This window comes from Streptomyces diastaticus subsp. diastaticus, from assembly GCF_011170125.1.
Lineage (GTDB): Bacteria > Actinomycetota > Actinomycetes > Streptomycetales > Streptomycetaceae > Streptomyces > Streptomyces diastaticus.
The window spans coordinates 1-57,671 of the sequence record NZ_BLLN01000003.1; the positions used below are offsets into that span (position 1 = coordinate 1).

Here is a 57,671-nt window from a genome sequence, read left to right on the forward strand (position 1 = left end):
GCCGTCGACCCCGCCCGGCGACTCAGCCGTCCCCGGACCCCGCCCCGGCAGGAGTCCCGGCGCAGACGCCGCCCCGTACGGACCACCAGCGGCTGCCCCGACGCGGGGTGCCGACGCGGGGCCCCGTCGGCACCCCGAGGCGGCACGGCATAGGCGGCGACCACCGGTTCGGGCCGGGCCAGGGCGGTGCCCAAGGCCGCTCCGCCACCGCCTCCCGCGCCCCCGTCGCGCAGCCGTACCAGGCAGCGGCCGGCGTCCGGTGCCGCGCTCACCATGCTCGATGACGGCAGTCGCCGGAACGCCTCCGGGGTCCACTCGTCCCTCCGGACCGCTCGCCCGGCCCTCGTAGCCCGGCAAGGCGCCGCTCGCAGCTCTCGGCCGGGGCGGCGGCCCCGTCCGGTCGGCGAGAGCCGCGAGCAGTTCCAGCACCTGAGGGACCTTGGCCGGCGGCCGCTCCTCCTCGGCCTGCTCGACGGCGTCGGTGGCGAGGCGAGGGCGAGGGCGAGGGCGAGGGCGAGGGCGAGGGCGAGGGCCTGTCCCGTCTCCCCGGCGTCCGCGTGCACCCGGGCCGGTCACCAGCTTCAGCCGGGACCGTCGTCACGTCACCCGTGTCGCCCGCGTCGCCCGTCGCGCTCGCCCGTTGCCCGGCCCGTCGCCCGTCGCCCGTCGCCCGTCGCCCGTCGCCCGTCGTCCGTCACCCGTCTCCGGGCCAGCCGCGGCCCCGTCCTGGAGCCGCTTCGCCTCGTCGTGGTCGCCGCAGGCCCGCCGGCGTCCGCCAGATGGTGGCTCCGCACGACGACGCCGTGCTGGTCCCCGCAGCCGGTGCCGGCGGCCTCGACCGAGGAGGCGAACAGGGCACACGCGCCGGCCGCGTGGCCCGGCCGGGCCTCCGGCGCCGGCGCGTCGATGCGCCCCGCCTGCACCAGCGGGCGGACCACGGTCCCGCCCGGCGCCGTGCCGCTCACCGGCGGCACCCCTGCCCGCGTCGTCCCCGCCCACCACAGAACCCCTCCGCGCGGTCGGCTCCCCGAGCCCCACCCAGGTCTCCGCCTCCGCGCACGGAGTGAGTGGCCGCGAGGCCGCCCCGGCGTCAGGGCTCGCACACCGCCTCCCGTGCCGGCGTCTCCTCCGGCCTGGTGAAGAACGCCGTGACCCGGCCCGCACAGGCCCCGCCCGTCACGGTGGCGTGCTCGCCGTCGGCCACCACAAGCAGGGAGCCTCCGGTGCGGGCCCGCATCGCCCGCGCCCACGGCAGCGGTGTCACCACCTCGTCCCGGTGGGCCACCAGCAGCAGAGGGCCGCCGGCGCGGCCGGGCTCGACCGGTGGCCGGTCCGGCGCGGGCAGGCCCGCGCAGGTGCTGGTGCCCGGCACCTGACCACTGCCGGGGAACATCGGACGGGACCCTCCCAGCACCGGGTAGGTGGTCCGCCGTTCACCGTAGGCCGCCCACTGCTCCGCGAACGACCCCGCATGGGTCACCTGCGAGCAGAGCAGCGCGGTCCCGGCGAACGGCGCCACCAGCGGCGGCGCCGCGACCCGCGCCTTCCCGTCCCCGCCCCCGTCCGGCGCCCGTCCCCGGGCCAGCGCCGCCAGCGCGGCCGCCGCCCCCGCCCGGTCGGCCGGCTCGGCGTCCAGATACTGCTCGGTCTCCGCCGACCCGTACGTTCCCGAGGGCGTCCGCAGCGGACGCTCCGTCAGCCGGTCGCGCAGGGCGAGCAGCCTGGTGCGTACCGCCTCGGCGTCCGTGCCGAGCCGGTAGCGGGCGGAGCGGTCCGCGAGCCACGCCGCGAACCGTTCGAACCGCTGCTCCCGCGCCCGCGTCACCCCGTCCAGCAGTCCCCGCAGATCCGGGTCGGGCGCCACCACCGACTCCAGCAGCATCCGGCCGGACCGGCCCGGGAACAGCGTGCGGTACGTGACGCCGAGGCTCGTCCCCCACGACACCCCGTAGTAGTGCAGCCGGGGCGCGCCCAGCGCCGCACGCAGCGCCTCCAGGTCGCGGGCGGCGTCGGCGGTGGTCAGGGAGGCGACCCAGGCCGGGTCGGCCTCCGCGCACGCGGCGTGGGCGCGCGCCAGCCGATCCCAGTGGGCGCGGGCGGACCGGCGCGAGGGGGCGGCGGACGGCGGACCGGCGTCCAGGGACTCGGCGGCCGGACAGACCGCGGGACGCGAGCGGCCGGTGCCGCGCACGTCCAGGCCCACCAGGTCGTACCGGTCCAGCAGCCCACGGGCGCCGCCGCCCGCCACGCCCACCGGCATCAGCCGCCCGGAGACCCCGGGACCGCCCGGGTTGAGCGCCAGCGGTTCGGCCCGGCCGCCGCCGGTGGACGGCAGCACCGCCACCGCGAGCCCGAACCGCCGTCCCTCCGGCGCCGACCAGTCCACCGGCACTGTCAGCGTGCCGCACCGCAGCCGCCCCGCGTGCCGGGCGTACGCCGGACGGTGCTCCGCCGCGCCCCACACCTGCGCCTCGGCCTCGCTCGGCTCGGGGCAGGTGCCCCACACCAACGCGCCGGCCCGTTCCCCGGCACCGGTCCCCACCGCCACCGGCTGCCCGCCGCCGCCCGCGCACCCGCCCGCCAGCACCCCGCCGAGCAGCACCGCGGCCAGGCCCCGCACCGCCCGGGACCGTCCGCCGCCCACCACACCTCCAGCCGTCGACACCCGGACCGCCCCGACGATAGGCAACGCACCCCGACCGGCCCCGCGACGCGCCCCACGGCAGGGCCGACCGGGTGCCGCCCGGCCGGGCCACGCAGGGGCGGTGGACAGCACAGTGAGGGAGCGGCTGACAGTTCGTACGATGTCCGGGGCGGTCCGGGGCCGACGGCCACGCGGCATCCGGAGGCTCACCGGTACGGGGCGGGGTGCGCGGAGAGGCGTGCAGCGCCTTCCCGGCCGGACCCCCGTGCCGGCCCGGAAGGCGCTGGTGACGCCGTCCTCGCGGCCGCCCGGACCGCCGGTCCGGAGGGACCGGGGAGCGCGGGGTGGCGCTGAGTGACGGGCCCCAGCTTGGCGAGGGGCGGCCGATCGCCGCCACCTGGCCGGGCGACTTGGCGGTATTCTGGGTCGTCCCAGGCTCTGACCAGGGAGTTTTCCCGCCCAGGAGAGCATGCTGGGGGCCACCGGAGCCGGGGCGAGTGGGGGAGGACACACAGCATGGCGCCGTGGAAGACGCTTCCGGAACACCTCGATCCACAGGCCAGGCGGCTGGTGGACAGGCTGAGGAGGCTCAAGGACGCCACCGGGCTCAGTTTCACGGCCCTGGCCACGAGGACGAGTTACAGCCGTTCCTCGTGGGAGCGGTACCTGAACGGCCGTAAGCTCCCGCCGTCCGACGCCGTCGCCGAACTCGCCGCCCTCGCGGGCGCCGACCCGGACCGCATGCTCGCCCTGCACACCCTCGCCGCCCAGACCTGGACGGCACCTCCGCCGAGGGCGACCGCTCCGGCCAAGGCCGCTGGGCCGGCGGAGGCGGGCACCGTTGCGGCCGGTCGGGCCGACGTGCCCGCGGAGCCGGTCCCGGGGAAGCGCGCGCCGGCAGGGTCCGCGTCCGCGTCCGTAACCGCATCCGGGAACGTTGCCGGCCCCGAGGTGGCTCCCGAGGCCGAAGCCGCCGGGCCCGGCGAGCCGGGCGCCCCGGGCGTACCGGAGGAGCCCGCCGGCCAGGGGCGCGGCGACACCGTGGTCATCGGCGGCTCAGCCGCTCCCGCGAAGTCCGCCCCGCGACGGCCCGCCCGCCGCGGCCTGCTGGTCGCCGGCACCGCCCTGGTCGTCGTGGCCGGCGCGCTGGCCGTCGTCTTCGGCCTCGTCCTGCCCGGGACGGGCGCCGCCGAGGCCGACGAGGAGCAGCACCGCCGGGTGGCCGCCGAGGAGTTCACCTTCGAGCCGGGCCGCACCCACCCGTGCGACATCCACCGCTTCGAGGGCCGCCTGTACGCGGGGCACAGCGACACCACCGAGGCCCTGCTCCAGCAGATCTCCACCACCTGGGACGTGGTCGAGGCGCAGTGCCTGCTGGAACACCGCGGGTACCGCATCGGCAGCGTCGACGGGGCCTACGGGGCGGCCACCGAACGGGCCGTCAAACGCCTTCAGGACAAGGAAGGGCTGGTCGTCGACGGGATCATGGGCCCGCACACCTGGGAGGTGCTGCGACGGTGACCGGCGAGCCGTCCCTGGAATGCGCCCACCTCGCCCGCGAGCTGGCCGCCCTGCGCGCCGCCACCGGACTGAGTCTGGCCGGGCTCGCCGCCCGCACCACCGCCAGCAAGTCGTCCTGGCAGCGCTATCTCGGCGGCGTCCTCATCCCGCCGCCGGAACTGGTCGGCGAACTCTGTGCCCTCGCCGGTGAACCGCCCGCGCGACTGCTGGCCCTGCGGGAACTGGCCGAGCTGTCCCGACGCCACCCCCGCCCGGCCCCGGAACCACCCGCCCCGACCCGAGCCGCCACCCCGGCCGCCCCCGAGATCCCCGGGCCGAGGCGACAAGCGGCGCCCGGCACGGGAAACGACGCATCCGCAGAGGCCGCCTCCGACACCGCGCTCCCGGCCGACGGCGCCTTATCCGCCCCACCGGGCTCCGGCCGCCCCGCGCGCGTCCCGTTCCATCGCCGCCGGGGGACCGTCCTCACCGGCGCCGGGGCACTGGCGACCGCCGCCATGGTGGCCGGGGCCCTGCTGCTCGGCGGCGCCCGCGAGGAGCCGGCCGACGAGGGGCTCTGGCCGGGCTGCGTGGGCGAACAGTGCCGGGGCAAGTCCTCGCAGGCGCAGGGGTGCGGTATCCCCGGCAGCGGTCTGCGGACCGTCGCGGAGCAGGGGTTCGGCGGACGGACGGCGGTCGAGATCCGCTACAGCCCCTCCTGCCGGGCCAGTTGGGTACGCGTCCGGTTCGGCTCGGTCGGGGACCGCGTCGAGATCACCGGTCCGGGCCGGGAGAGCCAGTCCGCCGAGGTCGCCGACAAGTACGACGCGCTCGACTACCTCTCCACCCCGATGCTCGCGGGCGGACCCGAGGGCATGACGGCCTGCCTCGTCCGCGCGGACGGCGAGGAGCGGCACTGCTTCCGGTCGTGAGGTGTCCGGACCGAGGGTGCTCGCCGTCGCCCTCGCGCAGCGGGACCCGGGCGCGTGGTCCACGCGCCCGGGTCCGGGGTGAGGAGAGGGGGAGGGTGTCAGTTGTCCGAGTAGCTGAAGTCTCCGACGGTCCACGCGCTGACGTCCTCGATCGCCACGCGGTACATGCCGCCGGTCTCGGGGATGCCCACCGTGCCCTGGAGGATGCGCGCCACGTGGAAGTGCAGGTGCCGGGGAGGACCGTCCTCCCGCGAATCGTCGGTGAAGACGGAGGAGAACGCGCCCAACTGGACCGAGTCCGCCAGAACCTCCGAGACCCGTTCGCGCCACACGGCCTCGGGAGCCAGCCGCCCGGTGATGACGGCGCCACCGGTGACCACGGTCAGAGACATCTGGTTGCTGCGCCCGGACTCCACCAGCGCGGCGATGTCAACGAGCAGTGCGTCAGTCTTCGACATGGAACCCGAGTCTAATGCCCGCCGAGCCGCCCTGAGCAGCGGCGCTCGGCGGGGAGCGGCCCGGTCAGCGGCCGCGCCGCCCGGCGGTGATCCGCTGCCGCGAAGCCTCGTAGAGCACGGCCGTCGCCGCGTTGGCCGCGTTGAGCGAACTCGCCGCCCCCGCCATCGGGATGCTCACCGTGGCGTCGCACAGCTCGCGCCAGGTGCTGGAGAGCCCGGACGTCTCGTTGCCCACCAGCAGCAGCACCGGCTGGGTGAAGTCGAACGCGTGGACGTCCGCGTCGCCCTTCTCGTCGGTCCCCACCAGGACGAGCGGACACCCGGCGGCGCGCCGCCGCTCCACCCACGCCATCACCTCGGCCGGCGAGGGCACCCGCACGGTCGGCAGGGAGAACAGCGAGCCGGTCGTCGCCCGTACGCTCTTGGGGTCGTACACGTCGGCGGCGTGCCCGGAGACGATCACGCCGTGCGCGCCGAACGCGTCCGCCGACCGGATGACACTGCCGATGTTGCCCGGGCCGGCCGGCCGGTCGAAGAGGACCCCCAGGAAGTCCGGCCCGGTCCCGATCCGCTCCAGGTCGTCGGCGGGCAGCTCGACCACGGCGACCACCTCCGGCGCACCCTCGGCCTTCTCCCCGAGGTCGGCCAGCAGCTCCGGCGCGAGAGCGACCCGCTCGGCCGGGACCGTTTGCAGCAGCTCCCGCGCCCAGCCGGACAGCTTCCGGCTGTCGTCGTACAACAACGTGGTGACAGGCCAGCCGTACTCCACGGCCAAGGAGATCGGCCGTACCCCCTGCACCAGGAACCGCCCCAGTTGATTGCGCTTCTTCCGGTTCCCCAGCAGCGCCTCCCACTGCTGGAACCGGGCATTGCGAGACGTGACCCGCTGCGCCCCAGCCATCCGTACTCCCACTCCCACCCGACCACGACGACCGGGCGACACCACGCCGCCCCGCGAGGTCCGCACCGACGAGGCTGAAACCCTACCCGGGGCAGGACGGCACGGAGCGGGCGGTGAGGCGGGGGAGGGCATCGGCGCAGGGCGGCGACGGCCGTGGAACACCGCACGATGTTCCGCTGGCGCCCCCGGCAGGACTCGAACCTGCGGCCAAGCGCTTAGAAGGCGCCTGCTCTATCCACTGAGCTACGGGGGCCGGTGCGGTGTGCCCGGGTACCGGGTGGTCCGGGGGGTTGCGGCCGGGCACAAGGATAGGGCTCCGGTCGGCCCGGCCCGGTTGCATCACGCGCGTGGCATGATGTGGAGGTTCGGTGAAGCACAGCGATACTCGCAGGTGAGTGGCGATCTTGCAGTTCTTTTCGCGGCTCGTGCGGTGGGTGTTGTGCACTCGTTATACCTGCGTCACCTGGAAGGCTGACCTTTCCCGCCATACGGGATGAACCGCTCCCCGGTGGCCCGGAGAGCGGTCGGAAAGCGGGGGCGGACCGCGTCGATCCGGCCGGCGACCGGCCCGGTCCGGGCGGAACGCGGCCCTCCTCCGCCAGGCGCCCCGGGCTCGCGCGGCGGTGCCGCTCAGCGCCCCATCCGCAGGCCGTCCCGGTCCGCGCCCCGGCCCAGTACCGCCTTGCGGACCGCGGCCAGCGCGGCGGCGTCCTCCGGGTCAAAGGCGGCGGCCTCGGCGGCGCGGGCGAGGTTGACCAGGCGCAGCGGGTCGTTGGCCATCCGGTGCGGGATGAACTCCGCCGAGGTCACCACCCACTCGGCGCCCGCCTTCCGGGGCGCGGTGAAGGTGAAGCGGGCGGCCGAGCCGAGCTGGCCGCGCGGGTCGGTCATCTCGCCGGCCACCTGATCGCCCATGCCGTAGACCACCCAGGTGCCGTTGACCTTCTCGTACGCCTGCGGGACGTGCGCGTGGGTGCCGAGGATCAGGTCGATGTCGCGGCGGCCGTCGCTGCGGGAGGCGGTGAGCCGCTCGGCGACGGCGCGTTGCTGCCGGTCCGGGGCCTCCTGCCACTCGGTTCCCCAGTGGACGCTGGCGACCACGACGTCGGCCCCGGCGGCGCGGGCCGCTCGCGCGTCGGCGACGACCCGGTCCGGGTCGAGTTCGTTGACGAGGAAGGACTTGCCGGGCGGGACCTCCTTGTTGGTCCAGTGGACGTAGGAGAGGTGGGCGACCCGGGCGTCCCCCGCGCGCAGCAGCAGCGGCCGGTCGCGGTCCTTCGGGGAGCGGGCCGTGCCGGTGTGCGCGACGTCGGCGCGGTCCAGGGCGTCCAGGGTCCTGCGGACACCCTCCTCGCCGTCGTCCATGGCGTGGTTGGAGGCGGTCGAGCAGGTGTCGTAACCGGCGCCGCGGATCGCGCGGGCGATGTGCGGGGGCGTCTTGAACAGCGGGTATCCGGTGAACGGCCCGTCGTCCTCGCCGACGATGGTCTCCAGGTGGCAGATGGCCAGGTCGGTGCCGCGGGTGACGGCTCGGGCGCCCGCCAGCAGCGGGCCGAAGTCGTAGCGCCCGTCGTTCTCCGGCGCGAACGGGTCCGGCCCCGCGTCCCGGTCGGGCACGCCCGAGGCGTCGGCGGCGGCCTGCCGGATCACCGCGTCGTGGGCGAGGATGTCGCCGGTCGCGACCAGGGTGAACCGGTCCGGCCGCGTCGCCGGGGGAGCGGCGGCGCCCCTCGGCGGCAGGGGCGGCGCGGGCTCGGGGCTCGCGCACCCCGCCGCCAGGGCGCCGAGGGTGAGCGCCGAGGCGAGGGCCGCGGTGCGGTGACGGGTCAGGGCGCGGTGGCGTGGTGGGGGCATGGCCGGCTCCGTACGTGTGAAGGGTGACACCTCCGGTCGAAGAGATGACACCTCCACTCATGTGATGATCCGACCGTGCCGTACGCGTGGGACGCCGGTGTCTCGGCACAACGGAGCAGCGGCGTCACCCGGGAGGCGGGTGAACGGCGGAGCGGCCGCGCGGTCCGCCGTTCAACCCCGCGGGGGCGGGGGGATTCCGTCGAGGTGTCGTGAGCGTTCCGCCCGGGCCGGACAATCCACGCGCGGCCGCTGCCTAGGCTGGGTCGGCTGTACGTTCACGCCCCGGCACCCGTCATGCGCCGAGCCTCCCGTGCGAGGGGGCGCGCCGTGCGAAACGGGCGCCGGACGCCCGGTGACCGGGCGCGGCGGGGCCGGTCCTACCTGGGAGTTTGTACGTGTCGAAGAAGAAGTTGTGGCTGCGTTCGGCCGCCTCCGCCGCCGTGCTGGCGCTGGCCCTCACCGCGTGCGGCGGGTCCGGCGAGGAGGACGGCGCGGCCACCACCGGCAAGGGCGGGGCCTCGCAGGAGAAGGAGCCGGGGAAGGGCGAGGCGGAGAAGGGCGAGGCGGGGAAGGCCGAGGGAGGGAAGGGCGGCGAGCTGGCGGCCGGTGAGAAGGCCACCAGCGCGTTCGACGAGGACGGCACCGAGGTGACGTACGAGATCGTCGCCGAGAAGGTCGACGTCGGTACCGCCGAGGACACCAAGAAGCTGGTCTCCGACCCGAAGAAGGCCGAGGGTCTGGTCCCGGCCGTGGCGCACGTCGAGTTCACCGTCAAGGACGGCGGGCCGGTCGCCGACTACCCGGACGTCGGCGGCGAGATCGAGGTCCACGCCGACGGGCAGCGCGGCACCATCCTGATCGGCGCCTCCGAAGACGCCCCGGGGTGCGAGTCGACCTCCGACATCAAGAACTGGAAGGCCGGCGAGAGCCACGTCATCTGCGACACCTTCATGGTGCCGGAGACGGCGAAGGAACTGACCGTGCAGTGGGCGGCCGACCGCGACGCCGACCCGTTCGTCTGGAGCTTCCAGAACTCCTGAGTCCGCCCCCGCGGAGGCGGGCGGTCCTCGGCGGCCGGGCCCGGACCCCTCGACGGGGTGCGGGCCCGCCGTCGTGCGGGAGCCCGAGCACGCGCGGGCCCGGAACCGGACGCCCGTCCCGTCCGCGCGGGCCCTCCCGCCGCTCCGGCCCGTCGCGGTGAGGGCGCCGAGGACCGTCGGCGAGGCACAGCCACGCAGAAATGCCCCATACGCTTCAAAAAGCCACCAAAATTGGGCATTCTTCGCTTGTGGTGACCTTGGACGTACGGCCTCAGCTCCTGGACGCTCTCTCCGCCCTGCGCGACCGCGTCGCCGCCGCGCGCTTCCCGCTACCCGTGCCCGGCGCACCCCGAGCCCGCGTCAACCGCGACGAACTCCTCGCCCAGCTCGACGACTACCTCCTGCCCCGGCTCCGCGCCCCCGAGGCCCCCCTGCTCGCGGTCATCGGGGGCTCCACCGGCGCCGGCAAGTCCACCCTCGTCAACTCCCTGGTCGGACGCCGCGTCAGCGAGGCGGGCGTGCTGCGCCCCACCACCCGCGTCCCCGTCCTGGTCTGCCACCCCGACGACCACCACTGGTTCGGCACCGACCGCGTCCTGCCGGGCCTCGCCCGCATCCCCCACCCCACCCGCCACACCAGCGCCGACCCCGACCACGACGACGAGGACGAGGAGACCGCCGACCCGGCCGGTGCCCCCGTCCTGCGCGTCGAGACCGCGCCGACCCTCCCCCGCGGCCTCGCCCTCCTCGACGCCCCCGACATCGACTCCCTGGTGACCGGCAACCGGCTGCTCGCCGCCGAGCTCATCGCCGCCGCCGACATCTGGGTCATGGTCACCACCGCCGCCCGCTACGCCGACGCCGTCCCCTGGCACCTGCTGCGCACCGCCAAGGAACACGACGCCACCCTCGTCAGCGTCCTCGACCGGGTCCCGCACCAGCTCGTCGCCGAGGTCTCCCGGCACTACGCCGCGCTGCTCACCAAAGCCGGACTCGGCGACGTGCCCCGCTTCACCGTCCCCGAACTCCCCGAATCCGCGGGCGGCGGCGGCCTGCTCCCCGCCACCGCCGTCGCCCCGCTGCGCGCCTGGCTCACCCACCGCGCCCAGGACCCCGACGCCCGGCGGTACGCCATGTCCCGCACCGCCGAAGGCGCCCTCGACTCGCTGCGCGCCCGGATGCCGGAACTGGCGGCCGCCGTCGCCGCCCAGTACGCCGCGGCCCTGCGCCTCGGCGGCGCCGTCGAGGACGCGTACGCCGGCCAGTACGACCGGCTGCGTGCCCGGCTCGACGACGGCGAGGTGCTGACCGGCGACGCCGTCAACCGCTGGCGCGGCTTCCCCCTCGACTGCACCGGAACCGAACTCCTCGACTCACTCGTCGACGGCCTCGTCTCCCTGGTCCTGTGCGCCGTCACCACCGCCGACGCCGCGGTCGAAGAGGCCTGGCGGTCCGAACCAGCCGCCCGCGCCGAACAACTCGTGGCCGCCCGGCCCGACCACGCCGCCGTCGAACACCGCCTCGGCATGGCCGTACGGCGCTGGCGGCGCGTGACGGACGAGTACGTCGAGGACGAACTGCGTGGTCACGAGCGGGCCACCGCACCCGACCCGGAAGCGGTCGCCGGGCTGCTCGGCGCCGTGCTGCTCGGTGGCCGGCGGGGCCGTACCGCGGGCGAGGACCTCGCCGAACGCGTCGGTGCCCAGGGCGCGACCCGCCTGCGCGACCGGGCCGGCCGGCTGCTGGACGAATACCTCGACCGGGCCGTGCACGCCGAGCGGGACCGGCGGCTCGTCGCCGTCGAGAGCCTCGGGGTCCACCCCGAGCCGCAGGCCGAACTCATCGCCGCGCTGTCGGTCCTTCAGAAGGAGAGGTGAGGTGACGGTGACCAGCACCACCGAGCACACCGAGTACGCCGAGCACACCGGGCAGGCGGAGTACGCCGAGGGCGGCCGGGACCGAGAGGCGCGCCCGCAGGAGGCGGAGAAGACCCGTCAGGCGGCGGAGGCCCCGAGGGAGGGCACCGCGGTACGGGCCGGGGCGGACGCGGCCGCCGCCGGCGGCGCCTGGGACGACGGGCTCATCGCCCGGCGGGCGGCGGCCGCCGTGGCCGCCACCGGGCGGCAGGCGGGGGCCGGACTCCCCGCGCCGTACGACGGAGGCACGGCCTCCGGCGTGGGCGACGCCGACCTGGCGGCCCGGCTGGACGCCCTGCGCGAACTGACCGGGCTCTCCCGGCCGCGCGTCGACGCCGCCGCCCTCGCCGAGGCCGGGCGGGTCCTGGACGACGCGGCCGCCCGCGGCCGCCTCTCCCGCAGGCACACCGTCGTCGCCCTCGCCGGAGCCACCGGAAGCGGCAAGTCCACCCTCTTCAACACCCTCGCCGGGGTGACCATCTCCGACACCGGCGTCCGCCGTCCCACCACCTCGGCGGCGCTCGCGTGCAGCTGGACCGACGGCGCCGCCGGGCTCCTCGAACGCCTGGAGATCCCCGGCCGCCTGCGCCGCCGGCCCGTCCAGGGCCCCGACGGGCCCGGCGCCTTCGACGGCCTGGTCCTCATCGACCTGCCCGACCACGACTCGGCCGCCGTCGAGCACCGCGCCCAGGTCGACCGCGTCCTCGCCCACGTGGACGCGGTGATCTGGGTGGTCGACCCGGAGAAGTACGGGGACGCCCTCCTCCACGAGCGGTACCTGCGGCCGCTGGCCGGGCACGCCGAGGTCACCTTCGTCGTCCTCAACCAGGTCGACCGGCTCCCCGAGGACGCCACCGACCAGGTCCTGGACGATCTGCGCCGCCTCCTCGACGAGGACGGCATCGCCCTCGGCGAGCACGGCGAGCCGGGCGCCACCGTCCTCGCGCTCTCCGCCCTCACCGGTGAGGGCGTCGGCGAACTCCGCGACTGCCTCGGCCAGCTCACCTCCGAACGCCGCGCCGCCGCCCGCCGGATCGGCGCAGACCTCGACGCCGCCGCCGAACGGCTCCGCCCCGTCTACGTGCCCACCGGCCGGGTCGGCCTCAGCGAGGAGGCCCGCGAACAGTTCGCCGACCGCCTCGCCGAAGCCGTCGGCGCCACCGCCGCGGGCCAGGCGGCCGAACGCGCCTGGCGCCGCAACGCCGGCCGTGCCTGCGGCACCCCGTGGCTTCGCCTGTGGCGCTGGTACGAGGCCCGACGCGCCCCCCGGACCACGGAGCGGCCGCCCGGCGAGACGCACGAGGAGGAGACGACCACGGCGCGCCAGCGCGTCGAGCAGGCCGTACGCCTGGTCGCCGACGAGGCCGCCGGCGGGCTGCCCGCCCCCTGGGCCGACGCCGTGCGGGAGGCCGCGGGACGCGGCGCCGACGGGCTGCCCGAGGCGCTGGACGGCCTGGCCGCGCCCGAGTCGGTACCGGCCCGGCCGCCCCGTCCCGGGTGGTGGCCGGTCGCGGTGCTGGCCCAGGTCGCGATGACGCTTCTCCAGGTCGTGGGAGGCATCTGGCTGCTGGGGCAGGTGCTGGGGGTGTGCGCCCCGGACCTCCTCCCGCCGGTCCTGCTCATGCTCGCGGGCATCGCCGGAGGCCCCTGCGTCGAGTACGGCAGCCGGCTGGCCGCCCGGGGGCCCGCCCGCCGGTACGGGGCGGACGCCGAACGGGCGTTGCGGGACGCGGCGGCCGGTTGCGGACGGGCCCGGGTGCTCGACCCCGTGGCGGCGGAACTGCTGCGCTACCGGGAGGTCCGTGAGCAGTACGCGCGGGTGCTCGACCCGGTGGGCGGGGGCAGCTCCCAGGGACGCGCGGGCGGTGCCCCGGCGCTCGGCGGGAGCTTCGCACGCGGGCCGGCGGGAGGCCGGTCCGGCGGCCGGATGGCGGAGTTGTCCACAACCGGCCGGTAGTCCACAGGCGCAGGCAGGCCGCTTGCGACCCGACGAGAGTGGGCGGTGCGCGGGAGGCCGGTCCCCGGGCGGCCCCGGCAGGCCGTGCCGGCGGACCGTCCCGCGCACCGGCGGGCAGGCGACGGCGCGGGCGGTCCGCGCGGCCTCCCGCCGCACCTGGCGGGAGCGGATGAGGATGAACGAGACGATGGTGACCGTGGTCGGCAACGTGGCGACCACACCGGTCTACCGCGAGTCGGCGCACGGCCCCATGGCCCGCTTCCGGATGGCGGCCACCCCTCGCCGCTGGGACCGGCAGCGGCAGGGCTGGTCCGACGGGCCGACCAGCTTCTTCACCGTCTGGACCACCCGGCAGCTCGCCTCCAACGTCACCGCCTCGATCACCGTGGGGGAGCCCGTCATCGTCCAGGGCCGCCTGCGGGTCCGCGAGACCGAGCGGGGCGGGCAGCAGTGGACCACCGCGGAGATCGACGCCGCCTCCGTCGGCCACGACCTGACCCGCGGCACGGCCGCCTTCCGCCGGGTCCGCAGGCCCACCGGCACCTGGCCCGGCGCCACCGGGCCTCAGGACAGCCGCTCGGCCTCGGCGGCCCGGCGGGCGGCGGGCGGCGGGGACGACGGGCCCGGGGAGGGCGGTGGTGGGATGGCGCGCCCGGTGGAGGAGCCGGACTGGAGCGTCAACGGGGCGGGAGCCGACGGGGATTGGGGAGCCCGGGGTGGGCATGGTGCCCCGGGCGGGGTGGAGGCCGGGGCGGACGAGGGAGCGGACGCGCGTGCCGCTGTGGGCGCGTGCGGGGAGGGCGACCGGGACGGAGACGGAGACGGGGACGTGAACGGGGACGGAGAGGCGGACGTGGCCGGCGGGGAGCAGGGCGGTGCTGATCCTGGCGCGGGGGCGGAGGCCGGGGGCACGGCCGGAGCACGGAGCCGCAGGCGGCCCGCGTCGAAGCGGCAGGCGGGAGGGAGGCCGCGAGGTGGCACGAAGGCAGGTGACCGGGCCGGCGGCGCTCAGCAGGGCGGGGAGGCCGGCGCCGACGACGGCGTGTCGCCCCCGGCACCGGCCGTCACGGATGCCCGCGCTCGATGACGCCTGGCGCCAGTGACGGCGGTCGGCCCTCGTGCGACCTCTCCGGCCTGAGCCGCCGCCGGCCCGCGGGCCCGGGGTGCGCCGACGGCGTACGGGGCCGGGGTGCCGACGGCGTACGGGGCGGGGGCGGGTGCAGCCCGGCCACCCTTTCGCAACCGCCCTCCATCCCCCCAATTCCGCCCTTCCCCCGACTTCTGACGCCCCGCCAATAACGATTCCGACGCGGATCGATTGGGCGAGCGCTCTCGTGGGCAAGGGCCAGCTTTCGCCTCCATAGGATGCCCGGCATAGCTCACGGGGCACTTGATTCTGCTGGCGGGACGACTCCCCACTCGTGAACGCGTCCTGCCCGGAGGGGAATTGCATGTTTTCTGTTGGTAGTCGGGCTGTTTCGCGCCTGGCGGCGGCGACCGTGGCCTCGGGCCTGGTCGCGGCGGGTGTCCTGACCGGAGCCGGGACCGCGGTGGCCGACGAGGCGGCAGCCGGGCACCCCGGTGGCGCCTCGTCGACGCTGAGCGGACTGAAGACGTACGACCAGGCCGTCATCCACGGGCAGCGTGGTGACCAGAAGGTGTCGGCCGGGCTCTTCGAGATGGTCGTCGACGGTGGCGGCTCGCTGCAGACGTACTGCATCGACATTCACAACCCCACGCAGAAGGAGGCGAAGTACCGGGAGACCGCCTGGGACGCGACCTCCCTCAACGCGAACAAGGACGCCGGGAAGATCCGCTGGATCCTCCAGAACTCCTACCCGCAGGTGAACGACCTGGCGGCGCTGGCGAGCAAGGCCGGTGCGGGCGCGCTCACCGAGAAGACCGCGGCAGCCGGTACCCAGGTGGCCATCTGGCGTTACTCGGACGGCGCGGACGTCGAGGCGCTGGACCCGGCGGCGGAGAAGCTCGCCGACTACCTGGAGAAGAACGCGCAGGCGCTGGCCGAGCCGAAGGCGTCCCTGACGCTCGACCCGCCGGCCGTCTCCGGCAAGGCCGGCGAGAAGCTGGGCCCCGTCACCGTCCACACCGACGCCGGCAGCGTCGGCGTGACCGGCCCGGCCGACGCCTCCGCGGGGGTCACCGTGGTCGACGAGGCGGGCAAGCCCGTCACCGAGGCCGCCGACGGCAGCCGCCTCTTCTTCGACGTGCCCGCCGCCGAGGAAGGTGCCGAGCAGAGCGGCAGCGCCGCGCTGACCGTGCAGGCGTCCACCACCGTCCCGGTCGGCCGCGCCTTCGCCTCGGACAGCAAGAGCCAGACGCAGATCCTGGCCGGCTCCAGCGAGTCGACGGTCTCCGCGACGGCCACCGCGCACTGGGCGGGCACCGGCCCGATCCCGGCGGTTTCCGCCGAGAAGAACTGCTCCGCCTCCGGCATCGACCTCACCGCCTCCAACCAGGGCGACGAGGATTTCACCTTCGAGCTGATGGGCGTCGAGCACACCATCGCCGCCGGCAGGACGCAGACCGTCACGGTTCCTCTCAAGGAGGACCAGGCGTACGACTTCACCATCACCGGGCCCAACGGCTTCGAGAAGCGCGTCACCGGTGTCCTCGACTGCAAGACGGCCGGTGAGGCCGGTGCGGGCGGCGCCCAGCCGTCCAGCGGGCCCAGCCCCGCCTCCGCGGGCAGCACCCCCGTCGGCGGCGACGGCCAGGACCTGGCCGCGACCGGCGGCTCCAGCGCCACCCCCGTCATCGGCGGCGTCGCCGTGGCCCTCGTGGTGATCGGCGGCGCGACCGTGTTCCTCCTGCGCCGCAAGAAGGTCTCCGAGAGCTGACCGGCCGTGGCGCGGTACCGCGCCACCCAGGGGGTGTCCGGCGCGTTCCGCGCGGAGCCCGCGACGCACGGCAGCGCTCCCGCCGCACCGGCCGGAGCCCGCACCGAGCACCGCGGACACCGCACAGGGCGCGCCGGCACCCCCGGCGTCCGCCGCCGTCCCGGCGCGCGGCGGACCGCGAGGACCCTGCCCTGACCTGGGTCCCGCACTCCGGCGCCGGGGCCCGTCCTTCCGGCGGGCACCGGCGCCGCGGTACGTCCCGCGCCGCCGTCGGGCCGCCGCCGGGGGCGGCGCCCGGTCCTCCCGGGCCCCCGTCCGGGCGAGACCCCCCTGGGGTACCCGTTTTCGCCGTGCGGCCCCCGTGCGGCAAGATGGGTGTATCTGCCCTCACGGCGGAGCTGACCACCCACACGCCTGATCCAGACTGCCGGACGGTTTCTCTTGGCTGAGTACATCTACACCATGCGCAAGGCGCGTAAAGCGCACGGCGACAAGGTGATCCTCGACGACGTCACGCTGAGCTTCCTCCCGGGGGCGAAGATCGGCGTCGTCGGGCCCAACGGTGCCGGTAAGTCGACGGTGCTGAAGATCATGGCCGGGCTGGAGCAGCCGTCGAACGGCGACGCCTTCCTCTCCCCGGGCTACACCGTCGGCATCCTGCTCCAGGAGCCGCCGCTTGACGAGTCCAAGACGGTCATGGAGAACGTCCAGCAGGGCGTCGCCGAGACCAAGGGCAAGCTCGACCGGTTCAACGAGATCGCCGAGCAGATGGCGACCGACTACTCGGACGCGCTGCTGGAGGAGATGGGCAAGCTCCAGGAGGAGCTGGACCACGCGAACGCCTGGGACCTCGACGCCCAGCTGGAGCAGGCCATGGACGCCCTGGGCTGCCCGCCCGGCGACTGGGCCGTCACCAACCTCTCCGGTGGTGAGAAGCGCCGCGTCGCGCTCTGCAAGCTGCTCCTGGAGGCGCCCGACCTGCTCCTCCTCGACGAGCCCACCAACCACCTCGACGCCGAGTCGGTGAACTGGCTGGAGCAGCACCTCGCCCAGTACCCGGGCACCGTCGTCGCCATCACCCACGACCGGTACTTCCTGGACAACGTCGCGGGCTGGATCATGGAGCTCGACCGCGGCCGCGCCATCGGCTACGAGGGCAACTACTCCACGTACCTGGAGACCAAGCAGACCCGTCTCAAGGTCGAGGGGCAGAAGGACGCCAAGCGCGCCAAGCGCCTCAAGGACGAGCTGGAGTGGGTCCGCTCCAACGCCAAGGGCCGCCAGGCGAAGTCCAAGGCGCGCCTCGCCCGGTACGAGGAGATGGCGGCCGAGGCCGACAAGATGCGGAAGCTGGACTTCGAGGAGATCCAGATCCCGCCGGGCCCGCGCCTGGGCAGCGTCGTCGTGGAGGTCGAGCACCTCAGCAAGGCGTTCGGCGACAAGGTCCTCATCGACGACCTGTCCTTCACCCTGCCGCGCAACGGCATCGTCGGTGTGATCGGCCCGAACGGCGCCGGCAAGACCACGCTGTTCAAGATGATCCAGGGCCTGGAGGAGGCCGACTCCGGCTCCATCAAGGTCGGCGACACGGTCAAGATCAGCTACGTCGACCAGTCGCGCGCCAACATCGACCCCAAGAAGACGCTGTGGGCCGTCGTCTCCGACGAGCTGGACTACATCAACGTCGGCCAGGTCGAGATGCCGTCCCGCGCCTACGTCTCCGCGTTCGGCTTCAAGGGCCCGGACCAGCAGAAGCCCGCCGGGGTCCTCTCCGGCGGTGAGCGCAACCGCCTGAACCTCGCGCTCACCCTCAAGCAGGGCGGCAACCTCCTCCTCCTCGACGAGCCCACCAACGACCTGGACGTCGAGACGCTCTCCTCGCTGGAGAACGCCCTGCTGGAGTTCCCGGGCTGCGCCGTGGTCGTCTCCCACGACCGCTGGTTCCTGGACCGCGTCGCCACGCACATCCTGGCGTACGAGGGCAACTCCAAGTGGTTCTGGTTCGAGGGCAACTTCGAGTCGTACGAGAAGAACAAGGTGGAGCGGCTCGGTGCCGACGCGGCCCGGCCGCACCGCGCCACCTACAAGAAGCTGACCCGGAGCTGACCGTAGTGGCCCGCCACCTCTACCGCTGCCCCCTGCGCTGGTCGGACATGGACGCCTTCGGGCACGTCAACAACGTCGTCTTCCTGCGGTACCTGGAAGAGGCGCGGATCGACTTCATGTTCCGGCTGGCGCCGGGGAACGGCAGCAAGTCGTTCTCCGGCGGCTCCGTGGTCGCCCGCCACGAGATCGACTACAAGCGCCCCCTCGTCCACCGGCACGAACCGGTGCTGGTCGAGTCCTGGGTGACCGGCATCCGCGGCGCCTCGCTGACCATCGCCTACGAGGTCAAGGACCCCGACACCGAGGAAGGCCCGGGCACCGTCTACGTCCGCGCCTCCACCGTCGTCGTCCCCTACGACTTCCGGACGCAGCGTCCGCGCCGCATCACCGACGAGGAGCGCCACTTCCTGGAGAAGTACCTCCCGGAGGAGCCCGGCGCCGAGGAGGCGGGAGTGCCGGGGGCGCGTACCGCGTGAGTACCGCACCCCTGCGGCCGGCGGACCGCGGGGAGGCGGCCGACCTGGCCGCCTTCCTGCGCCGCCTGGTCCACTACGACAAGGCCGCCGCGGTCCGCCTCCAGCTCACCGGGGAGCGGCTGGCGGTCTTCGGCCGGCCCGCCTCCTTCGAGGTGCTGGCGGTCCGTACCGTCCTGCTGGACGGCGCCCCGCCGAGCCTGGACCGCACCGTCTCCGCCGGTGAGCTGCTGGAACTGGTCCACGCGGAGCCCGAACCGGGCGCGCCCTTCGGCGTCCCGGCCCCGGTGACCGGCCCGCCCTGGGCCGGAGTGCTGCCGCCGCGCACCGGCTGGCGGCCCGAACCGGGCCTGCCCGCCCCCGAAGCGATCGGCGCCGCCGTCGCGGGGGTCGTCGCCGAGTTCCGCACCCGCACCGAGGCGCTGGCGCCCGAGGAGCGGACCCGTACGGCGCTCGACGCGATCGGCCACGAGATCTGGTCCCGGCCGCTCGGCGACACCGCCCTGCCGCTCCGCGCCGCCCACGCCGCGCACGCCATGGGCTTCCTGCGGCCGGCACCGTCCCGAGGGGCCGCCGCCGAAGACGCCGCCCCGGCCGAGTCGTTCGCGCTGCGCTCGGCCGGCGCCTGGCTGCGGCTGCGCACGCCGTACGGTTCGGTGGCGGTACGCCGTGCCGGGCTGGGGGCCTTCGGGGTCAGCGTCCGCTGAACCGGGGGCGCCGCCCGGGGGCCCTGCCCGCCGGGCCTGCGCCCTCGGGTCCGTCCGTTCCCGTAACGTCCCCGCCATGCGGAACTACGACGTCAAGAAGGACCGGCGGGACCTGTACACCGCTACGACGAGCTTCGCCCCCGTCGACGTGCCCACGATGAACTTCCTCATGGCCGACGGCGCGGGCAGCCCCAACACCTCGCGGCTCCACACCGACATCGTCCAGGCGCTGTACGCCACCGCCTACGCCGTCCGCGCCCTGGCCGTGGAGGAACTCGGCCGCAAGCACACCGTCGGCCCGCTCGAAGGGCTCTGGTGGTCCGAGGACCCGCGTGCCTTCGTCGACCGCGACGAGGACGCCTGGCAGTGGCGGCTCCTGATCGTCCAGCCCGACTGGATCACCCGCGACCTCTTCGAGGCCGGACTCGGGCGCGCCGTCGAGGAGAAGGCCCCCGCCGCCGCCGGCCGGGTCCGCTTCGACGCCTTCCACGAGGGCCCGGCCGTCCAGATCCTGCACGTCGGCCCGTACGACGAGGAAGGTCCCACCCTCGCGCGGCTGCACGACGAGCACCTGCCCCGCCACGGCCTCAGGCCGCGCGGCACCCACCACGAGATCTACCTCTCCGACGCGCGCCGCACCGACCCTGCCCGTCTGCGCACCATCCTCCGCCAGCCGGTCGAACCCGCCGACGGCTGACCCGGCGGAGCGGTCGCCGGTCAGCTCTCCCGCTGCTCCGGGTCCGGCCACACCCCGAGGTGGTCGCTCTCCAGCTCCAGCAGCACCCGGTCCCGCAGGTCCAGCGCGGCGACGTGGTCGGCGGGGAGCTGGAGGCGTCCGGCGCGGTCCAGCATCGCGTACTCCCGGGCGACGACCGCCTCCTGGCCGGTGGTCGCGTCGACCTCGGTGCGGCGCAGCACCTCCGTGGAGGTGCGGCCGTCGCGGATGGCGACCGTGCGGCGGACCTCCGAGGCGACGGCCTGGTCGTGGGTGACGATGACGATGGTGGTGCCCAGCTCCTCGTTGGCGGTGCGGAAGGCGGCGAAGATCTCCTCTGCGGTGTGCGAGTCGAGTTCGCCGGTCGGCTCGTCGGCGAGGAGCACCGCCGGTTCGTTGGCGAGGGCCACGGCGAGGGCCACCCGCTGCTGCTGGCCGCCGGACATCTGGTGCGGCCGCCGGTCCCGGCACCGGCCGACACCGAGCAGGTCCAGCAGTTCCTGGGCGCGGCCCGCGCGTCTGCGGGCGCCGCCGCGCAACTGCATGGGCAGCGAGACGTTCTGTGCCGCCGTCAGGTACGGCAGCAGGTTCCGGCCGGTCTGCTGCCAGACGAAGCCCACCACCTCCCGCCGGTAGCGCAACCGCTCCTTGGCGTCCATCGCGAGCAGGTCGCACCCGGCCACGGTGGCCGCCCCGGCGCTCGGCTCGTCCAGCCCGGCGAGGATGTTCATCAGCGTCGACTTGCCGCTGCCCGAGGCCCCGACCAGTGCCATCAGCTCGCCCTCGCGCACCAGCAGGTCCAGCCCCTGGAGCGCCTGCACCTCCACACCGTCGGCGGAGAAGATCCGGACCAGCCGGTCGCAGCTGATCAGCGCGTCGTGACCGTACGCGGGGCGGTCCCGGCGGGCGGCGGCCCGTGCCTCCAGCTCGGCCAGCGACACGCCGCCCGCGCCGGGCCCGGATTCGGTGGAGTGGGTCATGGTCGTACTCCCGCCTTCGATGCCGTACGGAGTGGGGAACGCGTCTGCCGGGGACGGTCCGGCGGACCGGGGCGGGCCCTCACCGCCCGTCCCCCGCGCGCAGCTCGGTCGCCGCGGTGCGACGCGCCGTCCACCAGGCCTGCGCGGCGGCCACCGCCACGGTCAGCAGGACGCTCCCGGCGGCCGGGACCAGCAGCGACCAGGGGTCGGCCCGCAGCACGGCCGCCACCGCGTCGGAGCCGGGCGGCAGCGCGAGCAGCTCCAGGCTCACCCCGCCCGCCGTCAGCGCGAGGGCCACCCGGCCGACCAGGACGCAGCCGGCCGCCGCCAGCACCGCCTGCGGCAGCGCCTCCAGCACCAGCAGCCGGCGGCCCTGCCGCGCGCTCAGCCCCATCGTGCGCAGCCGGGCCAGCAGGGCCGTCCGCTCCGAGGCCGACCGGAGCAGCGACAGCAGCACGGCGAGCGCGGCGAAGACGATCCCGGCCGCCACCGCGACCAGGTAGAGGCGCTCGGCGCCGGACTGGAGCGGAGAGTCGGTGAAGGCGGCGCGTTCGGCGGTCCGCAGGGTCAGCTCCGTGTGCTTCCCGGCGGAGTCCGCGGCCTTCTTCAGCGCGGCCGTGTCCAGTCCGGACCCGGTGGCGAGGACCAGGGTCGGCAGCGCCTTCGGCAGGTCCGCCCCGTCGACGAGGAGGAACTCCTGGCCGGGCAGGGCGGGCGTGGTGGGGCGCACCTCGGTGACCTGGAGCGTGAACCGGCCGAGCGGCCCGCCCCAGCTGTGCCGCCCCGCACCCAGCAGTCCGGCGGTCCTCGGTGAGGCGATGGCGGAGAGGACCGGACCGGACTCCTTCGTGGCGGCCGGCCCGGGCGGCGCCTCGCGCAGCACCCGCGCGTCGAAGGCGCCGAGCCCGGTCTCCCGTGCCAGCCGCGCGTAGGCGCCGGGTTCGACCACGGCCATCGCGACCGTGGTGCCGTCGGGCAGGGCGAGGCTGTAGTCGACGTGGACGGAGGCGGTGTGCCGTACGCCGTCCACGGAGCCGACCTGGTCGGCGAGACCGTCGGGCAGCGGTGTCCGGCTCCGCTCCACGCGGGCGTCGGCGCCGGTGGCGAGGAGGGCCGCCCGGTCGCGGGCGTCGTCGATCCCGGCGAGCACCGCCCCGCCGAAGGCCGCCGTGGTCAGCGCGACCAGCACCGCCAGCAGCGGCAGCAGTTGGGCGGGTGAGCCGCGCCCGGTGCGGGCCACGGCGAGGAAGCCGAGGGCGCCCCGGGTCCGGGCGAGCGGGCGCAGCGCGAGCCGCAGCGGCAGCGGATGGAGGCGGACCAGGAGCAGCGCGGCGATCACCGCGACCAGCACGGGCGCGGCGGCGACCAGCGGGCCGCCCGCGTCCGTGCCCCGGCCGCGCAGGACGAGCACGGCGCCCGCCGCCAGGACCAGCAGGCCCAGTTCCGCGACGGTGCGGCGCCGGGACGGGCGGGACAGCACCAGGTCGGAGCGGGCCTCGTGGACGCGCGGCCTGCGGTGGGTGAGGACGGCGCGGACCGGCAGGGCCAGGCAGACGAGGGCGGCGACCGCCGCCGAGGCGGCCGACGAGGGCCAGGCCCGCGCCTCGGGCAGCAGCAGCCAGGCCAGCGCCTGTCCGGCGGCGGCCGCCGGGAGCGCCACCACGGCGGTCTCGGCGAGCAGCCGTCCGGCGAGTCCGGGGACGGAGGCGCCGCGGGCCCGCAGCAGGGTCAGTTCGGCGCGCCGCCGGTCGGCGGTCAGCGCCTGTGCCATCAGCAGCACCACGCCCGCGACCGTGCCGACGCCGACGAGGCCGACGGCCGTCACCGAGGAGACGGCCCGGCTGAGGCCGGCGAAATCGTCCAGGGCCCCGTCGAGTCCCGTGCTGACCTCGGCGTCGGAGGAGACCACGGTCCGCAGCCGCGACTGGAGCGGCCCGGCCTTGAGCGAGGCCAGGCCCGCCTGGAGCGCCGGTACGTCCCGTCCGGTGAGCCCGGAGGTGTCGGGGCTGATCCGCCAGTACATCCGGGGCAGCGGGTCCAGGCCGTACAGGAAGGGGCCCGCGTCGGGGGCCAGCAGCAGGCCGGCCTGCCAGTAGTAGCTGGTGTCGAAGGGGGTGTTGCTGGGCGCGGCGAGCAGGCCGGGGGTGCGCAGCACCTCGGTGTGGGACCAGTAGGTGGTCCGGGGCGCGAGCGGTTCGACGACGCCGGTGATCCGCACGGCGCGGTCCGGGCCCTGGACGGCGGGCAGGTGCACGACCGAGCCGGGCCTCAGCCGCATCGTCTTGGCGGTGGCCCGGGTGACGACCGCCTCGGCGCTGGGGTCTGCGGCGCGGACGCCCTCGCCCCGGGGCCAGGCTCCGGCGACCAGCCGGGCGTGGTCGGTGAGGCCGTCCTGGGCGGCGACGAGGAAGCGCGGCGGGAGCCCGTCGGGCCGGGGCAGGCCGGGGTCCTCGGAGGGCAGCGGCTCGGAGAGCTGGACGCCGAGCGAGCCGTTCTGCGGCGCGGCGGTCAGCGGCGCCGGCAGGAGCGCGTCGATCTCCGCGCCGACCGCGCGCAGCGTCGCGGCGCGCACCGCCTCCTCCCGTACGGTGGCGGACTGGTGCGGACCCGGCGGGCTGCCCAGCACCTCGATCGCCCCGCCGGCCGGTTCGCCGGTCATCGCGTGGCGCACTCCTTCCGCCTCGGCGTCCTCCACGGCGCGCGGCAGCGCTCCCGCGAGGAAGGCGGTGACGAGGACCAGGACGGCGAGGGAGAGCGCCTGGAGCGGCGCGGCCCGCAGCCGGGTGCGCACCCAGGGCGCGGCCGATCGTCCGGCCATGTCAGCGGCCTCCCTCGTGGCGCAGGGTCACGGTCGGGTCGCCCCGGCGCAGGGCGAGCGCGGCGACGATGAGGAGGGGGACGGCGACGACCCCGGCGAGCAGCACCGCGACCTGGCCGGCGGGCAGTTCGACGAGGACGTCCGGGAGCGGCCTGGTCGCCTCCCCGGTGAGGACGACCAGCGGCACCACGGCGCGGGCGAGGACCGCGCCGAGCAGCGGGCCGACCAGCAGGGCGACGCCGATCAGCACGGCCTGCTCGATGGCGATGAGCCGGGCGAGCTGGCGGCGGGGGGCGCCGAGGGCGCGGAGCACGGAGAGTTCGGCGCCGCGTTCGCGCAGCGATCCGGCGGCGCTGACGGCGAAGCCGACGGCGGCCAGCGCGGCGGCGACCACGGCGACGGCCAGCAGCGCGGCCTGGGGGCCCGCGCCCAGCGGGTCGTCGCGCAGCCGCTCGCCGATGGCCTGCCGGTCGGTGATCTGCTCCGGGTCGGTGTCGGGCCGGGCGGCGAGGGCGGCGGCGGTCCGCGCCGCGTCGCCCGGCGCGGTCCGCAGCCACCACTCACCGGGAACGGGGGCGTCGGCGCCGATGTCGTGGAGGGCGGCGTTGACGGCCGCCAGGTCCAGCAGGAGCGCTCCGCCGTCCTCGCCGCCGCCCGGGGAGCGGCCGCCGGTGGTGGGCACCGCCTCGACGGTGCCGGTGATCTCGGCTCTGAGCGTCTCGGCGCCCACCGGCACGTCGACCACCGACCCGGTCCTCGCGCCGCTGGAGGCGAGGAAGCGCGGGGTGGCGACGGCGGTCAGCCGCGGCGGGGCGGGCCGCTTCGCGGTGACGGCGATGTCGACGCCGGGCGCCGCCTCGGGACCGTAGCGGTGGAAGGAGTCCACCGAGGCCGGGGCGACCCCGGTGCGGTAGGTGACGCGTAGCGGGGTCTGAGCGGTGGTGGCGGGCTCCAGCGGGGTCACCGGCGGGGTGCCGCCCTCCACCGCCTCCTCACCGGAGTCGCGGTGGCCCTCCCAGGCGAAGCCGTCCGGCAGCGGCACCGGGGTGCCCGGGCCCTCGTCGCCCGCCGGTACGGCACGGATCTCCGCCACGGTGAGTTCGTGCCGCTGCCCGCGTTCGGCGGGCTGGTCGACCTGGAGCCGGATCTCGGTGACGGTGTAGGGCGCGGCGGCGTCGCGTGCCCCGGGCTTCCCGGCACCGAGCGGTACCTCGACGTCGCGGACCTGGCCGTCGGCGGGCAAGGCCCCGGTATGGACCAGGTGGCGGGAGCCGAACCGGTCCTCGAGAACCACCGACAGCCGGGGCGCCAGCGGCTCCGCGTGGTCCCCGCCGACCGCCTTCAGCCGCGTCGTCAGCACCGCGCTGCCGGTCTTCTCCGGCAGCGGCAGCCCGGCCCGGCGCGGGGGAGCGGGGCGCAGTTGCCGGGCGATCTCCTGCCGGTCGCCGAGGTCCGCGCGCAGCAGCAGCCCGTCGGCGGCGAACCCGGCGTCCACGGCGAGGACCTCCGCCGTGCGGTTCGCCGCCAGATCCATCGTGGAACGCAGCACCGGCGCGGCGTCGCGTACGCCGTCCGGGCCCCCGTACACCACGCCCCGGTCGGACTCCGGCACACGGCCGCCCGCCACCCGGACCTCGGCGCCGGCGGCGAAGTCGGCCTGGTCGCGCTGGGACCGCTCCCAGGTGGCGCCCTGGGCGACGGCGAGCATGCCCATCGCCATGGCGAGGACCATCAGCAGCACCGGGCCGGCGCCGCGCAGCGGACGGCGGCTGAGCTGCCACCCGGCGAGCGCGCCCGCCAGCCCGCGGCCCCTGGCGGCGCGCCGCTCGGCGAGCTTCGCCACGGGCGGCAGCAGCCGCAGGGTGAGGACGGTGCCCGCGAGCAGGCCCAGGGCAGGCGCGGCGACCAGCAGCGGATCGACGCCGAACGCCCCCTCGCCCGGCGCGGCCTGACGGTCGAGCTGCCAGAAGGCCGCCCCCGCGACGACCAGCAGCGCCACGTCCGCGCCCGCCTTCACCCAGCCGGGCAGCGCGCCGGTACGGGCTCCCGCGTCCTGCTCGCCGGAGGCGGCGGAGAGCGCGGGCGCGACCACGGCGAGGGCGCAGCCCAGCGCGGTCGCGGCGGCCACCAGCCAGACGGCGGGCGTCAGCGCGGTGTCGAGCCGCAGCCCGATCCGCTCCAGCGCGCCCTGCCCGGCCAGCAGCCGGGTGAGCGGCCCGGCGAGCAGTGGCGCGAGGACGACGGCGGGCAGCGCCAGCAGCAGCGCCTCCACGGCGGCGAGCGCGGCGACCCGGCGCCGCGAGGCGCCCCGGGCCAGCAGCAGCCCCGTCTCCCCGGCCCGCTCGGTGCTGAGCAGCCGGGCGACCAGCAGCAGCGCGTACCCGGCGAGCAGCACCAACTGGAGGGCGACGACCAGCAGAGTGGTGCGGGAGACCGTCAGGGCCCGCTCGGAGCGCTCCAGGACCTGCGGCAGCCCCGTCTCGGCCGAGGCCCCCGGACCGAGCGCGGGGTCCTCGGCGAGACGGGCGGCCCCGGCGGTGGCGGCCCGGGCGAGAGCGTCGGTCGTGGAGGTGTCGAGGGCGGCGTAGTCGGCGGTGGCGAGCCAGCCGGTCGGCCCGGGGGCGACCAGGGGCGCGGCGAGCGCCTTCGGGCCGGTCAGCAGCGGGCCATAGGTGGTGAAGTCGACGGTGCGCTGCCCGCGCCCGCCCAGCTCGTCGAGGAGCCAGTACGGCGCGGAGGTGTCGGCGGGCCGGTACAGGCCGGTGATCTCCACCGTCAGGGCGCGGTCGGTGGCCCGGTCGGTGAGGGTCAGCGGCTCACCGCCGGGCGCGAGCCTCAGCGCCGCCGCCGCGCTCTCCGGCAGCGCCACCCGCAGCGGGTCCGCACGCGTCCCGGTGCCGCCGTCGCCGGGCCAGCGGCCGGCGGCCAGCCGAAGCTGCGAGGTGTCGAGGGCGGCGAGGTGGGTCAGCGGCGGCTCCTCGCCCACCCGTGCCCCGGGCAGCGCGTACGTGGCCGAGCGCGGCAGCGTGCGGACGGTCACCGGCAGCCCGCCGAAGGTGCGGCGGGCCCCCTCGGCGACGGCCAGGCCGGCGGCCTCGCGCGCTTCCGGTTCCGGTTCGCCGCGGACCACGAGGGCCGCGTCGGCGGCGGCGCGGTGATCCAGGGTGTGACGCAGGGCCGCCTCGCCCACCGAGCCGGAGAACGCGGTGAGGGTGGCCAGCACGGAGGCCGTGAGCAGGACGGCGAGGAGCGCCGCGGTGAGCAGCAGCCGGTGCGCGCGCAGCCGCAGGAGTACGAACCTGGTCACGAACTTCCCCCCGATCCCCGTCGTGGGGAGGCGCCCCCCGCACCCCGTCGCCGTCCCGCACGCCTGCCGGGCAGCCTCTCCGGCGCGGGGCGGCCACGACAACGCTCCCGGAGCCGACTTGATCAGATTGTGACCGGAATGCGTTCACCCGTCGCCGGAATGTGAGCATCCCCTCACGCACGGGAGGGGATGCGGGGGAACGGGGCGGGGAGGTGCGGCAGGCGGGTCAGCCCTCGGTGTTGATCATCGACGCGGCGGCGTACGTCAGGTAGTTCCACAGCAGCCGCTCCTGCTCCTCGGGCAGGCCCAGCTCGTCGAGGGCCACCCGCATGTGCCCGAGCCACGCGTCGTGCGCCGCCCGGTCCACCTTGAACGGGGCGTGCCGCATCCGCAGCCGGGGGTGGCCTCGCTGATCGCTGTAGGTGCGGGGGCCGCCCCAGTACTGCATCAGGAAGAGGGCGAACCGCTCCTCCGCGGGGCCGAGGTCCTCCTCCGGGTACATCGGCCGCAGCAGCGGGTCCTCCGCGACCCCCTGGTAGAAGCGGTGCACCAGGCGTCGGAAGGTCTCCTCGCCGCCGACCTGCTCGTAGAAGGACTGCTCCTGAAGCGTGTCGCGCGGATCGTTAGTCACGCCACCATGGTGGCAGACGCGCGGGGCTTCCCGGCCGGGCCGGGGCCGGTCCCGCCCGGGTCCGGCGTCTGCCCGCCCCGGGCGCGGCGGGGCGGGATGGCCTCAGGCGCCGGCCGGGCCGGACGCGGCTGGGGCCGGGCCGCCCCGGCCGGTTGTCGGCCCGGCCGGTCAGTGACTGCCTCAGACGCCGGCGGGCTGTCACGCGGGGCGCCGGGTCCGTGTCCGTGCCGGTCACCGGTGCCTCAAGTGCCGGGCTTGCTGGATGCGGCGTCGGGCGGGGGCTCTCGGGGTGGCCCGGTTCGGTGTGTCCGGGGTGTTCCGGGCCGGGTTCCGCGTGTGGGTTGGCCGGGGTCGGTGCGGCGCAGCACAGTGGAGGTATGAGCGATCCGCGTGGCACGCAGGGAACGCGGGGCGGCGGGGGGCCTCCCTGGCCCCGGCAGGCCCCCGAGGGTGATCCGGTGGGGGGCGGCTGGGCGCAGGTGGTGGCCCGGGCGCGGGGCCGGCTGGTACGGGACATCGCCGACCAGGGGGTCTTCGACGGGGAGCCGGAGTGGCGGGAGGCGTTCGCGGCCGTTCCCCGGCACCTCTTCGTGCCGAGCTACTTCGGGCCGTCGGCCGGTGGCTGGCGGCGCATGTGGGGCGAGGACCCGGACCCGGGCCGGCGCCGGAGCTGGCTGGAGGGGGTCTACACCGACACGCCGCTCGCCACCAGGCTGCGCGACGGCGAACTCCTCTCCTCCAGCAGCCAGCCCTCACTCATGGCGAGGATGCTCGCGGAGCTGCGGGTCCGCGACGGCGACAGGGTCCTGGAGATCGGCGCGGGCACCGGCTGGAACGCCGCCCTCCTCGCCTACCGGCTCGGCTCCGCCCACGTCACCACCGTCGACCTCGACCCGGACATCACCGACTCCGCCCGCCGCCACCTGGACGCCGCCGGACTCCACCCGCACGTCGTCACCGGCGACGGGGCCCGCGGCTGCCGCGCCGACGCGCCGTACGACCGGATCCTCGCCACCTGCGCGCTGGACACGGTGCCGCGCCCCTGGCTGGAGCAGACCCGGCCCGGCGGGCTGATCCTCACCCCGTTCGCGACCGGCCTCGTCCGCCTCACCGTGCACGGCCCCGACCGCGCCGAGGGCCGCTTCCTGCCCACCCCGGCCTACTTCGTCCCGCTACGCGGCACCGAGCCCCGTACCGCCGGGGAACCCTCTGCCGAGGGCGTCGCCCGCCACGTACTCGACAACGAACGGTTCCGCTTCCTGCTGACGCTCACCGCGGGGAGGCTCACCCCGGCCGAGGCGCTGGAGGTGTGGCAGCGCGAGCACCACCCCGTCCGCGAACGTTTCGGCCTCACCGCCGACGCCGGCACCCTGACCGCCTGGCTCGACGACCCCGAGGGCCCGTACCGCTGGCGGCTGACCTGAACCGCGGGGCGTACGCGCGAGGCCGCGTCCGCCCCGGCGCGGGGTGGACGCGGCCTCGCGGAGCGCGGTGGGCGGCGGTCAGTCGCGGTGCAGGGTCAGCGTGGTCCAGGCGCCGACGTGGACCCGGTCGCCGTCGGAGAGCGGTACCGGTACGTACGGCTGGATCGGGTCCTCGCCGCCGTTGACGGTGGTGCCGTTGGTGGAGTTCTGGTCCACCACCGCCCAGCCGCCGTCGGGCCGCTGCACCAGCATCGCGTGCTGGTGCGAGACCCCCGGGTCCTCCGGCGGCACCGACAGGTCGATGTCCGGGGTGTCACCGGTGGAGTGGCGCCGCCGGCCGATCGTGAACTGGTTCCCGACCAGGGCGTGGCGCTGCTCCGGCGAGTACGCGGGCAGGTTGAGCCCGTCCGCCTCGGGGCCGCTGCGCTGCATCATCGCCATGAAGTAGCCGCGGTCGGGGCCCACCGACACCGACCAGCTCGCCGGAGCCGGCGGCCCCGGCGCCCGCGGCGGCTGCCCCTGCGGGCCAGGACTCTGCGGGCCAGGACTCTGCGGGCCAGGACTCTGCGGGCCAGGACTCTGCGGGGGCGCGCCCGGCCCGCCCTGCGGCGGCGCGGCCGGGGCGGAGGGCGGGGGCAGCACCCAGTCGTCGTCCTGCCCGGCGCCGGTCCGCCCGGACTCGCCCGGAGCCTGCGAGGGGAACGCCCCGCCGCCGGTCGCGGGCGGGGGCGGCGGCGGACCCTGCGCGGGGCCGCCGCCGTACGGCGGCGCCGGGTACGCCGTCGGCACGCCGGGCCGGCTCGGTGTCACCGGCGGCGGGGTCTGCTGGGCGCCCGGGCCGAGCGGCTCGGCGGGACGGTTCATCTGCGAGGGCCGTGAGCCCTGGTAGTCGTACGACTGCGGGGGCGTGCGGAAGCCGCCGGGCGGGCCGCCCGCCGGGGGCCGGGGCGCGGCGGGTGTGTACGAGGTCGCGGTGTTGGTGATGAAGTTCCACCGGCACTCCTCGCAGAACGGCGCGTCGGCCTCGCGCGGGGTGTGGCACTGCGGGCACAGCTGCGGCCGGCCGCCGGGGACGGCGGGCCCGCCCGGGCCGCTCTGCGGGCCGCCGGGAAAGCCGGGACCTGGGGCGCCGGGGCCGGGCGGGTAGCCGTGACCAGGTGCGGGCGGCGGCGGGGGCGGCGGGGGAACGCTGCCGGCGGGGCCGCCCGGGCCCGGAGGCACACCCGGGCCGGCCATGCGGTGGCCGCAGACCTCGCACCAGTCGTCGGCGTCCGACTGGTGTCCGTTCGGGCAGGTCGGCATGTCGGGCCTTTCCCCTCTCCTCCGGCGGCCGGGGCCGCGTCCGTGCCCGGGGGCACGTCGTCGTCTCGTCGGTGTACGGCACCGCCGCCCACCGCGGGCACCGGGCACGGCGACCGCAGTCGTCAGTGTCCGCTGTGACCGCGGAGACGGCAATGCCCGCCGTCACCTCCCGGGGCGAGGCGCGGGCGGGTGCTGCTGGTGCAGGCGGGCCGTCTTCGTCGAGCGGGTGTCCAAGGTCATCTCGTCGGCGTCCTCGACCCGTGCCTTCAGCCGCACAGTACCGTTCGCCTCGTCGATCACGTCCACCACCTTGGCCAGCAGCTTCGCCGTATCGGCGTGGCCCGAGGCGCCCGCCAGCCGCACCGCCCGGCCCAGTTCCGCGGTCGCCCCGTCGACGTCGCCGGCCTTGTGCGCGGCCAGCCCGTCCTGGATCGCCCGAGCCAGTTCGACCTGGCCCGTGTAGTGCGCGACCTGCGGGTTCAGCGAGGTGGAGACGGCCGTGTCGTCCGTCCACACCGCCCGCACCAGCCCCTGGCCGAGCGGCGTCGCACCGCCGTCCGGCCCCGGCACGACCAGCGAGACGCGGGCGGCCAGCATCTCCCGGCCCACGTCGGCCGCGGGTACGCGTACGCAGAGGTGGTAGTCGCGGGACTCGTCGCCCCACGAACCGGTCGGATAGTCGCCGGCCCGCGGGCCCACCGAGGCCCGACGCCCGGTCAAGTCCACTACAGCGGGGGCCACTTGCTTGACGAAGGTGACCTCCGCGCCCTGCGGGGTCCACAGCCGCAACGCCACGTCGGCGACCTCCTTGCCCATCGCCGCCTCCATCATCCGGCGGAAGTCCGGGGTGAGGCCGGCCGGGTCGGCGACGATGTCGGCGGAGCCGAGCAGGGCCGAGGCGATGGCTGTGACCTCTTTCACCTCCCAGTCGGTGCCGACGCCGTGCGCGTCACAGGTGAACCGCCCGGCGCAGACCTCCAGCGCGTCCCGCAGCTCCTCGGGCGTCTCGTGCTCGTTGCGCCCGTCGGTGAGCAGGATGCCGTGCCGGACACCGGCCGGCTCCGAGGTGAGCAGGTGTCCGGCCAGCCGCAGCCAGGTGCCGATCGCGGTGCCGCCGCCCGCCCGCAGCCTCAGCAGCGCGTCCCCGGCCTCCGCCCGCGTCCGGTCGTCGGCGAGGGCGAGCCGCCCGCCGCCCGGATACACCTCCCGGGCGACATGGGTCCCGGCGATCACCGCGAACCGCGTCCCGTCCCGGAGCGCGTTCACGGCGGCCCGGGTGGCGTCCCGGGCGTGCCGCATCTTGGCCGACGGGTGGTCCATCGAGCCCGAGCAGTCCACCATCAGCGCCACCGCCGAGGAAGCGCCCTCGGCGGCGGTGTGCGCGGGCGCGGCCCCCCGGGTCCCGCCACCCGTGGCGGTGACGGTGACGATCGCGTTGACGTCCCGCCCGCCCTCCGGCAGGAACTCGTTCTGGTAGACCTCCACGGCGAACCGCGGTACGTCCGGTTTGGTGAAGTTGGCCATCTGGTCCGTCCCCCCTGGGAACCGTACGGCCGGAGCCGGCCCGGCCGCGCGGACAACGTCGGCGACGTGCGCCGGGCGCCTTCGGCCCGGCCCGGTCAGCCCGATCCTGCCCCTGGGGGAGGGCCGGTCAACCCCGCACGGTGCCCGGCGTGTCCGGTACGCGCCTTCGGCGCACCGGGGCCGCGGACCCGCGCCGGTGCCTCAGGCGTCCTCCCACGGGCGCACGTCGAACGGCACCACGGCCACCGTCACGTTGTCGTGCCCGCCGCCGTCCAGCGCGTGGCCCGCCAGGACCTGGGCACTGTGCAGCGGGCGGGTGAGGGCGTCGGCCGGGAGCGCGGCCGCCATCTCCTCGGCGGACTCGGCGTAGTTCCACAGGCCGTCGCTGCACACCACGGCGACGCCCGGCCGGTCCGGTTTGAACGAGGCGGTGTGCGGGTCGAGTTCGTAGGCGTCGGCGCCGAGCCAGCCGGTGATGGCGTGGGCCCGCGAGTCGGCGTGCGCCTCGGCCTCGCTCATCAGCCCGGCGGCGACCATCTGGGCCGCCCACGAGTCGTCCTCGGTGAGCCGGGCCACCGGCCCCTCGCGGTCGGCGGGCACCCAGTAGACGCGGCTGTCACCGATCCATCCGACGACCAGCAGACCGCCCGCCGCGACGGCGCCGACGATGGTGCAGGCCGGAGCGTTCTGCCGGGGGGAGTCCGCGTCGGCGGGCCGTTCCTCGGCCAGGCCGTCCACGGCGCGGGCGGCCGCGACGATCGCCTCGTGCATCGCCGTCTGCGGGTGCGTGCCCTGCCCGAGCGCCGCGACCAGCGAGTCGGTGGCCGCGCGGGAGGCGGCCAGGGACGCCTCGTCGGGCCGGGTCGCCGACGAGACCCCGTCGCAGACGATCGCCACCACCGCGGGGGAGCCGTCCGGCAGCGGCGCCGAGGCCAGCGCGAACGCGTCCTCGTTGCGATGGTGGCGCAGCCCCCGGTCGCTGACCGCCGCCGCCCCCGCGATCTCCTCCTCCATGTGGTCGCGTTCACGCGGCTGGGCGTGCCCGCAGTTCTCGCAGTACCCGTCGGGGTCGACCCGACCGGCCCGGCATGCCACGCAGGTCCTCCCCCCGCCGCCCGGGGCACCGGCCGCCGTGGTGCGGGGATCGGCGGGCGCCCCGCCGCCCGCCGGGGACACGCCCGCGCCCTCCTCGGCGGCCCGGGCCGAGGGCGCCGGGTCGACCAGGGTCGGCGGCCCGCTCGTGGCGGGAGGTGCGGGAGGTGCGGGAGGTGCGGGAGGTGCGGGAGGTGCGGGAGGTGCGGGAGGTGCGGCCCCCGGCTCGGCCAGCGCGAAGTCGCCCTGCTCGCCGACGGGAGCGGACCCGGCCGCCTCCTCGCCGTCCCGGGCGCCCGGCACACGCGTGGCGGTGGGTGGCGCCCCCCACGGCCCCGGGGCGGGCGCCGGGGTGCCTGCCGGGGCGTCAGGGGCGGGGCCGTCCGGGACGGCCGCGTCGGCGGTGGCCGCGGGTGGGCCGGCCGGCGGGGCGCCCGCCGGGTCCGTGCCCGGCAGGTCCTCGGCCCCGCGCAGGGGCGAGGTCTCGCCGGGGGCCGCCGACGGCGGGACCGGCGGGGCGGCCGGCCAGGCCACGGGGGCACCCCTGCCGCCCTCGGCGGGCGGGCCGTCGGGCGAGACCGCGTCGGGGCGGCCGCGGGGCGGCTCGGGCACGGACGACAGGTCGAACCCGCACGCCCCGCAGAAGTGGTCGGCCGGCTCCAGCGGCTCCTCGCAGCTGGGACAGGCGGAGAGTTGGGGAATCCGCGACATCAATCACACCATCGTCCGGGGGCGGAAGCGGTTGGCCCGCTCCACCAGTTCGATCCGCTCCTCGCCCCGCCGGGCGAGTCTGGCCAGCGTCCGGTAGGCGCGCTCCAGACCGAATCTGAGGCCACGCTCGTCCAGTTGGCTGCCCAGCAGCACCGTACGGGCCGTGCCACCGGCCCGAAGCCCGGAACCGGAAGCTCTCTCGGCCGTCTGCCCCGGGCTACCCGAGAGTACCCAGTCGAGTGCCGTTCCCAGCACCTCCGCCGCCAGCCTTTCCCGGCGTACCGCGTCGAGACCGAGCCCCTCCAACGCCTCGAGCTGGGCCGCGCACGCCGTCAGGTCGGCCAGCAGCGGCTCGGCCGGGTCGCGCCGGCGCAGCCGCGCCCGGATCGCCGCGACCCGCGCGGCGGTGTAGTGGATGGAGGCTTCCGGAACCGACTCCAGGGTCCGCACGGCCTCCTGGCGCAGCCCCGCCGCCCACTGCACGCGCGCCAGCGAGAAGGCGGCGCCGACGAAGCCCGGGTCGCGGCTCCACACCAGGCGGTAGTACTCGGCGGCGTTGTCCGCCTGGCCGAGCACCTCGGCGGCCAGACCCAGTGCCAGCTTGGGCGCGGGCTCGCCCGGGAACGCGTCGTACAGCGCGTCGAAGGAGAGCGCCGCCCCCTCGAAGTCCCCGGCGGCCAGGCCCGTCACACCCCGGTACCAGACCACTCGCCAGTCGTCCGGGACATACGCCTCCAGCTCCCGCAGCCCCTCCTCGGCCGCCGCCACCCGCCCCTGCTCCAGCTCCGCCCGGAGCTTGCGCAGCCGCAGCTCCGGCGAGTCGACCGGGGCCGGCGCGAGCGCCGCCGCCAGCTCGCCGGGCGCGGCGGCCGCCAGCCCCGCGAGGAACCCGGCGTTCGGGTCTGCCGGGTCGACGCGCGGCATCGGCAGGGCCAGCGCGGCGGCCGCGGGGTCCGGGGCACCGGGCGGTGCGACACCGCCCGGAGGGGGGACCGGGTCCGCCGCCGGGACCGTCCCGGCGGCCACCCCCGGCACGCGCGCCGACGGCGCCTGCCCGGGCAGCGCCGGGACCGCCCCCGGCGCCGCGACGGCGGGGACCGCCGACCGGACCCGGCGGCGCCCCCGCACCAGGGGTGCGGGGCGTTCACCGAGGCGCGAGACGACCCCGTCGTCCGGCACCACCTCGGTGTCGGGGACCCGCAGCTCGGGGCCGAAGAGCGTGGAGAGGGCCGGGTGCGGCCGGCCCGACTGGAGCGCCACCACCTCCCGCAGCACCCCGGTCAGCTGCTCCGCCATCTCCTCGGCCGTCGCGAACCGCCGTGTCGGATCGGGGTCGGTGGCGCGGATCAGCAGCCGGTAGAACGACTCGTACGTCCACAGGACCGGCACGTCGTGCGGGTCCGGGAGGCTGTCGGCGTGGATGTGGGTGTAGCCCGGGAAGTCGAAGGTGAGGACGGCCAGGGTGCGCGCCACCGTGTACAGGTCGGAGGCGACCGACGGGCCGTGCGTGGCGACCTCGGGGGCCTGGTAGCCGACCGTGCCGTAGATCGCCGACTCCTCGTCGTCCATCCGGCGGACCGCGCCCATGTCGATCAGCTTGAGCCGGCCCTCGGTCTGGATGGCGTTGTCGACCTTGAAATCGCAGTAGAGCAGGTTGCGGCTGTGCAGGTGGCCGAGGGCCTCCAGCGCCTCGATGCCGTACGCGCACGCCTGCTCCACCGGCAGCGGGTCGCGCCGGCCCTCGGGTGTGCGCCGCTCGTTGGCCAGCTCCTTCAGGGACTTGCCGCCGACGTACTCCATCACGATGTAGCCGTCGAGGGAGCCGGTGCGCTGGTCGAGGTGCTCCACGAAGTTGTAGATCCGCACGATGTTGGCGTGCTCGATCTCGGCGAGGAAGCGCCGCTCCGAGATGGCCGCCGCCATGGCGTCCTCGTCGCCGGTGTCCAGCAGGCCCTTCAGCACCACCCACCGGTCCGAGACCGCCCGGTCCACCGCGAGGTACACCCAGCCGAGCCCGCCGTGCGCCAGACACCCCACCACCTCGTACTGCCCGTGCACCACCTCGCCCGGCCGCAGCTTCGGCACGAAGGAGTACGGGTGACCGCACTTGGTGCAGAACCCCTCGGTACGGCCCGGCCGTCCGCCCCGCGCACGGCCCACCGGCGCCCCGCACTCGGCCCGGCTGCAGAACCGCTTGCGCTCGGGCACCCGCGGATCGGCCGCCACCGCCGTACGCGGATCGGGGCGCGGCACGTCCGGCACCGTCACCAGGCCCGCGCCGAGCCGCCCGTGTCGCGAGACCCCGCCCGAGGCCGAACTGCGCACCGACACCGACCGCGTGGTGGCCCGGCCCGGCAGCGACCGCGAGAGCCGCCCCGACACCGGCCGGCGCGAGGAACGCGAGCCCGCCGAGGCCGCCGTGAGCGCCGGCCCCGAGCCGCGCCCCGACCCCGCCGAGCCACGCCCCGAACGGCCCGAGCCGCCCGCCGCCATGCCCGTCGGCGGCGAGGAGAGCGACCCGTCGGGCGACACCACCGGCGCCATCCCGCACACGTCGCAGTACAACTCGCCCCCGCCGACGTCCTCGTACGCGCCGGTGCACCCCGGCCGCCGACAGCTCCGTCTCACGCCCCGCCCCTCCCGTCGTCGCTCCCGCCCGGCGCCAGCGCCTCGGCGGCCGCCCGCTGGAACCTGAGGACGGCGTCCTCGGCCACCCGCAGGTCGCAGGGGGCGCTCCACAGCACCCGCCGCGCCGCGTCGTACCGCTCCGCCAGCACCGGGTCCTCGGCCAGCCCGAGCCGGGACACCTTCGCCCGGTACGCGTCCAGCCGCCCGCGCAACTCCGCGCGGACCGCGAGCGGGGCCGTCACCGCCGTCAACGAGTCGCGGGCCCGCTCCAGTTCGTCCTCCGCCCGCCGCTCCAGCGCGTCCAGCAGCGGCGAGAGCCGGTGCCAGCGGCCGTGCCTGCGGTGGTCGGCCGCCGCCGACAACTGCTCCTTCAGGGCACTCGGCGGGCCGCTCACCGCCGGGACCTCGGAGGCGGCGATCTTCGCCAGCACCTCGCCGCGCGCCGTCCGCGCCTCCGCCAGCGTCCGGTCGGCCCGTGACAGCACGTCCCGCAGCCGGGCCAGCCGAGCCTCGGCGTCCCGCCGGACCTGGAGCACCGCCTCGATCTCCCGGCGCACCTCCTCCAGCGCCCGTGCCTCCCGGTCGTAGCGCCGGGTGTCCGGGCGGCCCGCGCCGGGCGTGGCGCCGCCGTCCGAAGGCACCCAGAAGGAGAGCGGGTCCGAGACGACCTGCTCGCGCAGGACCGTCAGCACCCGCCCGATCCGCTCCAGGTCGTCCCCGGCCGGATGCTCGCCCGGCAGCACACCCACCGACCTGGCCAGCGACCTCGTCCGGCGCTGCTCGGCGGCGAGCAGGTCGATCCGGGCGGGCAGCGCCGACCACACCGCGTCGGCCGCCACCACCACCGCCAGCGACTCGGCGTACAGCGTGTTCATCCGGTCCACCAGCTCGGTGAGCGACAACCGCTCGGCGAGCACCGCCGCGCCCGGCCCCCCGCCCGGCGTGCCCGGCACCGTCACCGAGGAGCCCTGGAGCAGCTCCGTCAGCGCCACCAGTTCCTCCCGGCCCGGCCAGCGCCGCCGCGACCGCACCTCGCGGGCCTCGGCGACCGCCGCCGTGTACGCGTCGAAGTACGCCCACAGCCGGGTGATGTCCGCCTCCGCCGCGCGCCACCGCCCGGCCGTCGTCCCGGTCAGCTCGGCGCCCTCCAGCAGCCGCCGCCCGGCGTGGTCCTGGAGCGCCAGCAGCGAGGTCTCGACGGCCTCCCGCTCCGCGCCGAGCCGCGCCAGCGCGCGGTCGGCCTCGTCCCTGTCGAGCACCGGCCCACCGGCCGTGCCACCGGGACCCCCGGCCCCGGTGTCCGCTCGCGCGACATCCATCGCTCCCCTTTCACCGTGCGGCCGCCGGGCGAGTGCCCGGCGGCCACCTGCCGCTTCCCGTCCCGCGCGTAGCGCCGTCCCGCCCCGGTCCCGGTCAGTCCCGGTAGGTGGCGGGCGGCGGCCCGGGGGACTTCCCCAGGCCGGCCTTCAGCCACTTGCCGTACGACCGCTCCCAGCCGTCCTTGCGGTACTCGACGAGCACCTGGTTGACCCGGGCCACCAGGTCCTTCGCGTCCTTGTGCATCGCCACGCCGTAGAACTCCTCGGTGAACGGCTCGCCCACCAGCTCCACCATCGGGTCCTGCGCCGCCTGGCCGGCCGCCAGCGCGCTGTCGGTGACGACCGCGTCGACCTCGCCGAGCTGGAGCCGCACCAGGCAGTCGAGCTGGTTGGGGACGGTGGTGGAGATGTCCGCGCCGTGCGACTCGGCCTCCAGTTCCGCCAGTGCCGTCGACCCGGCCGCCGCGCAGACCCTGCGGCCCTTCAGCGAGGCGTCGTGACCGGTGATCGGGGACCCCTTCGGCACCAGCAACTGCTGGCCCGTCTCGAAGTAGGCGGTGGAGAAGGCCACTTCCCTGATCCGGTCGCAGGTGATGGTCATGGTGCGCACCACCATGTCCACCTCGCCGCTGTCGATCGCCTGGACACGCCGGTTGGTCGGTATCGCCCGGAACACCACGGCCTCGGGATCGCCCATCAGGTCCGCCGCTATCGCCCGGACCAGGTCGATGTCGAACCCCTCCAGGGAACCGGTGGCCGGATCGCGGTACCCCCACCGGTAACTGTTCTGGTCGATTCCCACGATCAGCTTCCGCGGCTTGTCCGTACGGGACTTGATGCGCTTCAGCGTCGGTCCCCCGGTCCGCGAGGGGCGGGCCCGCGACGCCTCCGGGCGCTCACAGGACTCGGCGCGGGCCGGTTCCGCCGCCGCCGGGCCGCGCGGGCCGTCGTCGTGGATGCCGAGGGTCGCGTCGCTCACCCGCTGGAGCGGCAGCAGCGCCAGCGCCGCCGTCAGCACGCACGCCACCGCCATCGCGGTCACCCCGCCCCAGCCGCGCAGCCGGGAAGGGCGCGGCCGCTCACGGTCGCCACGGTTCATCGCGCCTCCTGTCACCGGTACTCCGCCAGTCTGCGGGCGATGCCGACCCCGGCTGCCGCCGCACCCACCGCGGCGAGCGCCAGCGACCCCGCGACCAGGCCGGTCAGCGCGCCGCCACCGGCGCGCGCGGCCCGCTCGAACTCGTCCTGCTCGTGGACGAGGGCCTGCTCCAGCGCCGCGTCCAGCCGGTCGAAGGAGGCGCCGGTCGCCTCGTCGCCCTCGGCGCCGATCACCCGCTCCAGCGCCTGCTCGTAATCACCGGCCTCGTCGGACTCGCGTGCTCGGGCGTGCCGTTCGCGCCACTCCGCCCCCCGGTCCGCGGCGGCCCGCACGGGATCGCGGCCCTGCGGGTCGTCGGCCAGCTCCCGCGCCCGCCCGAGCAGCCCGTCGCCCGCCCCGGCGTCCTCCGGGCCGAGCAGCCGCGTCATCTCCGCCCGGTACGCCACGTCGTAACTGTCCTGCCCGGCGAACCTCTGCCCCTGCGGCACCGTCACCGCGCCCCGCGCCACCAGCGTGAGGTTCTCCCCGCCGCGCGCCTTCAGCGCGCTGATCCGCGCGTCGTTGAGCACGTTCAACGACCGCACCCCTCCCTCGTACGAATCGGAGAGCGCCGCCGAGGCCAGGGTGTGCCCCGCCGTCACCCACAGCAGCAGCGCCCCGCAGGCGGCGGTCGCGCCGAGCAGCCCCAGGTTGAAGCGGCGGTTGGTGCGCCGGTACATGGCGTGCTGCACGCCGCCCAGCGCACCGACCGTCAGCACGCCGAGCCCGACCGCCACCCACGGGAAGCCCTGCGCGGTGGCGTAGTCGGTGCGCAGCCGTTCCTTCTCCGCCTGGTAGAGCCGCTCGGCGGCGGGCAGCATCTCCTCCTGCATGAGGTCGTTGGCGTTGCGCAGCCAGGCGCCGCCGAGTGGCAGGCCCTGCCGGTTGTTGGCCCGGGCCGCCTCGATCCGGGCGGTGTACACCGGCAGCAGCCGGCCCAGTTCGGCGATCTCGGCCGCCGGCCCGGCCGCCCCGTCGGTCGCCGCCGCGGCCGTGGCCAGCTTCCGCGAGGCCGTCGCGATGCCCCGGTCGTACCGCTCGCGGACCTCCGCCGGCTCCAGCCCGCCGGCCAGGAACCCGCTGGAGGCCGCCGTGTTGGCGTCGGCGAGCGACCGGTACACCGCGGCGGCGTCGGCACTCAGCGGCTGCGACCGGCGCAGCACGTCCTCGGCGGCGTCCGACCGGTCGCCCATCTGGAACGAGGCCGCCACTCCGAACGCCCCGATCAGTACCGTCAACAGCCCCGCCACCACTCGCAGTCCACCGGGCACGGTACGCGCCTGCGCCCGCAACCGCGAGGGAAGCCCCGGCTCACCGGAGGGCTCCGTCGACGCCCCGGCCGCCGGGGCGGGGGGCACCGTACCGCCGGCGCCCGAACGCGGCCCGGGCACGACGGGCGCCGCCGCGACGGAACCCGGCGGCGCCCCGCCCGTCGGCTGACTGCTCACGCGACCTCCCCCTCGGCCCTGTCGGTCAACACCCTTCCCCGGTCCCGGGGAACGTAGTGCTCGGCGGCCAGTATGGCCGCACCGCCCACGGACGACACCGGCGTTCACCCGATCCGGCAGGTGCCTCACCCCTGCCGGGCCCGGCGGCACGACCCACGGCCCGCGACGCGATCCCCTTCTGCAATACGCCGTTGACGCGGGATCGGTTCCCCCGCACGGGCCGGCACAGGGCACCGGGAAATCCGGGGAGCGGCCGTTCCGTACGAGATTGACGGCCGGGCCGCTCGGCGTGCGGCGCGGGCCGGCACCACGGTGTGCGGACCGGCCCCGCGCTCCGCCCGAGGGCCTCCGCCGGCACGGGCGGAAGACACACGCCCGCACCGGCGCGCAAGGAGTCAGCTCACGGTCCGGACCCGGGCGGGCGTCCGGGGCCTCAGCCGAACCACGCCCGCACCCTCGCGTAAGCCTCCGCCCCGGCCCCCACCGCGTCCATCCCCAGCAGCGCCGCCCCCAGTACGGGCGCCGCCGTCACCACGCGCGGCTCGGCCAGGGGCGCCCGTCGGGCCAACGCCTCCCGCACCCCCGCGTCCAGCCCCGGCCTGCGGGCGGCCAGGATGCTCCCGCCCAGCAGGACGGGGGCCGGGGTGTCCACCAGATCCAGCCGGTCCAGGGCGACGGCCGCCATGGTGGCCACCTCTTCGGCGAGGCGGGTGATCAGGCCCGCCGCGACCGGGTCGCCCGCCTCGGCCACCGTGAAGAGGACCGGGGTCAGTTCGTGGCGGCGGGCCGGCGGGACGTGGCCCAGGTGGAGGGCTTCGATCAGGGCGTACATCGTGTCGAGGCCGAAGTGGGCGGGGAGGGCCCGCGCCAGGGTGGTGGGTTCGCCTCGGCCGTCCTCCGCGCGGGCCGCGTGCCACAGGGCCTCCTCGGCGAGGCCGCCTCCGCCGCCCCAGTCGCCGGAGACGCGGCCGAGGGCGGGGAAGCGGGCGGTGCGGCCGTCGGGGACCATGCCGGCGCAGTTGATGCCCGCGCCGCAGACCACGGCGACTCCGCGCGGGTCGGCGTCCTCCAGAAGGCCCGCGCGGAGCACCGCGAAGGTGTCGTTGCGCACCTCGACCGCCTGGCCCCAGCCGCGTGCGGCCGTCGCGGCGGCCAGCCGCTCCTCCTCGACCGGGAGGTCGGCGTTGGCCAGGCACGCCGACACGTGGGCGACGGGCACGTGCCCGGCCGCCTCCTGGGCCCGTCCGACCGCCTCGGCGAGCGTGTCCAGGGCCCGTTCGACGCCGGTCGCGGGCGGCCGGAACCCGCCGCCGCGGGCGGTGCCCGCGACCTCGCCGTCGGCCGTCACCACGGCCACGTCGGTCTTGCTGTTGCCCGCGTCGATGGCGAGCACCGCTCCGCTCACGCCCACGGCAGATGCTCCTGGTTGTGCGAGAGCAGGAGGTCGGTGAGGGTCTCGGCCCGGTCGTACTGGCCGATCAGGGGGTGGGCCAGCAGCGCGGCGAAGACGCGGTCCCGGCCGCCTTCCAGAGCCGCGCGCAGGGCCAGGTCCTCGTAGGCGGTGACGTGCGAGACCAGCCCGGTGTGCAGCGGGTCGAGCGGGGGGACGGCCAGCGGGCGGGCTCCCTCGGGACCGACCTCGGCCTGGACCTCGATCACCGCGTCGTCGGGGAGGAAGGGGAGCGTGCCGTCGTTGCGGACGTTGACCACCTGGAACGGGCTGCCGCCGCGGCCGAGGAGGGCGGCCGCGAGGTCGACGGCGGCCTCCGAGTAGAAGGCGCCGCCGCGCCTGGCCAGCAGCTCGGGCTTCTGGTCGAGCGTCGGGTCGGCGTACAGCTCCAGCAGTTCGCGTTCCATGGCCGCGACCTTCTCGGCGCGGGAGGGGCCGGCGCGCAGTTCGCCGACGACCTCGTCATGGGCGTAGAAGTACCGCAGGTAGTACGAGGGGACGACGCCGAGGCGGTCCAGGAGAGGGCGGGGCAGGCGCAGGTCGGCGGCGATGGTGTCGCCGTGGCCGGTGAGCAGGCGCGGCAGCACGTCCTCGCCGTCGGGGCCGCCGATCCGGACCGAGGTCTCCCAGGAGAGGTGGTTGAGGCCGACGTGGCCGAGGTGGACGTCGGCGGGTGCCACGTCGAGGAGGCGGGCGAACTTCCGCTGGAAGCCGATGGCGACGTTGCAGAGCCCGACCGCCTTGTGGCCGGCCCGGAGCAGGGCGCGGGTGACGATGCCGACCGGGTTGGTGAAGTCGATGATCCAGGCGTCGGGGTTGGTGCGCCGGACCCGCTCGGCCATGTCCAGGACGACGGGAACGGTCCGCAGCGCCTTGGCGAGGCCGCCCGCGCCCGTGGTCTCCTGGCCGACGCAGCCGCACTCCAGCGGCCAGCTCTCGTCGCGCTGCCGGGCCGCCTGGCCGCCCACCCGGAGCTGGAGCAGGACGGCGTCGGCGCCCTCGACCCCCGCGTCCAGGTCGGCGGTGGTGGTGACGGTGCCGGGATGGCCCTGCCGGGCGAAGATCCGCCGGGCCAGCCCGCCGACCAGCTCCAGCCGTCCCGCGTCGGGGTCGACGAGGACCAGCTCGGTCAGCGGCAGGGTGTCCCGCAGCCGGGCGAACCCGTCGATCAGTTCGGGGGTGTAGGTGGACCCGCCCCCTACGACGGTCAGCTTCATGGATCGCTCCTCGGGTCGATGCGTCGATGTGTCGGTACGTCCTGCGCCGGTGCGTGCCGTGGGCGTGCCGGTCCCCTCACCGGGCGGAGGTGTCGAAGACCTCGTCGCGGACGGCGGCGAGCGCGACCTCCAGGCCGCCCCGCACCACCGGGTCGCCGGTGACCTCGCCGGCCAGCAGGCGGGGACGGGAGGGAGCCAGCTCGGCCAGTTCCTCCTCGGTCAGCCGCAGCAACGGCTCGCCGCCGGCGGTCAGCACCCGGCCGGTCAGCACGATCACCGCGGGGTCCAGCACGGCGACGAGCGAGGCGATGCCCGTCGCCAGCCGTACGGCGTACGCCCGCAGCAGCGCCGTCGGCCCGGCGTGCAGCGAGAAGACCCCCGCGTCCGGGCCGCCCGGCGCCGTCGCGGCCGGCTCGTCACCGGGCCGTGCGTACGCCTCGGCCGCCGCCCGCAGCAGCGCCGCCGCGACCGCCTCGCCGTCCGGGGCGGCCCCGGCGCCCCGGACCCCACCCGCCGCCCCCGGCTCCGGGACCGGCACCCCCAGCTCCCGCGCCAGCCCGGGCAGCGCCTGGGCCCCGGCCAGTTCCTGGAAACCGCCGCTGCCGGACCGGGCCACGCCCCGCGCCAGCGGCGCCCCCGCGACCGGCAGGAAGCCGATCTCGCCCGCGCCGCCGGTCCAGCCCCGGTGCAGGCGGCCGCCGATGACCAGGGCGGCGCCCAGACCGGTGCCGTTCCAGAGCAGGACGAAGTCCTCGTGGCCGCGAGCCGCGCCGAGGCGCCGCTCGGCGACGGCGGCGAGGTTGACGTCGTTCTCGTACTCCACCGGTACGGGGTGCAGGGCGGCCGCCACCTCGGCCAGCAGGCCGGGGGAGTGCCAGCCCGCCAGGTGGCCCGCGTACCGCAGGCGTCCGGTGCGCGGGTCGAAGGCGCCGGGCGTACCGACCACCACCCGGCGCAGCGCCGTCCGCTCCACCCCGGCGGCGCGGGCGGCGCCGTCCAGCGCGGCGGTGAGCTGCGCCGCGACCCCGCCGGGCCCCGGCCGGGCGGGGGTCGCCAGGGTGCGGGTGGCGAGGACCGCCCCGGTGACGTCGGCGACCGCCGCCCGGACGCCGCCGGGGCGGACGTCGAGCGCGGCCACGTGCGCCACCTCGCCGCGCAGCGCGTACAGCCGCGCGCCGGGGCCCGGCCGGCCCTCGCTGGTGCCCGCCGCGGTGACCAGTCCGGCCGCCTCCAGCCGGGTCAGGAGCTGCGAGACGGTCGGTTTGGAGAGACCGGTCAGCGCGCCGAGCCGAGCCCGCGAGAGGGCGCCGTGCTCGGTCAACAGGTCCAGCGCGGCCCGCTCGTTCATCACCCGCAGCACCCGGGGAGTCCCCGCCACCATCCGCCCCGCCCGTCTCCGCACCGGTCGCCGGGCCCGGTCCGAGGACTCCGCGCGACTGACAGGAAACCTTCCTGCCAGTGGGCGAACCTACCGATCCGCGCCCCGCCCGGCAACCCTCGGCGCACACGCCGCCGCCCCGCCCCACGGGAGGACCGGGAGCGGGGCGGCGGACGCGGAGCGGTCCCGCCCGGAGCGGGCGCCGGGCTACTTGCCGAGCTTCGGCCCCGCCGCCGGCGGCGGGATGGGGGAGGCGGCCAGCGACTGGGGCGAGGTCGCGGAGGCGTACGCCGAGGGGGCGGCGACCGCCGCCGACGGGTCGGCCGCGGCCTCCTCCTCGGCGGCGTCCGGGCCGCCCACGATGGAGATGCCCGCCGCGTCGAACGCCTTCTTGATGCGCCAGCGCAGCTCCCGCGCGACGGCCAGGTCCTGACCGGGCATCGTCTTGGCGGAGACGCCCACCACCATGGAGTCCAGGAGCACCGAGTCCAGGCCCAGCACCTCCACCGGGCCCCACAGCCGCTCATTCCACGGCTCGTCCTTGGCGATCCGCGCCCCCACCTCGGTGAGCGTGTCGCGGACCTGGTCGAGGTCCTCGTCGGCCCGGACGGTGACCTCGACGGCCGCGGTGGACCAGCCCTGGCTGAGGTTGCCGATCCGCTTGACCTCGCCGTTGCGGACGTACCAGATGGCGCCGTTGGGGCCGCGCAGCTTGGTGACGCGCAGGCCCACCTCGATCACCTCACCGGTGGCGACGCCCGCGTCGACGGTGTCGCCCACGCCGTACTGGTCCTCAAGGATCATGAAGACGCCGGAGAGGAAATCCGTGACGAGGTTGCGGGCCCCGAAGCCGATGGCGACACCGGCGACACCGGCCGAGGCCAGCAGCGGCGCCAGGTTGATCCTGAAGGTGTCGAGGATCATCAGCGCGGCCGTGCCCACGATGAGGAACGAGGCGACCGAGCGCAGCACCGAGCCGATCGCCTGCGACCGCTGGCGCCGCCGCTCCGCGTTGACCAGCAGCCCGCCGAGGGCCGTACCGTCCACCGCGGAGGCGGTGCGGTTCATCCGGTCTATGAGGTTGGTGATCGTCTTGCGGATGATCATGCGCAGCGCCGCAGCGACGACGATGATCAGCAGGATGCGCAGGCCGGTCTCCAGCCACGTCGACCAGTTCTCCGACACCCAGCCCGCCGCGTCGGTGGCCCGCTCCTGGGCCTCTTCGAGCGTGACGGTGTCCTCCCGGCCTGCGGCCGGTGCGGATGGGAACACGGGGCTACCTCCGGGCGGTGACGAGCCGCCCACCGGAGTACGCGGCCCCGCCGCGCGGTGCGACAGGGGTGAAGACGGTGTGGACGGCCTCTCCACATTAACGGCCCCCCACCCTCGCGCCGGGCCCCCGGCGCAGGCGCACCACCCCCGGCCTGCGTCGCTGCCCGCGCGCCTGGCCACCGATGTGGCCGACCGCACACCGAGCCGCCCCGAACGTCCGCCGAGCCGCTCGCACCCCAGGTCACAGCCGCCCACCGGGCCCCAGGAAGGTCCCGGCGGCGGAAAAACCCCCTCACCCCGTTACCCGGACATGGTGGCGCTCCGGCCTGGCGTGAGGGGAAACTGAGACAGATCGTCCCGGCGCGAGCCACGCGCCGCCGGCGTACAAGGAGGCACACGTGCCGCACGTTCTCGTCCTCAACGCGTCCTACGAGCCACTCGGCGTCGTACCGCTCCGCCGCGCACTCGTGCTCGTGCTGGAGAGCAAAGCGGTCTGCCTGGAGGAATCCGGCGCCTTCCTGCACAGCGAGAGCCGAACCGTTCCCGCACCGAGCGTCGTGCGGCTCAAACGCTTCGTGAGGGTTCCGTACCGGGGCCCTGTGCCGCTGACGCGACGGGCGCTGTTCGCCCGGGACGGAGGACGGTGCGTGTACTGCGGAGGCGTCGCCACCAGCGTCGACCACGTCATCCCGCGCAGCCGCGGGGGCCGGCACGTGTGGGACAACGTCGTGGCCTCCTGCCGCCGGTGCAACCACGTCAAGGCCGACCGCCACCTGATGGAGCTGGGCTGGCGCCTGCGCGACAAGCCCGCGCCGCCGACCGGGCTGGCCTGGCGGATCATCGGTACCGGGCACCGGGACCCCCGCTGGCTGCCCTACCTCCAGCCGTTCGGCGGGGACGACGCGCTGGCGCGCATCGACGCGGCCGGCGGCGAGGCCGCCCTGGCGGCCCGCCCCGTCAGGGCCGGGGCCCGGGCCGTCCCCTCCGGGTCGGCTCTGCCGTGACCGGGCGCGCCGGACGGCGACGACGGGTGCCGCGGGCCGCCCGCCCCCGGGATCCGGAACGCGCGGCGTGCCGGGAGGCGGCCCGGCTTCCAGGTGGTACGAGAGGTTCTCGTAGCGGCCGGCGGTGACGTCCTCCGGTGTCCCGGCGAGCGCCGGGCGGCAGAAGTCGCCCCGGGGGCCGTCGAACGCGGTGAGGACGTGGGACAGGCCGTCCTCCTCCGGGGCCCCGGAAGCAGTGGGGGAGGAGGCGGCGAGGCGGCGGCCGGCAGGCGACTCCGCGGTGCCGTAAATGGGGCCGCGCCCCATACCCGCGGCTCTCGCATGGGGCGCCGCCCCGTCCCCCCGGCGCCGCGGCGGCCCTACCGTCCCTGGCGAGTACCCCGCCGGGAGCCGGGAGGCGGGGAAGAGACGAGGGAGTCGCGATGCCGCTGCCGTCCGCCCGCGTACGCCACCGCCGGGAGCTCCTCCGGCGCACCCCCGGCCGTCTTCGGCGGTCGTTCGCCGGAGCCGCGGTCGGGGTGCTGCTGGTCACGCTTCTCGCGGTGACCGGCCCCGCCTCGCTCACCGCGCCCGCCCAGGCCGCTTCGCTCACCGAGGTGACCGGGTTCGGGAGCAACCCGGGGAACCTGCGGATGTTCCGGTACGTGCCGGACGGGCTGCCCGCCGGGCGGCCGCTGGTGGTCGCCATGCACGGGTGCACGCAGTCGGCGGGCGGGTTCGACGACGAGACCGGGTGGACGACGTGGGCCGACCAGTGGGGCTTCGCCCTGCTGCTGCCGCAGCAGCAGTCGGCCAACAACCTGAACAACTGCTTCAACTGGTTCGAGGCCGGGGACATCCGGCGCGATGCCGGTGAGGCGCTGTCGATCAAGCAGATGACCGACCGGATGAAGGCCGACGTGGGCAGCGACCCCGCCCGGGTGCACGCCACCGGGCTCTCCGCCGGGGCCGCCATGACCAACGTCGTGCTCGCCGCCTACCCGGACGTCTTCGCTGCCGGCGCGCCCGTCGCCGGACTGCCCTACGCCTGCGCCACCAGCGTCGTCGCCGCCTACTCCTGCATGAACCCGGGCACCGACCTCACCCCCGCCGCCTGGGCCGCCAAGGTGCGCGACGCCCACCCGGGGTACGCCGGGCCCTGGCCCGCGGTCTCCGTCTGGCAGGGGACCACGGACACCACCGTGGTCCCCGCCAACCTCACCGAGACCGTCGAGCAGTGGACAGCCGTGCACGGCACCGACACCACCCCGGACGCCACCGACACCGTGAACGGCTACCCGCACGCCGTCTACCGGGACAGCGGCGGCCGGGCCGTCGTCGAGACGTACACGATCACCGGGACGGGCCACGGGCAACCCGTCGACCCGGGGACCGGGGCGGAGCAGTGTGGCACGGCCGGGGCGTACATCCTCGACGCGGACATCTGCGCGGCCTACCACATCGGCCGCTTCTGGGGCCTGGCCGAGGACGGCGGCGGCACCGGGCCGGGTGCCCCCGCCCAGCGGGCCGTCATCCCCGGCACCGCCGCCGACGACGGGTACGTGAAGGCGTCCGCCGACGGGGCGGGAGCGGCCGTCGGCGCCCTGGAGGCGACCATGGGAGCCGCCGTCGGGCGCGGCGCCGACGGGCGGCACAACCGGACGCTGCTCTCCTTCGACACCTCCGTCGTACCCGACGACGCCACCGTCACCCGCGCCCACGTCACCGTGACCCGCGCCAGTGGCGGCGGCGACCCGTGGGCCGGCGGCAACCGGCTGCTGGTCGACGTGCGCACCGGCTGCTTCGGCGCGAGCTGCGCCACCGCCGCCGAGGACTGGGCCGCGCCCGCCACCGCGGACGGCGCCGCCGAACTGGTCCGCTTCACCTCGGGCAGCGCCGACTCGACCGCGTTCACCGGGATCAACCGCGGCGGGCCGACCCAGTTGAGGCTGCGCCTGGCCGACCCGCCCGCCGCCGCGGCGTACCTCTTCCTGCGCACCGGGGCGGAGGCGAGGCTCACCGTCGAGTGGGAGTGAGGGCGCCGGACGCCTTCGACGGCCCGGACGCGCACCTCAGTCGCGGCCGGGCCGCTCCCTTTCCCTCTCCTTCTCCTTCTCCCGCGGCTTCTCCTTCTCCGCGACCGCGTACGCCTCCACGGAGAAGAGGGAGTAGCCGTACTCGGTGGCCCGCTTGTCGCCCTGGACACGCAGGTAGCGCACGTCCTTCGCGTCCAGCCCGACCCGTTCGCGGCCGCCCTTGCCGTCCTTGACCGTCGCCGCCGTCCGCCAGATCCGGCCGTCCTTCGAGACCTGCACCCGGTAGGCGGCGGCGTACGCGTCCTGCCAGTGCAGCTCCACCCGGCCGACGCGGGCCGGTTCGGGCAGTTCCGTCTGCCACCAGGCGTTGTCCTCGGCCGGGGAGGACCAGCGGCTCTCCGGGTCGCCGTCGGCCGCCGCCCGCGCCGGGAAGTCCTCCGTCTCGTCGGCCGACGAGGAGGCCCTGCCGGAGCGGACCAGGTCGGGCCCGGTGGTGGGCGGGAACGCCCGTACCGTCAGCGTCGCCGAGCGGCCGCCGAACTCCACCGGCACCTCGTAGCTGCCCGGCCGCACGCCCTCGGCGACGCGCACCGAGACCGGGATGCGCACCTCGGTGCCGCGCGGCAGCACCGACTCCTCGGGCGCCGAGACCTCGATGCCCTTCGGCGTCCGCGCCCGCAGCGCACCGCGCACGGTGCCCGGGCGGTGCGCCGTCAGCCGGGCCGTGATCACGCTGGCCTCGCCGTCGATCTCGGCGTCGGCCTCGCCCCGGCCGAGGCGCAGCGCCGCCTCGGCGCCGTCCTCGTACCAGGGCACGAGCCGGTCGACGCGCTCCGCCTCCGGCCCCGAGACCCGCAGCGCGTCGGCGCGCAGCCCCGAACTCTCCACGTCCGTCCAGCCGTCGGGCTCCAGCCGCGTCACCGGCTGCCAGCCCTTGCCGGGCACCCGCGCCTCGACCGTCCCGGAGACGCCCGGGTCGGTCCGCACCGTCACCCCGGCCAGCGGCCGCACCCGGGGGAGGACCACGGTGTACGCGGAGCCGGTGTCGGCGACCTTCTCGCCGTCGCCGCCGACCGTGCCGTGCCAGCTGTCGGCCGTCTTCACCACCTGGTCGAGGAACGGGTCGAGGACACCGTCGCCGACCGTCACCTTCTTCCGCGAGGTCTCCGCGCGCACCGCACGCAGTGCCCGCTCGGCGTGCCAGGCGGCGGCGCCGTCGCCGCGCGCCTGGGCCGCCAGCAGATCGACCGCCAGCTCACCGGCCTGCCCGTACCGCGCCAACTGCTCCGACCAGGGCCGCACCTCCTCGCCGAGCCCCGCCGGGGCGCTGTCGGCCAGCCGCTCGGGGGTCGCCCGCATCACCGAGAAGGCGGCCCGCAGCTCCTTGGCGGCGCGCGCGGCGTCGTCCCCGCCCGCGGTGCCCGGCCGCCCCGCCGACCGGGCCGCGTCCGCCCGGGTCGCCCAGAACCTCGCGAGGAGCGGCCGCAGGTACGCCGACTCGTCGGCGCCCAGCACCGAGGAGGCGGTGTTGCGGGCCAGTGCCCGGACCGCCTCCCGGGTCTTCGGGTCCTCACCGGCCAGCGTGTCGATGGCGGCCCGCCAGGACTCCTGGGGCCGGTAGTCCTTCGGGTTCCACGCGTAGTCCGCCGAGGTGAACAGCGGGATGCGGGAGGCGGCCGGCTGCTCCATCGCGGTGGCGATCAGCGCCGCCGAACCGGTGGCGACCGCCGGTTCGCGGCCCGTGTAGGGGCCGAGGAAGATCCGGTCCTGGGCGTAGTCGTTGACCGGGTAGTTGTCCAGGGTGACCAGCGGGTGTCCGAGCACCTCGCGGGTGCCCGCCAGCTCCCGCCCGGTGATGGTGCGCGGTACCACCCCGACACCGGTCCACGCCACCTGCACGTCGGCGTCCAGCTCGGCGGCGAGTTCGCGCCGGTACTCGGTCGCGCCCTTCTGGTAGTACTCCGTCGGCATCAGCGAGAGCGGCCGGGATCCCGGATGACGCTCCGCCAGGTGCGCGGCGACCGCGTTGGCCACCCGCGCCTGGGCGCGCGCCGCGGCGGCCGGGCCCGAGCCGAACTCCGCCTCGTCCTCGTCGCAGTGCCACTCGCTGTACGAGACGTCCTGGAACTGGAGCTGGAAGGCGCGCGCCCCCAGCGCCCACATCGCGTCGACCTTCCGCTTGAGCGCCCGCACGTCGTCCCCGGACGAGAGGCACATCGCCTGCCCCGGCGCCACCGCCCAGGCGAGCGTCACGTGGTTGGCGCGGGCCCGCTCCGCCAGCGCGCGGAACGCCGCCCGCTGCTCGGCGGGGTACGGCTCCCGCCAGCGGGCCTGGCGGTACAGGTCGTCGCCGGGCGCGTAGAGGTAGTGGTTCTGCTTGGTGCGACCCAGGAAGTCCAGTTGGCTCAACCGCTGCGCGGTCGTCCAGGGAGTGCCGTAGAAGCCCTCGGAGAGGCCGCGCACCGGGGTGCCGGGCCAGTCGCGGACCACGACACCGGGCACCACCTTGTCGCGCACGAGCTGACGCAGTGTCTGCACCGCGTGGAACAGGCCGTCCTCGCCCGCCCCGGCCATCGCCACCGTCGGCCGCCCGCCGGTCTGGCCGGCCGCCAGCCGGTAGCCGCCGGCGGGCAGGTCGTCGCGGGCGTTCGCCCCGAGCGCGCGCAGCGCCTTCTCCAGCCCCGCGCCTCCGGCGACCGGTTCGCCGGAGGAGTCACCGCCCACCCGCACGACGGGGGTGCTCCCGGCGGGCACCTCGCCCTCGGAGCCGGCCTCGGTGACCTCGCGGACACCGGCCGCGCGCAGCACCTCCCGCAACGCCTCCAGCGCGTACGGATCAGTACCCGGCGGCGCCACCAGCACCACTCGCGTCCCCAGCGCCACCTTGCCGTCGGCGGCCCGCATCGACTGCGGCCGCGGCCACACCGGCGGCAGCCCGGCGGCCTCGCCCTTGGCGTCGTCCGGGGACTCCTCGGCCGCGGTGGCCGGGTCCGGGGCGGGCGGAGCGGCCAGGGCGTTCGGCGCGCCCCCCAGCGCTCCGGCGATCACCGCCACCGCCAGAGCGGCGGCGGTCCTGCTGCGGCGGAGCTGCACGGGTCCTCTCCCAACGGGCGGCGGGGACGGGTGGGCCAGAAGGAGTATGACGCGCGAGGTGTGGCGCGCTGGGGACGGGGCACACGCCCGGAAGCGGTGTTCCCGCGATGACCGGACGGCAAGGAAGCCCATCACCCCCCGGGAGCGGTGTCAACGGCCGATCCGGGCCTTCGGCGTCCCCGGTGGCCCCTCCATTGTGCGTGCCCCGGGCGCGCCCCCTCGCGATGTCCCGCCCACGACGCACAATGTGACCCGGAACACGTTGGCCGAACGCGTACGTCTGCGTTCGGACAAGTTGGGTAGGGCTGCCGTGACCGTGCTTCGCACCCGCGACCAAGGAGGCCCACGTGGCCGCATCGGCACACCTGCTTCTGTCCGCCCTTTCCAAACGTCCGGAACTGCACGACCTCCCGGCGATTCCGAGCCCCACCACCCTCGCCGGCCGACCCGACGACCCCTTCGACCCCGACACCGTCGACTACTCCCTGGTGTCCCACCCCGACTCCGGCCTCGAAGGCTCCTGCGCCTACGGACTCTCCGAGCCGCCCCTCACCAGTGAGCCGCCGCTGGCCGACGCCGCGCCGCTCACCAGCGAACCACCCCTGCCCGACACCGCCCCGCTGACCAGCGAGCCGGCCGCGGCCGCCGCCGTCGTCGCGGAGGACGCCCTGCTCGGAGCGGTTTCCTCAGGAGGCTGAATTGGCCCTGTCCCGGCTCGCCGAGCTCCATGGTGTCGCCACCTCTTACTCCCCCTCTCCGGACCGTGTCGTCCCGGCCGCCGAATCCGCCGTCGTGGCCGCGCTGGCCGCCCTCGGCGTCGACGCGAGCGGCCCCGAGGCGGTCCGGACCGCCCTGGAGGAAGCCGAAGCCGGACAGGCCGCCCGCCTGCTGCCGCCCACCGTGGTGCTCCGGTCCGCCGCCCCGTCGGCCGACCCGCGCACCGCGCCCGAACTGGCGGCACTGCCCCCGGGCACCCGGGTCCGCCTGACCCGGGACCCCGACCCCGTCCCGGCCCGGCCCGCCCTCGCGGGCGGCCGGGACGCGGGCGAGGCGGCCCGCCGCGCCGCCCCCGCCGCCCAGGCGCCACCGCCCGCCTGGAACTGGACCGTCCCCCTCGTGCCGGCCGCCACCGCGCCGCCGCCCCCCGCCGGCAGCGCCCTCCCCCCGGCCGCCGACGTGCTGTGGGCCGTGCCGCTCGGCGTCCACCGCGTCGAGGCCACCACCCCCGACGGGCGCACCGCCTGCAGCCACCTCGTCATCGCCCCCGACCACATCCGCGGGCCCGAGACCCGCTCCTGGGGCCTGCTCGTCCAGCTCTACTCGCTGCTGTCGCACCGTTCCTGGGGCATGGGCGACCTCGGCGACCTCACCGAACTCGCCGCCTGGGCCGGACGCGTCCACGGCGCGGGGTTCGTCCAGGTCAACCCGTTGCACGCGGCCGTCCCCGGCGCCCCCACCGACCCCTCTCCGTACCGGCCGTCCTCCCGTCGCTTCCCCGACCCGGTGCACCTGCGCGTCGAGGCCGTCCCCGAGTACATCGCGCTGACCGCGGACGTCCGCCCGCGCCTCGACGGGCTGCTGCGCCGCGCCGCCGCACTGCGCGCCGGGGTGCTCGCCGGAGAGGCGCTCATCGACCGCGACGCCGTCTGGGAGCTGAAGCGGGAAGCGCTCGAACACCTCTGCGCCGTACCGCTCGCCCCGGGGCGCCAGGCCGCCTTCGACGACTTCACCGCCGCCCACGGCCAGGCCCTCACCGACCACGCCACCTGGGCGGCCCTGACCGAACGCCACGGCCCCCAGTGGTCACGGTGGCCCGCCCCGCTCACCGACCCGCGCTCCCCGCAGACCGCCGCCGCCCGCACCGAACTCGCCGCCCGCGTCGACTTCCACCGTCGCCTCGCCTGGTACACCGACACCCAGCTCGCCGAGGCGCAGCGTGCCGCACGCGAGGCGGGCATGGCCGTCGGCCTCGTCCACGACCTGGCTGTCGGCGTCCACCCCGACGGCTCCGACGCCTGGTCCCAGCAGGACGTCCTCGCCGCCGGCATGTCGGTCGGCGCGCCCCCCGACGCCTTCAACGCCCTCGGCCAGGACTGGGGCCTGCCGCCCTGGCGCCCCGACCGCCTCGCCGACAACGGCTACGCCCCCTTCCGCGGCCTGCTCCGCTCGCTGCTGCGCAACGCCGGCGCCCTGCGCATCGACCACGTCATGGGCCTCTTCCGCCTCTGGTGGGTCCCGGCCGGCGCCCCGCCCACCGACGGCACCTACGTCCACTACGACGCCGAGGCCATGCTCGCCGTCCTCGCCCTGGAGGCCCACCGCGCCGGCGCGGTCGTCATCGGCGAGGACCTCGGCACCGTCGAGCCGGGCGTCCGCGAGACCCTTCAGCGGCACGGCGTCCTCGGCACCTCCGTCCTCTGGTTCGAGCGGGACTGGGACGGCTCCGGGCTGCCGCTGCCCGCCGAGGCGTGGCGCGCCTCCTGCGTCGCCACCGCCACCACCCACGACCTGCCCTCCACCGCCTCCCGCCTCACCGGTGACCACGTCCGCCTCCGCCACCGGCTCGGACTGCTCACCCGCCCCCTCGCCGAGGAGGAGGCGGAGGAGGCCGCCGCCACCGCCACCTGGCTCACCGTCCTCGACGGCCTCGGCCTGATGGGCGCCGCCCCCGGCGGGCACCTGCCCGGCGCCGCCCCCGACGAGGAGGCCGCCGTCCTCGCCGTCCACCGCTTCCTGCTCCGCACCCCGGCCCGCATGATCGGCGTCTGGCTCCCGGACGGCACCGGCGACCGCCGCCCCCAGAACCTCCCGGGCACCTGGGACCAGTACCCCAATTGGCGGCTCCCCGTCGCCGACGCCCAGGGACACCCCGTCACCCTCGAACAACTGACCGCCTCCCCGCGCCTGGCCCGCCTGCTGCGCACCGTCGCCACCGAGGACCAGACACCCGCCCCCATGGCCCGTACGGCACCCCCGGACGCGCGGCCCGTCTAGGCGTTCGCTACGTTGGCACCGTGGACAAGAAGAACTCTCTGCGCGCCGGTGCGGTGGTCGCCGGTACGACGCTGACGACGCTGCTCATGACGTCCCCTGCGCTGGCGCTCACGCGCGATGACGGGGATGACCCGGGGACGGGGCTGAGTGTGGTGGAGACCCTCGGGCTCTACGTGGCGCTGCCCATCGTGCTCTTCGTGGTGATCGCGGGGCTGGTCATGGTCATGGACAAGTCCGGCAAGCGTTCCTGAACCCCGCTTGCCCGTCTGCCCGGCTCGGTGGCCCTCGGCCTCCCGGCCGGGCTGTCCTTTTGGCTGGGGCCCACTTGCCCGCACGGGTCACTGATTGGCCTCAAGCGCCGGCCGGGCTATGGGGTGGCGATGTGGCTGGGCTCCGCCTCCGCCTACCCACCCCGACCCTGCGGGTCACTGATGGCCTCAAGCGCCGGCCGGGCTATAGGGATTCGCGGTTCCTCCGGTGCCCCGGTGCTGCCCTGCCCGGCCCAACCGGCGAACGCACCGCGACCCTCATAGCCCGGCCGGCGTTTGAGGCCATCGGTGACCGGCACGGTCGAGACGGAGCCCCGCAATCAACAGCCCGGCCGGCGGTCGATGCCGGTCGGGGACCGGCACGGGCTAACCGGGGACCAGCCGGAAGGCAGCCCAGCCGGGCCGCAGGCCGGGGAGTGAGGCCGGGCGTAAGGTGCCGGGCATGGCGCCCCCCGCCCCGGAATGGGACCTCCGCAAACTGAGAATCCTGCGTGCCCTGCGCCAGCACGGCACGGTCACGGCGACAGCCGAGGCTCTGCTGATGGCCCCGTCGGCGGTCTCCCAGCAACTGTCGAACTTCGCCCGACAGTTGGGCGTCCCCCTGCTGGAGGCACACGGCCGCCGCGTCCGCCTCACGGACGCCGCCCACCTGGTCCTGCACCACGCCGACGAAGTCTTCGCCCAGCTGGAGCTAGCCGACGCCGACCTGGCGGCCCTGGTGAGGGGCGACGCGGGCCAGGTCCGGATCGGCGCGTTCTCGACGGCGGTCGCCGCCCTGGTCGTCCCCCTGGTGACGAGGCTGCGCGAGGAGGCCCCCGGCCTGGAGCTACGCGTCCGCGAGGCCGAGGCCGGGGAGGCGTACGACCTGCTGGCCGCCGGCGAGGTCGACCTCGCCCTGTCCCTGGCGGCCCACGCTCCGACCGTCCGCGACCCCAGGTTCACGAGGGTGCCCCTGCTGGCGGACCCCCTGGACGTGGCGCTCCCCAGCGCCCACCCCCTGGCGGGCACCCCCGACCTGCGCCTGGCCGACCTGGCGGCCGACCCCTGGATCTACGGCGCCGACGGCCCCTGGTCGGACATCACCCGCGCCGCCTGCGAGGCCGCCGGCTTCCGCCCGGAACAGGCCCACACCGCGACGGGCTGGCCCGCCATCCTGGCCCTGGTCGGCGCGGACCTGGGCGTCGCCCTGGTCCCACGCATGGTCAGCGCCGAGTACACCCCGGGAAGCGTCGTGGTCCGCCCTCTGGAGGCCGACCGCCCGCGCCGACACGTCATCGCCGCCGTCCGCCGGGGCGCCGAACAGGGCGGGGGACCGGTCGCCCGGGTCCTGGCGGCGCTGAGGGCCGGGGTCTGACGTACCGTCCGCCGGCCGGGCGCTTACCGTACGGGGGCGAGGCACGGGGCCGCGCAGAGGGAGGGGAGACCATGAGCGAGTACGACCAGGGGCGGGGGCGCTGGGGTGACGCCGGGGGACTGGACGGGGCGATCACGGGGTCGCCGCGGTTCTCGGTGACCGGGGGCGGGACGCGGCTGCGGGTGGAGTACCGGGTCGAGGGACGCGGCGTCGTCGAGCTGAACTACGCCCCGAAGGGGGAGGAGGGCGAGGAGGAGGTCTCCGTCGGCCAGCCCCGTCTTCCGTGGCGCCAGGAGGTCACCATGCGCGGCCCGGTCGCCATCCCGGTGCTGAGCGCCACCCTGGACGAGGACGGGGGACGGGCCGATCTGGTGGTCACGGTCGACGGGCGGGAGCGCGCCCGGGTCACCGTCAGCGGCGCGTCCGCCACCGGCGTCTGCGTCGCCGACCCGGGAGTGTGAACAGCGGCCCCCGCCGGTGAGGCGGGGGCCGCTGTTCACGTACGGCTCGGACGCGTGGGCGTCAGGTCAGTGACCTCACCTGGCCCCACGTGCCGTCGTGCACGGTCACCGGGGTGCCGGGCGCCGAGGTCCCGCCCCGGTGGAAGAGGAGCGCGCCGCCCTGGGCGGAGGGCGCCGTCGTCCACAGGTCGGCCACGCCGTCGCCGTCTGCGTCGCCGGGGGCGGCGAGCAGCGGGTGGGCGGCGGGGGTGAAGCCCGTGCCGTAGGCGGTGCGGCGCGTGTCGTCGGCCAGCGAGAGCGGGTCGGTCGCGCCGTCCGCCCCGGCCCGGCCCCGGTACAGCCAGAGCTTGCCGTCGGCGGTGTCGCGGACCAGCAGGTCGGGGTGGCCGTCGCCGTCCAGATCACCGGCGGGGACCAGGGTGCGGCCCGCCCAGCCGCTGTCGGCCAGCGGGTAGCCCTCGTCCAGGTAACCGCCGCCGAACCCGGGCAGGTACCAGAGCGCGTCGCCGATCACGGCGAGGAAGTCGGGGCTGACGGCCTGATCGGGCTGGCCGAGGTCGCCGAGGGAGACCAGCTGCCGGAAGGCGGCGGGGTCGATGTGCCCCTCGTCGCCGGGCCGGGTGAACTGGCGGACCTCCTGCCGGGTGAGGTCGGCGACCCGGCCCGTGCCGTCGGCCGGGTAGAGCCAGAGTGTGCCGTCGGCGTGCCGGGCCACCAGGTCCTCGAAGGAGTCGGCGGTCCAGTCCCCGCGCCGGGTGACCAGCGCGTCCTTCAGCCCGAG

The 57,671-nt window shown here is 76.2% G+C and carries 40 protein-coding genes and 1 tRNA gene (1 of these 41 running past the window's edge); 19 read left to right on the plus strand and 22 right to left on the minus strand.

The genetic code is table 11. The features are described 5' to 3' along the window. Positions 1-1,090: 1,090 nt before the first annotated feature. A complete protein-coding gene (locus tag Sdia_RS08565; RefSeq protein ID WP_241193733.1) occupies positions 1,091-2,665 on the minus strand; it encodes an alpha/beta fold hydrolase in 1,575 nt (524 codons plus the stop codon). Positions 2,666-3,160: 495 nt separating this feature from the next. Between Sdia_RS08565 and Sdia_RS08570 the strand changes: the two genes are divergently transcribed. Together Sdia_RS08570 and Sdia_RS08575 are read left to right on the plus strand one after the other, a co-directional pair. Further along, positions 3,161-4,165, plus strand: a complete 1,005-nt coding sequence (locus Sdia_RS08570) for a helix-turn-helix domain-containing protein (RefSeq protein ID WP_100452669.1) — start codon at positions 3,161-3,163, stop codon at positions 4,163-4,165. Further along, a complete protein-coding gene (locus Sdia_RS08575; protein ID WP_115069875.1) occupies positions 4,162-5,076 on the plus strand; it encodes a DUF2690 domain-containing protein in 915 nt (304 codons plus the stop codon). Before Sdia_RS08570 ends, Sdia_RS08575 begins: the two co-directional genes overlap by 4 nt. A 98-nt stretch (positions 5,077-5,174) precedes the next feature. On the opposite strand, the gene Sdia_RS08580 is transcribed toward Sdia_RS08575, so the two are convergent. The 4 genes from Sdia_RS08580 to Sdia_RS08595 all read right to left on the minus strand — a co-directional run bounded on the left by Sdia_RS08580 (position 5,175) and on the right by Sdia_RS08595 (position 8,289). After that, positions 5,175-5,534, minus strand: a complete 360-nt coding sequence (locus tag Sdia_RS08580; RefSeq protein ID WP_100452671.1) for a hypothetical protein — start codon at positions 5,532-5,534, stop codon at positions 5,175-5,177. A 64-nt stretch (positions 5,535-5,598) separates the two neighbouring features. Beyond that, a complete protein-coding gene (locus Sdia_RS08585; protein WP_189500420.1) occupies positions 5,599-6,435 on the minus strand; it encodes a TrmH family RNA methyltransferase in 837 nt (278 codons plus the stop codon). Between the two features lie 177 nt (positions 6,436-6,612). Then, positions 6,613-6,688 (minus strand) — tRNA-Arg (locus Sdia_RS08590). A 377-nt stretch (positions 6,689-7,065) separates the two neighbouring features. Beyond that, positions 7,066-8,289 carry a CapA family protein gene (locus Sdia_RS08595; RefSeq protein WP_189500419.1) on the minus strand — a complete coding sequence of 408 codons (1,224 nt, stop codon included), beginning with the start codon at positions 8,287-8,289 and terminating at the stop codon, positions 7,066-7,068. Between the two features lie 395 nt (positions 8,290-8,684). Here Sdia_RS08595 and Sdia_RS08600 point away from each other — a divergent pair, with 395 nt between their 5' ends. The 9 genes from Sdia_RS08600 (at position 8,685) to Sdia_RS08640 (ending at position 20,043) form a co-directional block, all read left to right on the plus strand. After that, positions 8,685-9,329, plus strand: coding sequence for a hypothetical protein (locus Sdia_RS08600; protein ID WP_115069877.1), 645 nt, complete (start codon positions 8,685-8,687; stop codon positions 9,327-9,329). Between the two features lie 248 nt (positions 9,330-9,577). After that, complete coding sequence (locus Sdia_RS08605) at positions 9,578-11,206, plus strand: dynamin family protein (RefSeq protein ID WP_164382577.1); 1,629 nt, start codon at positions 9,578-9,580, stop codon at positions 11,204-11,206. 7 nt (positions 11,207-11,213) lie between these two features. After that, entirely contained in the window at positions 11,214-13,202 is a 1,989-nt protein-coding gene (locus Sdia_RS08610) for a GTPase (protein ID WP_189500431.1), read from the plus strand. Positions 13,203-13,377: 175 nt separating this feature from the next. Then, on the plus strand, positions 13,378-14,289 hold the full coding sequence (locus Sdia_RS30595) for a single-stranded DNA-binding protein (protein WP_370464572.1): 912 nt from the start codon (positions 13,378-13,380) through the stop codon (positions 14,287-14,289). Positions 14,290-14,653: 364 nt separating this feature from the next. After that, on the plus strand, positions 14,654-16,060 hold the full coding sequence (locus Sdia_RS08620) for a Cys-Gln thioester bond-forming surface protein (protein WP_100452676.1): 1,407 nt from the start codon (positions 14,654-14,656) through the stop codon (positions 16,058-16,060). A 441-nt stretch (positions 16,061-16,501) separates the two neighbouring features. After that, a complete protein-coding gene (ettA, locus tag Sdia_RS08625) occupies positions 16,502-18,166 on the plus strand; it encodes an energy-dependent translational throttle protein EttA (protein ID WP_100452677.1) in 1,665 nt (554 codons plus the stop codon). Between the two features lie 5 nt (positions 18,167-18,171). Continuing rightward, complete coding sequence (locus Sdia_RS08630; protein WP_100452678.1) at positions 18,172-18,642, plus strand: acyl-CoA thioesterase; 471 nt, start codon at positions 18,172-18,174, stop codon at positions 18,640-18,642. Continuing rightward, on the plus strand, positions 18,639-19,346 hold the full coding sequence (locus Sdia_RS08635) for a DUF8185 domain-containing protein (protein ID WP_100452679.1): 708 nt from the start codon (positions 18,639-18,641) through the stop codon (positions 19,344-19,346). The genes Sdia_RS08630 and Sdia_RS08635 overlap by 4 nt, the downstream gene beginning before the upstream one ends. 76 nt (positions 19,347-19,422) lie before the next feature. Further along, positions 19,423-20,043, plus strand: a complete 621-nt coding sequence (locus Sdia_RS08640; protein ID WP_100452680.1) for a GyrI-like domain-containing protein — start codon at positions 19,423-19,425, stop codon at positions 20,041-20,043. 20 nt (positions 20,044-20,063) lie between these two features. On the opposite strand, the gene Sdia_RS08645 is transcribed toward Sdia_RS08640, so the two are convergent. The 4 genes from Sdia_RS08645 to Sdia_RS08660 all read right to left on the minus strand — a co-directional run bounded on the left by Sdia_RS08645 (position 20,064) and on the right by Sdia_RS08660 (position 27,797). Further along, positions 20,064-21,041, minus strand: a complete 978-nt coding sequence (locus Sdia_RS08645; protein WP_100452681.1) for an ABC transporter ATP-binding protein — start codon at positions 21,039-21,041, stop codon at positions 20,064-20,066. A 79-nt stretch (positions 21,042-21,120) separates the two neighbouring features. Further along, complete coding sequence (locus tag Sdia_RS08650; protein ID WP_189500418.1) at positions 21,121-23,859, minus strand: FtsX-like permease family protein; 2,739 nt, start codon at positions 23,857-23,859, stop codon at positions 21,121-21,123. 1 nt (position 23,860) lies between these two features. Further along, a complete protein-coding gene (locus tag Sdia_RS08655; RefSeq protein ID WP_189500417.1) occupies positions 23,861-27,166 on the minus strand; it encodes an ABC transporter permease in 3,306 nt (1,101 codons plus the stop codon). 226 nt (positions 27,167-27,392) lie between these two features. After that, positions 27,393-27,797 (minus strand): globin, encoded by a 405-nt coding sequence (locus Sdia_RS08660; protein ID WP_100452683.1) that lies wholly within the window; start codon positions 27,795-27,797, stop codon positions 27,393-27,395. 482 nt (positions 27,798-28,279) lie between these two features. Between Sdia_RS08660 and Sdia_RS08665 the strand changes: the two genes are divergently transcribed. Next, positions 28,280-29,221 carry a methyltransferase domain-containing protein gene (locus Sdia_RS08665; protein WP_100453330.1) on the plus strand — a complete coding sequence of 314 codons (942 nt, stop codon included), beginning with the start codon at positions 28,280-28,282 and terminating at the stop codon, positions 29,219-29,221. Between the two features lie 78 nt (positions 29,222-29,299). On the opposite strand, the gene Sdia_RS08670 is transcribed toward Sdia_RS08665, so the two are convergent. The 11 genes from Sdia_RS08670 to Sdia_RS08720 form a co-directional block, all read right to left on the minus strand. Next, positions 29,300-30,523, minus strand: a complete 1,224-nt coding sequence (locus Sdia_RS08670; RefSeq protein ID WP_189500416.1) for an FHA domain-containing protein — start codon at positions 30,521-30,523, stop codon at positions 29,300-29,302. A gap of 162 nt (positions 30,524-30,685) precedes the next feature. Further along, entirely contained in the window at positions 30,686-32,047 is a 1,362-nt protein-coding gene (locus Sdia_RS08675) for a vWA domain-containing protein (protein ID WP_189500415.1), read from the minus strand. A 201-nt stretch (positions 32,048-32,248) separates the two neighbouring features. After that, positions 32,249-33,850 (minus strand): PP2C family protein-serine/threonine phosphatase, encoded by a 1,602-nt coding sequence (locus tag Sdia_RS08680; RefSeq protein ID WP_189500414.1) that lies wholly within the window; start codon positions 33,848-33,850, stop codon positions 32,249-32,251. Between the two features lie 3 nt (positions 33,851-33,853). After that, on the minus strand, positions 33,854-36,478 hold the full coding sequence (locus tag Sdia_RS08685) for a serine/threonine-protein kinase (RefSeq protein ID WP_189400582.1): 2,625 nt from the start codon (positions 36,476-36,478) through the stop codon (positions 33,854-33,856). Next, positions 36,475-37,797: a hypothetical protein gene (locus Sdia_RS08690; RefSeq protein WP_100452688.1), complete on the minus strand. Its 1,323-nt coding sequence runs from the start codon at positions 37,795-37,797 to the stop codon at positions 36,475-36,477. Before Sdia_RS08690 ends, Sdia_RS08685 begins: the two co-directional genes overlap by 4 nt. Positions 37,798-37,891: 94 nt before the next feature. After that, the gene (locus Sdia_RS08695; RefSeq protein WP_100452689.1) at positions 37,892-38,896 is read right to left on the minus strand and encodes a glutamate ABC transporter substrate-binding protein; all 1,005 of its coding nucleotides are present in this window, start codon (positions 38,894-38,896) and stop codon (positions 37,892-37,894) included. Positions 38,897-38,907: 11 nt separating this feature from the next. Further along, positions 38,908-40,173, minus strand: a complete 1,266-nt coding sequence (locus Sdia_RS08700) for a GlnX family signal transduction membrane protein (RefSeq protein ID WP_229831548.1) — start codon at positions 40,171-40,173, stop codon at positions 38,908-38,910. A gap of 643 nt (positions 40,174-40,816) precedes the next feature. After that, entirely contained in the window at positions 40,817-41,794 is a 978-nt protein-coding gene (locus Sdia_RS08705) for an N-acetylglucosamine kinase (RefSeq protein WP_100452690.1), read from the minus strand. Further along, positions 41,785-43,050 (minus strand): 6-phospho-beta-glucosidase, encoded by a 1,266-nt coding sequence (locus tag Sdia_RS08710; protein WP_124287170.1) that lies wholly within the window; start codon positions 43,048-43,050, stop codon positions 41,785-41,787. The genes Sdia_RS08705 and Sdia_RS08710 overlap by 10 nt, the downstream gene beginning before the upstream one ends. A 76-nt stretch (positions 43,051-43,126) precedes the next feature. Beyond that, the gene (locus Sdia_RS08715; RefSeq protein WP_189500413.1) at positions 43,127-44,431 is read right to left on the minus strand and encodes an ROK family transcriptional regulator; all 1,305 of its coding nucleotides are present in this window, start codon (positions 44,429-44,431) and stop codon (positions 43,127-43,129) included. Between the two features lie 204 nt (positions 44,432-44,635). Next, positions 44,636-45,700, minus strand: a complete 1,065-nt coding sequence (locus Sdia_RS08720) for a mechanosensitive ion channel family protein (protein WP_100452692.1) — start codon at positions 45,698-45,700, stop codon at positions 44,636-44,638. A 398-nt stretch (positions 45,701-46,098) separates the two neighbouring features. Between Sdia_RS08720 and Sdia_RS08725 the strand changes: the two genes are divergently transcribed. Beyond that, a complete protein-coding gene (locus Sdia_RS08725; RefSeq protein ID WP_115069889.1) occupies positions 46,099-46,704 on the plus strand; it encodes an HNH endonuclease in 606 nt (201 codons plus the stop codon). Positions 46,705-47,126: 422 nt separating this feature from the next. Further along, entirely contained in the window at positions 47,127-48,719 is a 1,593-nt protein-coding gene (locus tag Sdia_RS08730) for an extracellular catalytic domain type 1 short-chain-length polyhydroxyalkanoate depolymerase (RefSeq protein WP_229831546.1), read from the plus strand. A 36-nt stretch (positions 48,720-48,755) separates the two neighbouring features. Here Sdia_RS08730 and Sdia_RS08735 read toward each other — a convergent pair whose 3' ends face one another. Further along, the gene (locus Sdia_RS08735; RefSeq protein WP_100452694.1) at positions 48,756-51,812 is read right to left on the minus strand and encodes a glycoside hydrolase family 84 protein; all 3,057 of its coding nucleotides are present in this window, start codon (positions 51,810-51,812) and stop codon (positions 48,756-48,758) included. A 347-nt stretch (positions 51,813-52,159) separates the two neighbouring features. On the opposite strand from Sdia_RS08735, the gene Sdia_RS08740 reads away from it, so the two are divergent. The 5 genes from Sdia_RS08740 to Sdia_RS08760 all read left to right on the plus strand — a co-directional run bounded on the left by Sdia_RS08740 (position 52,160) and on the right by Sdia_RS08760 (position 56,890). After that, positions 52,160-52,510: a hypothetical protein gene (locus Sdia_RS08740; protein ID WP_003948082.1), complete on the plus strand. Its 351-nt coding sequence runs from the start codon at positions 52,160-52,162 to the stop codon at positions 52,508-52,510. A 1-nt stretch (position 52,511) separates the two neighbouring features. Then, the gene (gene malQ, locus Sdia_RS08745; RefSeq protein WP_189500412.1) at positions 52,512-54,806 is read left to right on the plus strand and encodes a 4-alpha-glucanotransferase; all 2,295 of its coding nucleotides are present in this window, start codon (positions 52,512-52,514) and stop codon (positions 54,804-54,806) included. A gap of 20 nt (positions 54,807-54,826) precedes the next feature. After that, a complete protein-coding gene (locus Sdia_RS08750; RefSeq protein WP_181844152.1) occupies positions 54,827-55,057 on the plus strand; it encodes a hypothetical protein in 231 nt (76 codons plus the stop codon). A gap of 460 nt (positions 55,058-55,517) precedes the next feature. Next, the gene (locus tag Sdia_RS08755; RefSeq protein ID WP_100452697.1) at positions 55,518-56,429 is read left to right on the plus strand and encodes a LysR family transcriptional regulator; all 912 of its coding nucleotides are present in this window, start codon (positions 55,518-55,520) and stop codon (positions 56,427-56,429) included. A 71-nt stretch (positions 56,430-56,500) separates the two neighbouring features. Next, on the plus strand, positions 56,501-56,890 hold the full coding sequence (locus Sdia_RS08760; RefSeq protein ID WP_100452698.1) for a hypothetical protein: 390 nt from the start codon (positions 56,501-56,503) through the stop codon (positions 56,888-56,890). Between the two features lie 61 nt (positions 56,891-56,951). Here Sdia_RS08760 and Sdia_RS08765 read toward each other — a convergent pair whose 3' ends face one another. Then, positions 56,952-57,671: the 3' portion of an FG-GAP-like repeat-containing protein gene (locus Sdia_RS08765; RefSeq protein ID WP_229831544.1), read on the minus strand. 2,289 nt of this gene lie beyond the right edge of the window; the window shows 720 of its 3,009 coding nt (coding positions 2,290-3,009); the start codon falls outside the window, past its right edge — the gene reads right to left on this strand; its stop codon occupies positions 56,952-56,954.

Coding starts and splice junctions, on each gene's coding strand:
- Sdia_RS08570 (WP_100452669.1), top strand. CDS start 3,161: ATGGCGCCGTGGAAGACGCTTCCGGAACACCTCGATCCACAGGCCAGG.
- Sdia_RS08580 (WP_100452671.1), bottom strand. CDS start 5,534: ATGTCGAAGACTGACGCACTGCTCGTTGACATCGCCGCGCTGGTGGAG.
- Sdia_RS08585 (WP_189500420.1), bottom strand. CDS start 6,435: ATGGCTGGGGCGCAGCGGGTCACGTCTCGCAATGCCCGGTTCCAGCAG.
- Sdia_RS08595 (WP_189500419.1), bottom strand. CDS start 8,289: ATGCCCCCACCACGCCACCGCGCCCTGACCCGTCACCGCACCGCGGCC.
- Sdia_RS30595 (WP_370464572.1), top strand. CDS start 13,378: ATGAACGAGACGATGGTGACCGTGGTCGGCAACGTGGCGACCACACCG.
- Sdia_RS08620 (WP_100452676.1), top strand. CDS start 14,654: ATGTTTTCTGTTGGTAGTCGGGCTGTTTCGCGCCTGGCGGCGGCGACC.
- Sdia_RS08640 (WP_100452680.1), top strand. CDS start 19,423: ATGCGGAACTACGACGTCAAGAAGGACCGGCGGGACCTGTACACCGCT.
- Sdia_RS08645 (WP_100452681.1), bottom strand. CDS start 21,041: ATGACCCACTCCACCGAATCCGGGCCCGGCGCGGGCGGCGTGTCGCTG.
- Sdia_RS08650 (WP_189500418.1), bottom strand. CDS start 23,859: ATGGCCGGACGATCGGCCGCGCCCTGGGTGCGCACCCGGCTGCGGGCC.
- Sdia_RS08670 (WP_189500416.1), bottom strand. CDS start 30,523: ATGCCGACCTGCCCGAACGGACACCAGTCGGACGCCGACGACTGGTGC.
- Sdia_RS08675 (WP_189500415.1), bottom strand. CDS start 32,047: ATGGCCAACTTCACCAAACCGGACGTACCGCGGTTCGCCGTGGAGGTC.
- Sdia_RS08680 (WP_189500414.1), bottom strand. CDS start 33,850: ATGTCGCGGATTCCCCAACTCTCCGCCTGTCCCAGCTGCGAGGAGCCG.
- Sdia_RS08690 (WP_100452688.1), bottom strand. CDS start 37,797: ATGGATGTCGCGCGAGCGGACACCGGGGCCGGGGGTCCCGGTGGCACG.
- Sdia_RS08695 (WP_100452689.1), bottom strand. CDS start 38,896: ATGAACCGTGGCGACCGTGAGCGGCCGCGCCCTTCCCGGCTGCGCGGC.
- Sdia_RS08710 (WP_124287170.1), bottom strand. CDS start 43,050: ATGAAGCTGACCGTCGTAGGGGGCGGGTCCACCTACACCCCCGAACTG.
- Sdia_RS08715 (WP_189500413.1), bottom strand. CDS start 44,431: ATGGTGGCGGGGACTCCCCGGGTGCTGCGGGTGATGAACGAGCGGGCC.
- Sdia_RS08730 (WP_229831546.1), top strand. CDS start 47,127: ATGCCGCTGCCGTCCGCCCGCGTACGCCACCGCCGGGAGCTCCTCCGG.
- Sdia_RS08755 (WP_100452697.1), top strand. CDS start 55,518: ATGGCGCCCCCCGCCCCGGAATGGGACCTCCGCAAACTGAGAATCCTG.
- Sdia_RS08760 (WP_100452698.1), top strand. CDS start 56,501: ATGAGCGAGTACGACCAGGGGCGGGGGCGCTGGGGTGACGCCGGGGGA.